This window comes from Ruminiclostridium herbifermentans, from assembly GCF_005473905.2.
Classification (GTDB): Bacteria; Bacillota; Clostridia; order Acetivibrionales; family DSM-1351; genus Ruminiclostridium; species Ruminiclostridium herbifermentans.
This window is the reverse complement of the sequence record NZ_CP061336.1, coordinates 2,868,941-2,926,611: the sequence shown is the minus strand read 5'-3', so window position 1 is coordinate 2,926,611 and position 57,671 is coordinate 2,868,941. Positions and strand designations below refer to the sequence as shown.

Below are 57,671 nucleotides of genomic sequence, written 5' to 3'. Positions count from 1 at the left end.
AACCAGGTGAAGGCGGAACTATATATGATGCTACAAAGGACCCTAATACTGTTGACCCTCACACATTCTTCGATAAAAACGGGAATCTTTGGATGGTTTATGGCTCCTATTCAGGAGGTATCTTTATACTAAAGATGGATCCTAAAACAGGAAAACCATATTCAGGTCAGGGTTATGGTAAAAAGCTATTAGGAGGAAATCACAGTAGGATTGAAGCACCTTATATACTATATAGTCCTCAATCAGATTATTATTACTTGTTTTTAAGCTTTGGCGGTCTTGATTCTACTGGTGGTTATAATATTAGGGTTGCACGTTCTAAAAACCCTGATGGACCTTATGTAGATGCGGCTGGAAAAAATATGATTGACTGTCGTGGTGCAGTTGGTACCACTTTTGATGATAAATCCATCGAACCTTTTGGACTAAAACTCATGGGGAATTTCAAGTTTGCTGAAAGTGGAGTGGGTTATGTTTCTCCAGGCCATAACAGCGCATATTATGATGAAGAAACAAATAAGTACTATCTCATTTTTCATACCAGATTCCCAGGTCAGGGAGAAATGCATCAGGTAAGAGTACATCAAATGTTTATAAATGAAGATGGATGGCCTGTTGTTGCACCTCATCGCTATGGGGGAGAAACCATTACAAAATATAGTGCAGAAGAAGTTAGCGGAGAATATGCTTATATTAACCATGGTAAAGATATTAGTGCAAACATAAAGAATTCTGTAAAAATAACACTAAATAGAGATGGTACAATTTCAGGAAGTGTAAACGGAAAATGGCAGTTAAGTGGTAAAAATGACATTATACTAACTGTCAATGGAGTTAATTATGCGGGTGTTGTTTTAAAACAATGGGATAGCGGACTTAATAAATTTGTTATTACCTTTAGTGCAATAGCCAAAAATGATAATGCTTCAATATGGGGAAGTAAAATTAATTAAATAGGCTAAATCTTTAATGTATTGAAATATACTCAACTATAACTTACTATATAAAAGATATATTTGAAGGTACATAAGCAAAATGTAAATAATAGTTATACTTTAAATAAGAATTAATTGAAATACATCAATACACGAAAAGGAGAATGGCTTTGACAGTAATAGGTATGGTTATTGGCCTTATTATTATGTTAATTACACTTGGAAGTGTTAATTACTATATTGCACTGAGATTATATCAAGGTATTAACTATATTTTTCCTCAAATAAATGCAAAAGTTTATATTGGTATATTCATTTTTATTACCTTGACAATGATCCTTGGATTTGCGCGGTCTTTATTACAGTTACCAATGGCAATAAAAAATATAATGGGCTTAATTAGCTCGTACTGGATGGGCATCTTAGTATATACATTATTGTCTTTTATCATTGCAGACTTGGCTTTAGTGATTGGAAGCATGACAAAGTTAATACCAAATCCTATGCCTAAGAGTATACGTTTTTACTCAGGACTAATTGTCGTTTTGTTAACCATCGGAACAGTAGGCTATGGAATATATAGCGCAAATAAGATTAAACATGTATCCTATGACATTTCGCTTAGAGAAAAGACTTTGTCATCTGAATTAAAAATAGCCATGATAAGTGATTTGCATTTAGGAGCCGTTAATTCTGAAAATCGTATTGAGAATATGGTCAGAGAAATTAATAATTTAAAGCCTGATCTTGTGTGTATAGCAGGAGATATCTTTGATAATGATTATTACGCTATACAAGGTCCAGATGAAATTAGTGATTTGCTTAAGAGTATTACATCAACAAACGGTGTATATGCAAGTCTAGGAAACCATGATGCTGGAGAAACACTAAAGGAAATGATGGATTTTCTTGAGCGAAGCAACATAAAACTACTAAATGACCAACATGTTATTGTTGATGAATCCTTGGTTTTGGTTGGGAGATTGGATTCTTCGCCCATTGGGGGATTTGGAGGTATGAGCCGTAAGGATTTAGCCGAAATAATAGATTTAGCAGATAATAAACTTCCCGTAGTTGTTATAGATCATAATCCGCAAAACATTGATGAATACGGAAGCGGAGTTGATTTAATTCTTGCTGGACATACTCACAAGGGGCAGATATTCCCAGGCAGTCTGTTTACAAGGGCAATTTATGCTGTGGATTACGGACATTATCAAAAGGATAGCAATAGCCCTCATGTTGTTGTAACATCTGGAGTAGGTACTTGGGGAATGCCAATGCGAGTAGGCACTAATTGTGAGATTGTTAGTATTAAATTGCATTAGCCTTCAAAAATGAACTGAGAGCATCTGTGGTTCCAGTGGATGTTAATATTGTGACTCTTCCATGCAGTGAAAAAGAGTATTTAGAGATAATTAAATTAGATAAAGGTTTTTTTATCTTGAGAACATATCAGTCAAAATAAAAAAGCTTTAAAACTTAGTAAGTAGTTTATCCTTATTCATATGGAAATTCCTAATTTGCTAAAATGTACAAAATATACATTATATTTGGATAATATTAGAATAAATTGTATAATATTAACAAAGACAAAGTTGTATATTTATAGTAATATAATTACATAAATAAACATTTAAGGAGGAAAATTACTTATGAATAGAAAGCTAGTATCACTTGCTCTTGTTCTTGTTATGGTTTTTACAGCAAGTATGAGTGTTTTTGCAGCAACTAATGGAGGTAATATTACCAATATCGACCATATCACTGGATCCAACGTGATACCAAATTATGACTCAGTAGAATATACATTCTATCTATCTCAGGACTCTTATTATAATGCAAAGTTGTACATCCCTGAAGGCTATGGTCTAGAATTAAGAAACTCACAGTTGCAGACTTTAAGCTATGTTGAATCAAACGGAACTTTGGCTCAAATCACCAAAAATTCAATACCAGCTGGTGTGTACAAACTAGTGGTGTGGTGCACAACGGGTGATGATACTGGTACATACCATATATATCAATCCACAAGTGTTCAGGATGATAACATAACTAATATGAGTACAGTTATTGATACTTCAAATATTCCTTCATACACTGCAAAGGAATATAAAATATATATATCAAATACTGGAGATTACAGCGCTCAGTTGAATATTCCTAGGGGCTATATTCTGGAATTAAGAAATTCACAGTTGCAGACCGTAAGTTTTGATGAATCAGACGGTACAAGTGCATCAATTAGCGTGACAAATCTGCCAGCTGGAGTTTATAAGCTTATCGTATGGGCAACAAGTGGTTCAGGTTCTGTAACCTATACAATAAATCAGAGTGCAAATTGGTAAGAAAGTCAATTACTATCGCCTAAAGACTCCTAGAAGCCAAAAAGCTTTTTAGATTCTCAAGCTTTGTTAAGGATAATTCATAAATAACTGATAGTTTATGGTTCGTAGGCCTTTAGGGCAATTGGGACTTTAGTAGAATTTAATATATTTTGAAAAAGACCGATTTCGTTGTAACGGAGTCGGTTTTTTAAATAAAATAATAGTAAACTCATTTTTAGTAACTCGTATGTTGCATATTAGAGCAGATATCAAAAAAACTCCCGAATACACTTATTAAAAAGCTAATGATTCGGGAGTTTTTTACTAAATTGACGTTGATTATATAGAGTTTATAAAATAAGTTCTATTTGCTTGGTAGATTACTTATAATACCCAACAGGTACTGTTTCATAATAGCAAAGTCGATTGCATCTACGTTTTTATCACCATTAAGGTCTAAAACTTCTGTGTATGTACGTTCAGGATTCATCAAATATATTTTAAAAGCCGAGAAATCCAAGGCATCAATGCTGCCGTCATTATTATAGTCTCCATATTTTATTGCAGGAGTGCTAGTGCCAAAAAAGTTGACTTTTTGCATTTCAGCCCACATAGCTTGTGCTGTTGCAATACTTCCAGCTGTAGTAGGATGTATACCATCAGGAAGTGTATATTCTGATAAATGTCCGTCCCATGCTGGTCTTATATCAAAGAAATATGTTTCTGGCTTTATTGCTGCATTAGCTACTGTAGCTTGCATTATTGGTCTTAATGCATCCAATTTTCCTTTTAAACCGTTTAGATCTGCATTTGGATTAGGGTAGAACAAATAAAATACTTTAACAACTCCATCATTTTTCATGTCTCTTAATAGATTAGTAACTGCGTCGGTTGCATTTTTAATAAAGGGAGTGTTTTCATTATATGGTGGAGGAGTCCAACCTTGCAAGCAATCGTTTCCGCCGCCATCCATTATTACATACTTTACTTTACCAGAATTAATACCATTTTTGTACTGAGAAGGGATGCCATTATTAGCTAGAGTAGACCCAGATACTGTGTAGTCTCTAAATCTATCGTTTGCGCCTAAAACACCAGCATTTCTAGCTTCTCTTTCTAAGGCTCTTACAATTTCACCAGACATTGCGAAATATGAGTCACCAATAACCATAACGTCACTGCCATTTATTTGAGCAGCAAAAATAGTTGAATAGGGTGCGATACTTGTTAAAATAATAGCCATGATGATAGAAAATATGAGTTTTTTCATGATTCTGTCCTCCAAAAATTTTATTTTTATGAATTTACTTTATACTGAAATTTTATTAGGATTTTACTAAGGGAGGAGGTCTATCTTAATAAAAATTCTTAATAATATATGGTAAATTCATTATATGTTACATTATATTACATATTAATAGTTATATAAAGGTATATACTTGTAGAATAATATAAATTCTTGTATATTTTAGAATCTATGCGTTGAAAATAGAGATACTAATATAAACAGATTTTTATAACAAATAGATTGTTAAAATTGTAAATATTTTTGATATAAAAACTTTCTTAAATATAAAGATATCCTTCAAAATAAAAACATTTATAAAATGAAAACATCTTTAAAATAAAAATCTCTTTAAAATGAAAACATCTTTAATATAAAAACCTTTATAGAAAATACTCTATCATATCAATCATAATTATATTTTAATAAAATAAACATATTATAGGGCTAAAGTTTTGTGATTTAGGCGAATCATGATTCTATGCATTTGCTTACAAATTAAAGGACTAATAGCTCAATTTTATATTTAGGGGCGTTAGAGAATGAAAAAAATAGTTTTAATAAGTATTGTTAATAAAAAATTGGTACCAAGTAGGATCATAGCAGCATTTGTAGTTATTTGTGCAATTTTTGCTGTAGGGTATACTGCAAAAGCAGTAGGAGTTTTTAATCCTGAAAGGCATTTGCCAATTTACAGTGTTGAAACAGATAAGGTTGCAATAACTTTTGACTGTGCATGGGGAGCATCGGATATCCCAACTATTCTTGATATTCTGGAAAAGGAAAATGTTAAGGCTACTTTTTTTATGGTGGGGCAATGGGCAGAAAAATTCCCTGATTCAGTGAAGTTAATTGCAAATGAAGGGCACGATATTGCAAATCATGGATATTCTCATTTGAAAATGAGCACTATTAGCAAAGAAAAGTGTAAAAGTGAGATTGAACTGTGCAATAAAAAACTAGAGGAGATATCTGGAGTTAAAGTGAAATTATTTAGGCCACCTTATGGAGACTATAACAACACTGTTATTGACACATGCAATGAACTTGGCTGCTATCCTATTCAGTGGAATATTGACAGCCTAGATTGGAAGAGAGAAATGAGCAAACAAGCGATTCTGGATAGGATACTAAAGAAAACAAAGCCCGGTTCAATTATTTTATTTCACAATGACACTCAGTATACTGTAGAGCTGCTTCCCCAGATTATATCAGAGCTTAAGAGAGAAGGTCTTGTATTTGCACCTGTTTCAGAAATGATAATGCTGGATAATTATTATATTGACAATCAGGGCAGGCAGCAAAGGAAGTAGAAAATTTAAGCAGTGTATTTTATTGTTTCAAGTTCATCATTTAAATATTTATTTAATTAATTTTCTTATTAGGAAATTGTAAATGTTAAGACTTATAATTAAAACTATATTTATAAAATGACGTCAATCTTTATTGGTTGGCGTTATTTTAGTTAAATAAATATTTGACTTGCAATTTTGCTTAAGTTTACTAAGTTATTTAACATTTTTTACATAATAATCAAATAGAATGAAATTTAAGAACATTTATGCAAAAGCAGCATTTACGATATTTGCATAATATGGTATATTACTTGGTGCTGAAATAAGCATGAATTTATATTATTTGGGAGGATACTATGAAATCACACAAAAAATGCAGAAAAATTTTGGCTTTATTATTAGCAATAGCAATAACAGCATCAGGAGTAATATTCAATTTTCCTGTAGAAAACGGGAAGGTTGTGCAGTTTGGGGGAGAGATTGCAAAGGCGGAAACAAGCCCTTGGACACAAAAGGCAAGTGCTCCAGAGGCACTGTCTGGTCATTCGGCAGTAGCAATAAATGGTAAAATGTACGTTTTTGGGGGTGTAACTGCTAGCAATTATAGGTCGAGTAGTTTATACGAATATGATCCAACTACAGATATATGGACTGAAAAAATTTCTTCCGGTCCAAGGGGACGAGACCAATCGAGATACGCTTAAAAGAACTGCCAACTCCAAAGAATTTAGAGGCAACCTCTGATGAGAATACGGGATCATAATCAAAAGTTAATAGAAAAGATTAGCTATTACCATCAAGTTCAAGATGAAAACATACATAAGGTATCTCAGGCAATAGATTCATATGGTAATGTGGTAAATTATGCATATGATACAAAAAATAAGAAAACAACAATAACAGATGCAAAGGGTAGAGTAACAACCTATTGGTACGATGATGGCTTCTATACAATACGTGTTCAGGATCCTGATGGGAAATCTACATATACGGAGTATGTTAAATATGATAAATTTAATAAATATGGCGATATAAAATCAACAACTGACAGAAACGGCAGCAAAACTGAGTACGAAATAGATGACCAAGGTAATGTTACAAAAATAATATATCCAGACAAAAGTACCATAATAAAGGAATATGACAGCAAGAATAACCTGATAAAGGAAATAGATGAATGTGGAAACACAACCTACTACATATATGATAATAATAAAATAAACATAATTATTTATCTTTAGAAAATAATAATGTGTCATGCTTTGATATTTCAGCTTTTGATAATAAAAATGTTGATAAACTATTTCTGCTAGGTTGTAATGCAGGACATCTTGATTATAAAGATAATAATGTTGCTTCAGCATTTGCAAAAAAAATAAATGGAGGTTGTGTTATTGCAAGCGATGGTACTAATCACTTGTCTTGGAAAACAAATCCACTAGGAACGAAATATAGAGTTTATTTATCAAAGAGTGATATACCTTATAAAAGACAGTTAATTAAAGAAAGTAGAGATAACGAGGGATGGATTGCATACAAGTATGTTAATGATAAGCTACGTGTATCAAATAGTATGGGAAAGATTCTATCCTTATATGATATATTAGAAAATGTAGACGAAGTTAAATGGAAAATGAAATAAAGTAAACATTGGATTTTTAATTTTTAAGGAGATTTATATGGAATCAAAAAATAATTATTTTAAAATTATACTTATTGGAATTACTATTTTACTTTTAATTGCAATTGTTTTGTTAATACTAAGTCAAGTTATTGCAAATGGAGACTCTTTTATTTCAAATAATAAAAAAGTCGAAATAATTAAAAGCAAGATAGGAATTGACATACCTAATGCTTCTAATATTGTTAATTTTACATATGATGAGGAATCAGGAAGTTTTGAAGCTAAGATCTATATTGAAGAAAAAGACATAAATTTAATAAAGAATGAGTTGAATAAATATTTTAAATATGAAATCACTGAACCCTATGATATGTGGCATTTTGAGAATACATGTTCTTGGTGGGATTTAAAAAAGAATGATGTAAAAATGACGTATAGAACATATGTTATTGAAAGTGAGGATACTATTGAAAATCTAACTTATTCCCATGATGTATGGGCATTTATTGCAAGCGATGAACAAGGGAAATACTACTTATACATCGCATATTAGTTAGACTATTAAGTTTAGTGTAAATTGATTTGCGATTATAGAATTTTACAAGTGCAAGATAGCGTGTCTTCGGCACTTATTGGTTCACGCTAGGCAATTTACTAGGAGGTAGTGATGGACAATAGAGTAGCCATCAAACCAATCGACACCTAAACATGATAGTATTGGGATGATAAACTGAGCCCAAGGGGGTATGAGTATATTGGGCTCAGTTAAACGAACTAATGAGGAATGGGTTAAATTATATGAACAGCAACAGATGGCAATGGTACAGCTACAACATATAAATATGATGAATTAGGCAGACTTACAGCAGTAATAAATGCAAAATCAGAGATAACCAGCTATACTTATGACTTAAACGGAAATATGCTTACTCAGACCAACGGAAACGAAAAGACTACATACTACGAGTACAATGTAGCCAATAATCTGATTAAGAAAATAGACCACGGCGGAAGAATAAGCATAGATGGAGAATACAAATACATAGCTGCAAAAACAGAGGAATACACCTACAATGCAGATGGCAGCATAGCCACCATGACAGACAAAAATGGAAATCTGACAGAGTATACATATGATATTCATGGCAGACTTATATCAAAAGCAATAGGAAGCAGCATAATTTCTTATACCTATGATAACAACGGAAACCAGCTAACCATTACAGACAGCACAGGAACAACTGTAAGAACCTATGATGAACAAAATAGAGTCCTGACAAAAACAGTACCAAAGTTTGGCACAACCACCTATACATATGACAATGCAGAGGGCAATGGGTTGTATTCTGAAACTACAACAGACTTTAAGAACAACCAGACAAAGAAGGTATATGACAAAGCAGGAAGGCTCTATCAGGTAATAGCATATGGAAAAACTACAGTTTATGAATACTATGGCAATGGTAGCAGAAAGAGTGTAACCTACAATGATGGAGCAAAGGAAGAATACACCTACTACAAAAATGGTTTGAACAAAACTCTTGTAAACAAAAAAGCAAATGGCTTAATAATAGATAGCTACAGCTACACCTATGACGGTGCAAATAACCAGACCTCAAAAACAGATTCGAAGGGAGTAACCAATTATAGCTACGATAGTTTAAACAGGCTAGTAAAAACAACAGAGCCAAACGGCAAGGAAACAAGCTATACCTATGACGGAGCAGGGAATAGGCTTACTGAAACAATAAAGTTAGGTACAAGCTCAGTAACCACAAAGTACACTTACAACGAGCAGAACAGGCTTATGTCAACGGTATATCAAAGCGGAAGCCAAACAGTGACAGAAAAATATTTCTATGACAATAACGGCAATACGATAAGCAAAACAACAGAGACAGCCAAGCCAATAGAATCAACCCTTGAAACCAAGGCTACTGTATTTAAGGCAGGAGAAAGTCCTACAGACGATGACTTATGCTATGATGAAGTAACACTATATGAGTTTGATGTTTGGAATCAGCTGATAAAGACAGCTGTAAAGGATAAGAAAATATCCTATACATATAACGGTGAAGGTTACAGAGTATCAAAGGATATCAACGGTCAGACCACCAATTACCTTTATGAAGCTGACAAGGTAATACTAGAAACAGACGGAGAGAACAATCAGACAGCTAGAAATATCTATGGATTAAACCTGCTGACAAGAACTGTAGGCAATGATACAATGAATTATATGTACAATGGTCATGCAGATGTAACAGCACTGTTAAACCAAGAGGGCATAGTAACAGCAACCTACTATTACGATGCCTTCGGAAACATAATAGAGCAAACAGGAAACGTAAACAACAACATTACCTATGCAGGCTACCAGTACGACGGCGAAACAGGGCTTTACTATCTGAACGCCAGAATGTATGACCCTAAAATAGCAAGATTTTTGCAGGAGGATACGTATTTAGGCGATAGGAATGACCCGTTGTCATTAAATCTTTATACTTATTGTCATAATGAGCCAGTGTTATGTTTTTTACGAGGTAATAACAAAAACATGGTGAACAGCAACAAATCGGTATAGAAAGGCCACATTTCAAAAGACATGGATAGTGGCTTTTTTGTTTTTAATATTTCCAAATTGTATTAAGACGAACTTGACAATTTGTAGCTACAAATCTATAATTATCTTGTGGCTACAAATTGGAGGTGATGTATTGGTAGCTAAAAGGAAACCGGGGCCGAAAACAGACAAGCCTATGGATACAATGCTTCGTGTTCGTGTAGATAAGACTACACTTGATAAACTGGATGACAGCGCAAAAGAGTTAAATACTTCACGTTCAGAAGTCATCCGAAAAGGTATCCATAAGATACATGACGACCTCAAAAAATGATAGGAAGCGGCGCTTCTCCTTGCAAGTTTACGCCACTTCCCATCCGCAACCACCTAAAAAGGCAGACTGCATAAATATTGTATCATGTGTGGGCCTTCCTTTCAAGGAGTTGCAATTTGAAAAAGGAAAGGATGAAGCATGTGAAAAGCATTTTAGAAGAACTCTATGGCGGTACGATTTATCCAGATGAATTAATCATTTCAAGAGACCCGGAATATCGCCCATTAAACAAAAAAATATCCGGCACAATGGACATGTGGAAAAATAAGCTATCTGAACACGACTTTCATGAGCTTGAAAAATTATTGGACTTACGCTCCCAAGTGGACTCCATGCATGCCGAAGCATCCTTTATGTATGGTTTTAAGCTTGCCTCATGGATTATGATTGAAGTGATGACCGGAAAGGGGGAGCTTGTACGTAATGAAGATTAAAGCTTGCACATATAATAGTGAAAACGACACTCTTGCCGTACTTACCACAGATGGTATGAAAATGTGCATTCTATGTCCAGCAATTGAGGACAGTTTACAAACGGACATTATTGGCCGCTCAAAGCTGACATGGCTTAAAGACAACGAACCCTCCACATATGCGGAACTCCTTATCACAGATAAGTTGCAGAGCTTTTTAGACCAATATGCCGAAAACTATCACCTCCAGCAGAATACTATAAAAAATCAGCTTACAGAGCATTTTAACGGCGACAAAGCTTATGCTGCCGCCATTGCGAGGGAAATCATGATGTACGGAAGATAACAAAGAATCCCGCCTGACTGAATCTCGTTTTGGTGTCAGTCCGGCGGGATTTCAATTATAAGAAATACATTCTTCTATAGAGATCGATTAGCAATCTCGCCAATTACACATTATTTTGCATAATCTCTTTTATTCGTCATTTACTATATTATCGCCAACTTTTCCGGTTATTGCGTCGACATAAATATAACTTTTCCCACCTATTCCATCATTATCGTCAAATGATACTTGCCAATAATTTCTTCCTTGCATATCATACGCTATAAAAAAACTATAGTTAATAGGTGGAGAGTGTTTGAAAGTTTTATAAAAAAGGTTAAGCGCATTTCTAAATGCTTGCTCTGGAGAAATCACATTATCAGGTATTATATTTGATAATTCAATAATTTCCTTTTTACCCTGCCATATAATGTTAATTTTAATTTTTTCATTTTTTAAGGGACAATCGGTATTCTTATCAATATTAATAGACATATTTTCCAATAAATCTTTTTCACCGCTTATTTTTCCATTGCTTGTTTCAATCAGGTATTGTACTTTTCCAATGGGAGTAGTGTCATTATCTTTATTTTTTTTAGGAAACACACTAATTTTAATATTGGTGTCTTTATTTTCAATAGACATGACCTTTTTTTCTACTATAAAATTTGCTGTCCAGTTTTGGCTTTCACCCTTAAAACACATTTCAGTAGCATATGTTCTTTGAAGAATTTCATTAAGATTCATATTTTTATCACCTTGCTCTGTAGAAGTATTTTTATTATTATCTTGAAATGAAACTTGTAACGAGTTATTTTGCTCATTTGGTAAATTTATATCGTTTTGATCTTTTAGTCTCGAAGAAGTATTCGCCATGTACGAGCATCCTGTCAATGTAAAAGCAAAAATAAAGATTATTATTAATTTCTTCATACATCTTAGCCTCCATAGTTTTTATATATATTAGACGTAAATAAATGCTGATTTGTTCCCTTCAAACTTATAACGGGCGATAGATTTATCGCCCGTTATATAAAGTAGTTTCAAGTGAATTCAAATCATTTATTAAAACCACGCAAGCCCTATGAATTCATAGTCATTTTTTAAACTATAACCTATAACTTTTATCTTGTAAGTGCCTGTCATTTGGGGTACAAATTGAACGAGTTCAACATTATTTACTCCGGAGATCGATCTACCAACTAGATTTCCATTAGGATCATATACTTCTAAATCCAAATCTGATAAAGGCTTTTCTGTGATAGTTCCTGTAGAATGTGGTGAGGATACGGAATTTCTTTTAAGCCATGCTAATGATACTCTTATGAGTGTATCTGATGAGGTTACGGTAAATGTCTTTTCATATGGGAAAGAACTGTTGTAGAGCTGTAAACTCAGGTATCTAGTGTTTGCAGCGATATAATATGAGCTTTTTGCGTCTACAACTCCGGCACCTTCCTTATTTGAATAATTCGGACTTAAGGAATTATTACCGTAATCATCTGCTGTTTTGTGCTTAGTACCTCCTGCTAGAATTGCCTTCATTGCTGTTTGTTTTGTTGCAAGTGTGGAGTATGCATTTATCAATTGGGCAATGACACCTGTCACATGTGGGGTTGAAAAACTTGTGCCACTACCGGTTAATCCTCCAGCTGTTATTCCTTCACCTGGTGCTGTTACATCTGGCTTGTAAGCCGCTGATGAATCTTCAACATAAGATGAATATGTTGAAAAGGTATCATCTGACCAATTAGGTTCATTAGGGGAATCGTGATCATTAATTGAACCAACGGTCATTATATTATAGGCCATGCCGGGTTCGGTAATACCGCCAGATGGGCCAGAGTTACCAGCAGATTTAACAAAGTGGACACTGTGTTGTATAGCTAAATGGTCAATCCATTTTGCTATTGATGTATAGGCACCTGCTGTTCCTCCGGTTGTATTACTCATATTAATCACGTTTACACCTTGTGTTATTAACCATTCTATTTTTTCATAGAAATTGGTTGTGCTTGTGTAGTTGGAAGCCACATATAATGCTGCATTTGGAACTAATCCATTGGTTTTACCAACAATAATGCTTGAAACCTCTGTTGCATGGTCAGTTATATTAGCCTGATTATCTGGAACATCAAATGTTATACTGCGGTCTGATAGTTGTGCATTCGTTTTGTTTGGATAACCTGATTCTATCTGGCCTATTTTAACACCGCTTCCTTTAAGCCCCAATGTATCCCTTGTATAATTTGCATTAATATTCGGTATGCTGAATGCAGTTTCATCTGTACTATTGCATTCATTTACAAAGAAATCCATGTCAAATACATCATCGCTATTTCTTAACATTTCAATTTCTTTTTTGTTTAATTCGGCAATAACTAAAGGTGCATACTTGCTTGTAAATAAGATAGTATCAGATGCGAGAGCCCTTTTAACGAATCTACTGTTATTATTGTTATATTCATCTTTTGCTTTTGAACGCTTTGTTTCTATGTATTCTTGCATTTTGTCCAATTTTAAATTGTCCTTTTCAATGTCGGCGGCATCAATATTTATCTTGTCTTTTACAAAGCTGTTGACTTTATTGTAATCAATATCCTTAATCCATATTGATACCGGTATTTTTTCATCATCTTTTGCCTTTTCTATCTTGCTTTTTAAAGCAGGAGAAATTTTATCCTTTTGGAAGATTTTCTCATGTTTTACCGGGTCGTATAGTTCAGTGCTTCCATCATTGTAGAAAATAACGTTGTAAACAGCGTTATCACCCGCAAGCACTTTGCATAATTTCCCGCCATCAAACACTTGTACTGTCTCTGCCTTATAGTCATTTGTTTTAAGCAGGTCGACAATATTAGCTGGCCCTGTTCCTAGAGCTGACGAAAAGCTCGGTTGTATCACAGTGACTCCAATCATTGCACACAACAACAAAGTCATTAGAATCTTTTTTAATATTTTATTTTTTATCATGCTTTTTCACTCCTTCTTTTTTTTCGATTTTTCTATTGACTACGCTTCCATTTCAGGTGTATTTTCTTAATATAAGGCTCTTTAAAATATCCTTTCAATCAAGGGACTTTGCAACGGTCAAGATATGGGGATATGCGAGAGCCTTTTCGATATGTCCGGCGACCTTATGTGTAGCATATGCTCACCTATTTCGGTACTCGATTTCTTATATTTATACAGAGGATAAAGCTTGTCCCCCTATACTATAAGACTGTGAAGGTATTCAAGTAGTTCCATATTACTCCAATTAATTCATAACGTTGAGTGTTCGCTACTTATTATAATGGAATCATTTGTATGTTAACAGTATAACGCATATCAGTTAAAATCCAATTACATTTTCATTACTTATATGTAAAAATGACTAAAAAAGTTATAAATTGTATTTTAAGATAATAAGAGGCTAAAGCATATCTCTCTAAAAATCAATATACGGCTTTAACCTCTATTTTATCGGTTAGTCAATTAGCATTTCCATCTATTTACATTATTATATAATTTCTGCATGTTAGTGAAAATCGTCCAAAAGTCCCATTTATTTACTATAGGTATAATTTGCTATTTATAGCATATATAAAATAAATAAAATAATTCATTCAAATAATAAGAAGGTTATCTATCCTCTCTTTTACTACTTCGCCAATATGCATATCAAGACTTTTACTCATAACATTCCAACCTTTCATGTAAACTTTTCACCTAATCCCTTATACATATATAGACAGTTAAAATATGTAAAACGTTACATATTTCCCAGAAAAATTTTGCATGGTTCGAGAAAGAGCGATGAAATAGCGTCTGAAATCAAAGAAGGAATAAGTCCCTAATCTATAGCATCAATTATTATTTCCCAAAAAACTCAGCAAATCATCTGATAATGGCACAAATCTTAATCATCTAGCCATGCCCGAAATTCCTCCAGCGTCATGCCGCCTTTTAAACACAACTCCCGTTTCTCTCTTGCTTTTTCTGCCCATTCGTAAAAAGCTTCTTTCGGTATTTTTCCGTACTTAATCCATGCAAACCGTTTCTTGTAGGCTTTACTGTATGCTTTTAAAGCCGGTGTGTCGGCTTTCTTCTTCTCCCATAAGCGAAGCGCCCCCATTTCCTTACAGGTGTGTCCGGCGCTGTCAAAGGGCCTGTCGCAGTATTCCGTATTGATGTGTCCGGTCAGGGCAAAGAATTGATTACAGTGCTTGCAGACACGGAATCGTACCTCCCGTTTAATACATTCGCGCACAAAAAAATCAATGATATCGTAAATGCTTTTCGGGTACAGGACTTCGGTAAAGGTCATTGAATCAACCGCTTCAAAGCTTATGCGCAGGGGCTGAAATTCAAACACCCCCGGATTGACCGGTTTTCTATACTTTTTGGGACTATAGTAATCCACCATTTTCTTTTGAATCGGCTCATCGGGAGAGAGGATATCCAGCACATGGTTCCATAAAGCCATAAGCTCCCGCTGCATGGTGGAAAGGTTCATGGGCAGGTGGGTTAGCTTCTTGCGGGGAAGCAAATCCAGAACATCTTTAAAGCCTTGTTTTTCGGCTTGTTCCAGCTTGTCCAGCCATTCCAGGCGCAGGAATTCAAAATAGACATGTACTTTTGAAAGCGTGTTTAAATCATCCTTAATTTCCTCCACCAGTTTCGGGTCTTTATCGGGATACAGGCTATAAAGGTTTTCCCCCATCCGATTAAATAACTCACTATGAGACCAAATGTCAAGGTATAGAATATCCATCAGGCTTTGCGAAAATGCGAAGCTCTTTTTTATTGTCTTCTGTCCGTCTCCATATTCAAAATATTCTTTTCCATCGGATATATAGACTTTAAAGCTGTACGCCATCTTTACCACCTCAATATAGAATATCGACTACTTTTAAATCTATTATACATAAGTATTGACAAGAAAACAAGCATGGAATACAATACCAATATAGACTATGGAATATAATTATTATAATAGTCTATATACAAATTGGGAAAGGAGGTTTTTGACAACTGAATAGCATATTCCGGTGAGAGATACAAACGTCTTGCTAATAGCTACGCCAAGACCCTGTAAGGGCGAGCGTGCCAGTCAAAAGCTGATATCTGCAAGACCGGGTAAAGCGGCTGGCAACGGCAGCTTGCCCGCCAAACGGCGGGAAATACGTGGCGGCTTCTGCGGTGCAGGGTTAAGGCACAGGTGAAAGGCAACCGGGATATGTGCGGAAAGGAAAGACCGCAAATCTACTGCAATAGATTTACGGTCAGGTTATAAAGTTATAATTAATAATGTACAAATAATATTAAATAAAAATGTACAAATGGTATGATTACAGGGTACAAAAGGAGGTACCCTAATGATTATCAAAAGTAGTATCATAACAGATTTAAATATTCAAACTGTCAAGGATCTTTATAAGTTAAAACCATTTATGGAGGACACAACATTGAAGGTTAATAAAAGCCAGATCGCAAGGGAACTTGATGTCGATAGGCGTACAGTTGATAAATACATTAATGGCTTTCATAAGGCCAAATCCAGAGAATGCGTGAATTGTATCACTGCTTACTATGACATTATCGCAGAGCTTCTATCTGATAACAGCCAGCAGATATTTTATTACAGAAGAGTTTTATGGCAATACCTAGTAGACAATCATTCTTATGAAGGGTCTTATGTGAATTTCTGCTACTATCTAAGAAAATATCCTGAACTAGACTCATATTTCAAAAAAAGCAGACCTTCAAACGCAAATAACGTAACCATACGTTATGAAACAGGAATGGGTCAACAAGCACAACTAGACTGGAAAGAGTCTATACGATTTACTCTTTCAACAGGTGAAATAATAGAAGTAAACATATTTGTATTATTGCTGTCATACTCACGTTTTAGAGTATACAGGGTATCTCTATCAAAAACACAGGACATATTATTTTCATTCCTTGATGATGCGTTTAACACGTTTGGAGGTGTTCCAAGTGTGATTGTCACCGATAATATGAAAACAGTTATGGATGAGCCAAGAACAGAGTATACAGAAGGGAAAATAAATATAAAATTTAAGCAGTTTGCGGATGATTATGGTTTTAAGGTGCACCCTTGTATTGCAGGAAGACCAAGAACAAAAGCCAAAGTAGAAGCACCAATGAAACTACTTGATGAGATAAGAGCCTACAATGGAAAACTTGATTACAAGGAACTTAATGAGTTGGTCACACGAATAAATAACAGAGTAAACATGCAGGTAAATCAAGGTACAGGTCGTATTCCATTAATGTATTTCAACAAGGAAAAAGCTTTCTTAGGAAGCTTACCAGCCGATACCATAAGAAAGCCTTATCAAATAACTCCACATAAAGTAAAAGTAAATTCATCCAGCATGTTCAACCATAATGAATGCCAGTATTCTGTACCACCAGAATACATTGGAAAAACTCTTACTTTACAAGTGTATGATGGTTACATACATGTTTATTATAACATGGAATTAATAACTATCCATACCCTTAGTAAAAAGAAACTAAATTATTTTACAGAACACTATACTGCTATAGCAAGAAAATCGCATGCATTTAAGGAAGAAAATATAAATGAGCGGGCAAAAGAAAACTTACAGGTTATAGGAGAAGTATATAGTTATGAATAACAGTACATACAACCAGCTATGCCGGAACATGGAAATTCTTGGTCTTGGGCAAATGGTAATTCATCTTGATGAAATATCTAATTTTGTGACATCCAACAATCTTTCGTTTACAGAAGGACTACTGAGACTTAGTAATTACGAAGTTGATTTTAAGGAGGCCAAAGCATCTAGATCTATGATTAAAGCAGCAGCATTTCCTTTTGTAAAGGAATTGAAAGATTATGATTTCAATTTTCAGCCGTCAGTAAATCAGCAAGAAATACAAGAACTTTGCACGCTTGGTTTTCTTGAAAGAAATGAGAATATAGTATTTCTTGGTCCAAGTGGTGTTGGAAAGACTCATCTGGCAACATCAATAGGAATAGCTGCAGCAAAGAAACGTACTAGCACATATTTTATCAAATGTCATGATTTATTGCAGCAACTAAAGAAAGCAAAACTGGAAAACAGACTTGATGTAAGACTCAGACACTTCTGCCATTACAGACTACTTATCATTGATGAACTTGGCTACTTACCCATTGATAAAGAAGATTCTAATATGTTTTTTCAGCTTATAGATATGAGATATGAGAGAAAAAGTACCATTCTTACAACAAACATGAATTTCAACGAATGGGATGGTGTATTCTATGACGCAGTTGTAGCCAATGCAATACTTGACAGGGTATTGCACCATGCACATGTAATATCTATATCTGGAAAGTCATACAGATTAAAGGATCATATGAAGCAAGGAGAATAGTTGTACATAATTATTTAATACTTTTTATACATTTTTCCTTGACAGTTTATAATGATTTGGGAATGGAGCTTTAATTTTATCTCTGAAGGGGGCATCCACATAGGCGGGCTGGAGAGAACGGGAGCATCAGCGGCTAAGTAGCGGCGCTGGAGCCATGGCCCTGCCCTGACGGGCGGGCCAATCCCCGCTCCGGCTGTCGTGGACAAAGGGGAGCTTTTGCGGTCGTCGGGGGTGCGCGTAACTACCCTTTCAGGGTAGGCCAGCATATTGTTTGTATAGACGGCTGGCTTCCGCCGCCGTCCATACAAACAACTGGTCGGGGGATACCCCCGAACCCCCAAAAGCCCCCCAGCCCCTAAAGGGGAGCAAAAGAAAGGATGAGCGTATGAGGAAGGAAAAAATGTTTGCCATGCGGATGAGCCAGCCGGATTATGATCGCATCCAGCATAAAGCGGGACAGGCGGGCATGAGTATGACGGGCTTCCTTACCGCATCGGCTCTGGACAAAAATATCGTGGTGGTTGACGGGCTGGACAAGGTGGTTACGGAACTGAAAGCCATCGGCAAAAACCTCAACCAGTTGACCACTCTCTGTAATATGGGCAGGATTACCTGCCTTGACCTATCCGAAGTCAAATCCTCTTTCGGCGCAGTGTTTGATTACCTGTATGACCGGATGGATAGAGGTTGACACCATGGCGATTATCTATGCAGTCCGGGAACGGACACAGAGCAAGACCGCCATGCGCAAGGTGATGGACTATGTGGCGCAGGACAAAAAGACCATGCATGAGGATGAAAACGGTCATAAGTGCAAGCTGGTGTCCGGGCAGAACTGCTGCGGGGATACTGCCTTCAAGGAATTTATGGCAACCAAGCGGCGATACGGGAAGGAAAAAGGCGTATACTTTTACCAGTATCTCCAGTCCTTCAAGCCGGGAATCAATGTCACGCCGCAGGAAATCCATCAAATGGGCGTGGAGCTTGCCAGATATTTTAAGGGCTACGAGGTACAAATCGCTACCCATATCGACCGCGATCACTGGCATAATCACCTCATAGTCAATTCGGTAAGCTGTGAAACAGGGCTGAAATTGCAGTTTAACGAAAAGAATCTGGAGCAGCTTCGTACCCTGTCGGATGAAATCTGTGTTGCTCATGGGCTGGAAGTCCTGCCGCCCTACCAAAAGCCACAGCAAAAGCCAATGAGTGCAGGTGAGTACCGGGCGGCGGTAAGGGGCGGCAGCTATAAATTCAAGCTGATGAATGCCATTGACCAGGCCATGGCACAGAGCCGCACACGGGAAGAATTTATCGCCTGCATGAAGCAAATGGGCTATCAGGTGAAATGGATACCGCATCACAAATATATCACCTACACTACCCCGGAGGGACAACGGTGCAGGGACAACAAGCTCCACGAAACCAAGTATTTAAAGGCCGAAATGGAGGGATATTTCAGTGCCAAACTTAGAGGAATTGAAACAGCGCAACAGGCCGGAAAGCCTATCGGCAGCAAATACGGAACAGACAGTCACGCTGCCTTACCTGCCGCTGGTCAGCGCCATACCCACCGACCAATGGAACATGATGCTGGAGAGTCAGACCGCAGCCATCCAGCGATTGCAGGAGTTGACAATGCATGTATCCGCCCTGCCTACTGTGGACGACGTGAACATGATGATGAAGAAATATTATCAGGGCGTTTACGACAGGCAGACGGATTTCCTGTCGAAAACCATTCGGGAGGAACACCAGCGGATGACAAATACAGTGACTACGAATATGGACAAGATGACGGATACGATTGGATGGAAGCTGACGAATACACTGGAGCATTGGGAAGAAAAGCTCCGGCACCGGGACATGTCGCCTCTCAAAATCAAGGCCAAATGGGCAGGCGTCGGGGCATTGACTTCGACGATATTGTGGCTCTTGCTAAAGCTGTTGACGACATTGTAAATCCTTACAACCCCGAGGAAGAACGGGAAAAGAAAAAGAAATACGTACCCAAAAGCGACCACAAAAAGCAGAAAAAGAAACAACACCATAACCATGACTATGAGTTAAGCCTGTAAAGGGAGGTTGATGGAATGAGAATGATGATAAACCGTTATAATTTTCAAGCCTTATGGAACCGGATGTGCATGATTCTCACCAGCAAAGGCGGAGAACTTAAATTTGGTGAGATTATACCCGATACCAAACGCAGTGAAATGAAAATCGGAAAAACCCTGTATATCGTAAACAGCCGCTATAACGGCAAAGAGAATATTATTGACAAATTCAAGCGGCTGATTACAAGAAAACTGGAAAGCCAAAGTAAAGAAAACTGATTTTTTAGGCGGGATACGGTGTTGCCGTATCCCGCCTAAAGCCGTAAATGCAGCGCAAATTGGTTGATATGTATAGGAAAAAATTATATAATGAATCCAACCGATTTGTTGCTGGGAAAGGAAGGGTTATGAAAAAACAGCAGCAAACAAGAACGGCAATCTATTGCAGGCTCAGCCGGGACGATGAGCAAAGCGGCGACAGCATGAGTATTGAAAACCAGCGCAGTATGCTCACCCGTTACGCTAAAGAAAACGGCTTTGAAGTGGTAGACTGGTACATTGATGACGGATGGAGCGGTACCAACTTTGACAGGCCAGACTTCCAACGGATGAAAAGCGACATTGAGGACGGGAAAATAGATATTGTACTGGTGAAGGATTTAAGCCGGTTAGGGCGCAACCAGATAGAAACCAGCCTTTGCATCCAGGTGTTTTTCCCGCAGCACGATGTCCGTTTCATTGCAGTAAGCGAAAACATTGACACTGCCAAGGGCGAAGATGACTTCATGGAACTGCGCAACCTGTTCAATGAGTGGTTTGTGCGGGACACCAGCCGAAAAGTAAAAAACGGCTACCGCCAGCGGGCACTCAACGGGGACTATACCGGAGCCTTCGCTCCCTACGGCTACAAAAAGGACGAGCAGGACAAGCACAAGCTGGTGCCGGATGAAAATGTGGCGCATGTGGTCAAAAGGATATTCCAGATGGCAGTAGAGGGGTACAGCCCTTACAAAATCAGCATGGCGCTACGAGCGGATAAAATCCTTACACCAAGGGCGTATGTGGCACAGGAATACCAGCGGTATGCAAACGTGTTTAATCCTCAATATCCATATGATTGGGGAGCCACGACCATTAAAATCATCATACAAAACAAGGTATATCTTGGGCACATGGTAAGCCATAAATACACCAAAAAGTCCTTTAAAACGAAAGAAGTCGTAGCTGTGCCGGAAAATGAATGGATTGAGGTCAAAAACACTCATGAGCCGCTAATCGATGAAGAAACCTTTGAACTGGCGCAAAAAATCATCCGGGTAAAAAAGCGTCCTACCAAAGAAGGAGAACATCAGATATTTGCCGGGCTGCTCAGATGCTCCACCTGCGGACAAAGCCTATCTTTTGCAAGGGGCGGCAATAGCAAATACAGCGGCGGTAAAGGAGGACGCGGCAGCTTTGCTTGTAACCAATCCCGGCGCAAGGGTAAGGAATATTGCAGCTTTCATTACATCAGTTACCTTGACATCTATACCATCATTTTGGAGGACATACGGAAAAATGCGGCTATTGCAAGAGAAAACGAAGCCGCCTTTGTGGAGATGGTGTCAGACATTAGCAAAGCAAAGCTCAAAAAGCAAATATCGGCGGCAGCTAAAGAAAAAGAAAAGCTGAAACACAGGGAAACTGAACTGCAAGCCATTTTGCGTAAGTTGTATGAGGACAATGCCTTGGGCAAAATCTCCGATGAACAGTTTATGGCTTTATCGAAGGACTTTACCACCGAGCAAAAGCAGATAAAAGAGCGGCTAAAGGCTTTGGATGATACCCTCAGCCAAGTAGCAGAAAAGCAGGAAAACGCAACCAAATTCCTTGCACTGGTGCGAGAATACACTGATATACAGGAATTAACCAAGCCGATACTCAATGAACTGATTGACAAGGTGGTAGTTTTTGACGCAGAGAAGGTTCGTGGCGAACGGGTGCAAAGAATTGACATTTACTATAGGTTTGTAGGGTTAATTGCGTAAATATCGAGGGTTACCTCGTTAAAAATAGAATACTCCGGTGATGTATTGGGATCCGAGTGGGCATGTAGATGCAAATCTGAAAGATTTAGCACTTGCTGCAGGTGCTAATGAAGAGGATATTATATGGAATGGAAAGAATAAAGAAAATCCACAGGGTAGTGTTACATTAATTGTAAATGGTGTAAAAAAGACCATTAAGGTTGGGGAAAATGGTACATATATTAGTACTGAAAACAAAATAGTAATTGATAATGAAGTTTTTGACAGTTTGTTTTCTGATAGTAGCAAGGGATTATCCGTTAATACAACTATCAGTAACGGAATACTTACTACTCAGACAGTAAGACCAGGTAATAGTGCTTCTGCTCCAAATATATCAACTACTACACTTCCTTATAAAAAGCCATCAAATAGAGTTACTAGCAATCCGAGTATAAGACCTAATAAAAATAGTGGGAATACTGGAAACGGCAGCACTAATGGTTTTATAGGACCTGTATTGCCAACTCAGGGGACGGGTAAAGATGAAATTGTAGTAAGCGTCAAACCAATTGACACCTACACATGATAGTATTGGGATGATAAACTGAGCCCAAGGGGGTATGAGTATATGGGCTCAGTTAAACGAACTAATGAGGAATGGATTAAATTATATGAACAGCAACGCATGAGTGGTCAAACACTGAAAGCGTGGTGTGCAGAGAATAATATTAATCTTTCTACAATGTCAGATAAGATTAGTAGGTTAAAGAAAGCTGGTCTTCTTTCTGAGCAAAATTCTCGTCGGAATAGAAAAACAAAGGTTGAAACTAAATGGGCAGAAGTGACATCCTTAGCAACAGATACTGAAATACAAGTAGAAATTAACGGCTTTACAGTTATTGTACCTGTAGACTTTAATGAAGCGGCATTTATAAGAGTTATATGTGGATGTATAGGACAAGTGGTGAAGAACAGCATCCTATTGTGTTATATGAATACCAACCAGATAGACGAGCCAAGCATCCTGCAGAATTCCTCAAAGGTTTCCGCGGATATCTTCATGCGGATGGATATAATGGGTATCACAATCTTCCAGAGGGAATCATAGTATAGTTTGTGGTAATGGTCGAAGGTGGTTTTATACTTGACTCGCAAATCACTCAAAAGAGGCTGTCCCGAAAGTTTCAGACACAATGCATTTTCACTAAGTAGTTTATACTTAGAATCAATGTACTTCTGAACTCCAAGACAGCCTCATTCTGCTTTAAATTATTACCATATATAATAATACCACATTAAAGCATAGGTCATTTCCTTTACTGGTGAAGGAAGATTATTTACTGCTTCTTCTATTTCTGCTCGAGAATATTCAATATTACTCATATTAATCTTAGAATTATTATAATCGGCATCAAAAACAATGCTCTTAGGTGCATCTGCAGCATTTGACCATTTTTCCCATGTTGGAAGATTACTGTTGTTAAGGTTTGGATTGCCTGATTCTGCAAATGCTTTTAAGTAAGCTGCCATTGCATTATGTAATGCTTCTCTGCCATGTTTATTTTCATCTACGAAAGCTATATTTCCTAAGGATTTATCATTGAATCCAAAGAAAAAGTCCATTTCAAAGCTGTGTCCCGAACCAAACAGATAGTCAAAAGGTGATGGCGCAGAGCCTTCGCCGCCCCATTTAAACCAATAGCTATAAACATCATCCTGATGTTCTTTTATAATTCTTGTATATCCGTTTAAAGCTGCTTTCCAATAATCAGATGAATAATTAGTCACAGTATCAAATAGCTGTCTATCAGGACTGTTTTCTGGTAATAATTCATTTAATGTTATAGAGGGTTGTTCCAAACCGAGAACATTGTAAATATTAGCCCAGCTGTAGCCAGTTGATGTTGGTATTGTTCCAAAGTATAATGGGAAGAAGGGCTTCATCTCATTACCGTTACATCCAATTATAACTGGGATCTTATTGTAATTGCCAGACTTTAATGCTTCACTCATAGTGTCTGGGAGAACATAGCCATCAGCAATAGAACTTATACTTGTAATTCCGCCTGCTTCATTCATTACCGATTTAGCAATATCTTCTGCTGATTTGCTCATAAGATAATTCTCTATTTGTGCATTAGTCATAGTTTTACTATATGAGGCTGCTTCAGTTAAATCTTCACAGGTTCCATCCATTACAAGAAGCCTTTCAATGGCTGAAGCTGAAACGGAGGCTGCTGCTTGTATAGGAGCATTTGAACCAGCAGCACTTTGGCTTATAGCCTTATGGAAAAGTCCCTTAGCAAGAGGTGAAATCATTAGGTTAAGTACCTGAAAGCCGCCAGCTGATTCTCCGGCAATAGTAACATTATTAGGATTTCCTCCAAAGTTTACAATGTTTTTTTGTACCCATTTAAGTGCTTTTATCATATCGAGATTTGCATAGTTACCTGATTTTTCTTCAGATGTTCCATTTGGATTTAGTGCTGGATTATAAAACCATCCAAAAGGCCCAAGTCTATACTGTATAACTACAACTACCATGTTAGCTTTGTTGGCAAAATATGAGAGATCATATTCATCAGCACCTCCCATAACATTACCTCCACCATGGATCCAGAAAAAGACAGGCAGATTTTTTGATGCTGTCTTTGGACGGAATATATTTAGATACAGGCAGTCCTCTGAACCTTGCAGTTTATTTTGAGGAACCCATTGCAGGTTTGTTACTGGTTGAGTACATCGTGAAAAGTCTGTTGTTGAAAATCTTATCCCCGTCCATGGTTCTGGGTCAACAGGCGCTTTCCATCTTAGTTCACCAACAGGAGGCTTTGCATATGGAATACCTGCCCATTTCCAGCTGCCGTGACCGCCATCAACACCAGAAACTTTTCCGAAGGATGTATTTACGGTTGTTTTTGAAGCATTTTCAATTGAAATAACTCCTGTATTAATGCTTTTAATAAGCACTGACTGATTTGAAGAGACAATCCATGTATTGATTTTACTTTTGATATCTTTGTCAAGCTTATTAACTGCACTTTTAAAGTTGCCTTTTTGAATAAGGCTGTATACATCTTTGATTTGCTTTAAAATAGTTTGTTTTTGATTAGCTGAGGATTTGGGATTTTTAAATGCTGATGTTGTTAAGGCTTTTACTTCAGACTCCAATTCATTCAGTGCTTGAGTTGGGCCAGGCGCTATTGTAGCGTCATATTGAAATGCTATTCCACTAAAGAACATAGAACATGAAAAAATAATACATAAACCTAAAACAAGTTTTCTCATAATTTTGTCCATGCTCTGTATCATGAGCCATAACCAGCTATTTTACCAGCACGGACTCAACCCTCCTTTGCTATGGTTTTTACTTAGCATTTCCAACTGAAAAGTATGGCTGAACCTTGGTAAGTATAGTAGGTAACTGCATTTATTAATAAAAAGTTAATTATCTCAACCATTGCAGTTGAAATATAGGTTGGAAACCTTATTAGTGGAAAGTTGATTAAACTTAATTAAAAATGTGTTTTAAAGATTCAGTTTGCTGGAACTAAGTGATGGTAAAATAAATTATTTATAACATAAATAACAATTATATACATTATTATATCATAAAATGCTAGATAGTAAATGAAAAAGTCAAAAAATAGCGTTAAATATCAGAGTGCATTTGCATATCATTATTAAGCGTTAATTTTTATTAAAAAAATACAAAAATTATATATTATTTTTGTAGAATAAAAGATTTTCATTTTAACGAATATGTAATATAATATTATAGTATTGTATTATTTTGGCATTAATTTTGTGTTACCTTCATTCTTGAAAAAAAGAAATTATTTAAAATATTTAAGTTAGAAATATTCTAAATTGTGTTGTACGAGAATACATATTACATTAGATAAATAAAAAGAGAGACACAACAGCAAAAGAGAGGAGTGGAGGGAAAATGGTCGGGAATATAATAGAAAATAATGTGGTGACCATTTCAGGAAAAGTAGTATCGGATGTTGAATATAGTCATGAAGTATATGGAGAGGGATTTTATTCATTTTATTTAGATGTGCCTAGATTGAGCGACAGCAGTGATAAAATATCTGTTACATTTTCGGAACGCCTTGTGCCAAAGAGCAAACTTCAAGTTGGAGTGTCATTGGAGATAGAGGGTCAATTTCGATCATACAATAGCTACAAGAGCGAATCAAACAAACTTGTTTTAACTGTTTTTGCTCGCGAAATTATCTTTGCTGAAGAAGATAGAAAGATTAAAAATCCTAATCAGATTTTTTTAAATGGGTACATATGCAAGAGCCCAATATATAGAATGACACCTTTTGGCAGAGAGATTACTGATATCCTTATTGCGGTAAATAGGCCTTATAACAAGTCTGATTACATACCTTGTATTGCTTGGGGTAGAAATGCAAGATATTCTCAGAATTTAGCCATTGGGGATAATATCAAAATATGGGGTAGGATTCAAAGCAGGGAATATCAGAAAAAGCTAGAATCAGGTGAAACTATTTCTAAGACTGCCTATGAGGTTTCAGTTTCAAAGATGGAAATTTGCAGTGGGCTGCAAGATAAAGAAACTGATGAAAACGATGGGGGCTCGTCAGAAGAGTAAAGGTTAGATAATTTAGAATGTTAAGCACTTCATTTTTATTTTAAATGAGGTGCTTTATTTTTTTGGTAAAAGTATGTAGATGAAAAATTATGAATGCTTCAATTGCCTCAAACTAAAAGAATACACGCGTTGGAGACTTTTTATATGAGAAAAATACGTTAATAATAAAATATTATGCGTTCATAAATTATTTTAAATATAAATCTGTTATAATAGTATTCTAATTGAAATAAACTAAAACTTTTATTTGAGGCAAAAAGAGATGAATATTACAACTGCATCAATTGTTCTGATTAATGCCACGCGAGCATTTGATAAAAAATATACATATGTTGTTCCTGAAGACCTGATAGGTCAAATTTGTGTTGGATGTAGAGTTTTAGTCCCCTTTGGAAATGGAAGCAAGGTAAAAGAAGGTTTTGTATTAGAAATAAATCCTCAAGATAACCTTGAAAAGTCTATAGAATATAAAAAAATTAAAAGCGTATTAGAGCCATATCCACTGCTGAAGGAAGATAATATAAAACTATTGGAATGGATGAAGAGACAGTATATTTGTACTTATTCAGATATAATCAAATGTATGCTTCCGCCAGGAATAAGTGTTAAAACTATAAAAAAGGTTAAACTATTAAATTACGATAAAAGTATAACCTACAAAAAAAGCAATATGAATAAAATTATTCATAATTTGTACTGTGTCGGAGGAGAATGTGAGTATGAACAGCTGAGAGATATGTGCGGATTCAAGGGGTTCAAGGGCTATATACAAGAGTTGTGTGAGTTGAGTGCAATAAGTATAGTAGAGAGTTATGAGCAAAAGGTCAATGCAAAGTATATAAAGGGTGTCTCTTTAGCAAGGCCAAGAGAAGAAGTTATAGATGAACTTGAAAATAATGCAGTAAAAAAAATACAACAGGTTAGAGTACTGGAAATATTACTGGACAATGAAATAGTGTCAGTTGCTGATATTAAAAGATTTGCTGGCGTAACAGCATCTGTATTGGATACGCTGAGCAAGTATGGCTATATAAAATACTTTGATATAGAGGTGCAAAGAAATCCATTAAGCAGTAAGCACTATGAAAAGACAGAGCCACTTCCTCCTACAGCAGAACAGGAAAATGCTTTATTGCTGTTAAAACAAAAGCTGGACAGCAAAGCATACAAAGAATGCTTAATACATGGAATAACAGGCAGCGGAAAAACTGAGGTGTATTTACAGTTGATATCTCACTGCTTCGAAATGGGAAAAAAAGCTATAATGCTTGTGCCAGAAATATCGTTAACTCCTCAGATGGTAGGGAGATTTGTATCTAGATTTGGCAAAAGAGTAGCGGTTATGCACAGTAGATTGTCACTAGGAGAAAGATTTGACCAATGGAGACTGATAAGTGAGGGAAAGGTGGATGTTGTAGTAGGCGCTCGCTCTGCCATATTTGCCCCAATAAGTAATTTAGGCCTTATTATTATTGATGAGGAACATGAGGGCTCCTATAAATCAGAGTCTACGCCTAAATACAGTGCAAAAGAAGTTGCTCAGAAAAGATGTGAAATAAACAGTACACTCCTGTTATATGGTTCAGCTACTCCTTCAGTAGAAACGTATTATAGGGCTGTTGAGGGGGAAATTGATCTTATAGAAATGAAAAACCGCCCAAAGTCAGCAGAACTTCCAAGTGTTGAATTGGTAGATATGAGGCTAGAACTTGAAAACGGAAATAGAACTCCGTTTAGCTTCCGACTGATGGAGGAGCTTAAAAAAAATATTGATAACAATCAACAAAGTATACTATTCCTTAACAGGCGAGGGTTTTCAACTTTTGTGTTTTGCAGAAATTGCGGATATACTATAAGATGTCCAAACTGTAATATTGCAATGACTTATCATACAAAGAGCAATAGGTTAATATGTCATTACTGCGGTTTTACAGTAATGAATCCTGCAAAATGCCCTTCTTGTGAAAGTGGTAATATAAGATATTTTGGTATTGGCACTCAGAAGATTGAGGAGGAAGTAAAACAAAGGCTTCCTAATAGCACAGTCATTAGAATGGATGCCGATACAATAGGCTACAAAAATTCACATGAAGAAATACTTAATCGTTTTAAAGAAGAAAATATAAATGTAATGGTGGGCACGCAAATGATTGCTAAAGGCCATGACTTTCCTAATGTTACTTTGGTTGGAGTATTAGCAGCTGATAGTATGCTGAATGTAAGTGACTTTAGGTCGTCAGAAAGAACCTTTCAGCTATTGACACAAGTGGCTGGAAGGGCTGGGAGAGGTGAAATAGGCGGAAGAGTTATTATTCAAACCTATAACACTGAAGATTATAGTATTATTGCTGCCAGAAATCAGGATTATGTTAAATTTTATAATCAAGAAATACTTATTAGAAAAAGATTGGGTTATCCGCCATTTTCAAATATTGCAATAGTTGTTTTTAACGGGCGTAAGGATAGAGCAGTTTTTGATGCTGCAAAAAATATAAAGCAAGAAGTTATAGAACAAGGCTCTTCTGATATTGTTATTTTAGGTCCATCAAGATGCCCTATGCCTAAAATAGCAAATAAATATCGCTGGAGACTAGTTGTAAAAGCAATGGATTTAGATATTCTTATTGATGAGTTAACTAAAATGTCAGATGGGATATGGAAAAAATCAAAGGATGATGATGTTATGATGAGCATAGATATTAATCCATATAATATGCTATAATATATGCGATTGTCGAAAGAAAACACAGTATTGGTGAGTAAAACATAGTAAGTAAATAATTATAGACATAATTAATGTTAGCTTTATAATATGAATGGGAATAATATATATGTATTATATTTTGTACCTCAAATGGAGCAATGAAGATTACCAAATCTAAAATGAGAAGTTAGCATTTCATATATAAATGGTTTTCTTTGAATATCAAAAAGCTGTGAGCAGCTTTTTGCCGATTTGAGCACATGGTGCATTTTCGAACTAAAAAAACCACAAGTGTTTTTTGCTAGAATATTTGAAACTGTATTTGAAAAATTATTATACCAAATTAGGTGTGGGAGGTTATTATGGCTTATAGACAGATAAGATTAGATGGTGACGAGGTTTTAAGAAAGAAGAGCAGACCTGTTGATAAAATTGATGACAGAATACTTACTCTTATTGAGGATATGGTGGATACTATGTATAAGGCAGATGGAGTAGGCCTAGCAGCTCCTCAAATTGGAGTACTGAAGAGAATTGTTACAATAGATGTTGGAGACGGTCTTATTGAAATGATTAATCCTGAAATAATTGAACAAAGAGGTGAGCAGGATGGAGCTGAAGGCTGTCTGAGTTTGCCGGGTACATCTGGAGAGGTAAAAAGACCTATGTACGTTAAAGTTAAATACATGAATACCAGTGGCGATACAGTAATTGCTGAAGCTGAGGGATTGTTTGCTAGGTGTGTGTGTCATGAGATTGATCATCTTGACGGAATTTTATACAAGGATAGAGCTCACAAAATGTACACAAAAGAAGAACTTGAAAATATGAAGTAATATTTATAAGAATATCCTTAAAAAGATAAAGATTAACTTAGGGAGTGAAGCTTTTTGAGAATTGTTTTTATGGGAACACCTGAATTTGCAGTGCCCAGCCTTGAGATGTTGGTAAATGAAGGTTATGAAGTAGTTGCAGTTGTTACTCAACCAGATAAGCCTAAAGGGAGAGGAAACAAAATGTGTGCCCCTCCAGTAAAGGAGTTTGCCATCTTGCATGGTATTGAGGTTTTACAACCCAACAAGATTAAAACAGATGAATTTGTTGAGGAGATAAAAGCGCTCAAACCTGATTTGCTTGTTACTGCTGCATATGGGAAAATATTATCAAAGGAATTATTAGATGTTCCGCCAAAAGGATGTATTAATGTACATGGCTCATTATTACCAGCATATAGAGGGGCTGCACCAATAAATTGGGCAGTAATAAATGGAGAGAAAACCACAGGTATTACTACTATGTTTACCGATGTGGGACTAGATACAGGTGATATGCTGCTTAAAAAAGAGATTAACATAGAGCCGGATATGACTGTTGGTGAATTGCATGACAAAATGGCTATACTTGGAGCAGAGGTATTAAAAGATACATTAATAGAACTAAAAAATGGAGTGCTAAAAAGACAACCACAGGATGATGCTTTGTCTTCATATGCTCCAATAATGACAAAGGAATTGGGACTTATAGACTGGAACAAATCTGCACAGGAAATACACAATTTAGTTAGAGGAACAGATCCTTGGCCAGGGGCATATACGTTTTTGAATGGTGAAAGAATAAGGATTTGGCGTACAAGTCTTGTTCCTGATAAGCAAATTGATACAAATGCAGAAGCAGGTATTATAGTAGAGGTTGGATGTGACGGAATTTTAGTTAAATGTGGAGATGGCTGTATTTTAGTAAAAGAAATTCAGCGTGATAGCAGTAAGAGAATGACGGTTGATTGTTATATTAGAGGACATCAAATAGATGCAGGTGAGAAATTTGGAACAAAGTAATATTAAAGCCTTTATTCGGGCAACGCTAATAATATTAGCAGCATTTACGGCTTTACTAGTATTATTTTGTTTGGCGTATCGTAATGCGTCTATTAATGATTACAATAAAATATTAATTTTGCTTATAGCAGCAATAAGTATTTGTATGTTTTTAGCTGTTTTAATGTCTGTTGCTATTGCATATACCTACAAGAGGAAGAAGACTGACGGTATTTTTCTTGTGCTTACTAAATTGGGAATGCTGGTATTGCTTCCATTGGTATTGTTACTTGAAAAGGCAAATAACAATACCAAAAGAAATATACAACACTTTTATATTGAATTAAATAATATTCTAGTGGATTCTGATAACAAAAGGTATAGGGCACAGGATATAATGCTGCTTTTACCACATTGTTTGCAAAACAATGAATGTAATATCAAAGTTACAAATGACTCAAAACTGTGTAAACATTGTGGAAGATGTAAGATTGGAGCACTTTTGGAATTTGCCGAGCAAAAAAATATTAGTATTTTTATTGCTACTGGCGGAACGGTTGCTCGCAATATTATAAAGAAAATCAAGCCAAAGCTAATTATTTCAGTTGCTTGTGAAAGAGATTTAATGAGTGGAATTGCTGATGTTAGAGGAATTCCAGTTGTGGGTGTTGTAAATAAAACTCCAAATGGACCGTGCTTTAATACTGATGTAGATATAGATGCAATTAAAAAAAGAGTAGAGCAGCTAAGCTTATAACGCCTAGATAAAAAATGAAATTTTCGATGTACGAAAATTTATATACCGTTAAAAACCAATTGTGGTATTTGTGGCTCGAAAATGCACCTTGTTTGCACATACTATATTTTCGAGCTATATGGCGGCGTTTCATCGAGGCGGGAAATATTATAAATGTTGAAAATTAAAGTGGATTCTTGCATTATTTAAGTGGAGGATATTTAATACCTCGTTATAACGCCTGGATTTAAGATGAAATTTGGAGCGTAGAATTGTACAAGAATTCTTGACTTGTTAAAGTGGGGAGATAATTATGGGATATTTTTATATGGATGAATATTATATAATACTAGTTGTACCAGCTTTATTAATATCATTGCTGGCTCAATTTCTAGTCAAAAGTACATTTAATAAATATAGCAGAATAGGCAGTTCAAAAAATATGACCGGTGCTGAGGTCGCAAGACATCTGTTAAGAGCAAATGGTATAATTGATGTTCAGGTAATGCAGGTTGCAGGTAATTTAACTGATCATTATGATCCGAAAAATAAGGTGCTTCGATTATCTGATGCTACCTACTCAAGTACATCAGTGGCAGCAATAGGTGTTGCAGCCCATGAAACTGGTCATGCAATACAGCATGATGTGAAATATGGGCCTTTGGTACTTCGCAGTTCTCTTGTACCAGTTGCTAATATTGGTTCATCTGCTGGACCATATATTGCTGTACTGGGTTTATTTCTTGGAATGCCGGTTATAATTAATATAGGTTTACTAATGTTTGCTGCAGCTATATTGTTTTATTTAATTACTCTTCCTGTAGAGTTTAATGCAAGTAGCAGAGCAATAGCTGCTTTGGACAGTTCTGGATTTCTTGTTGGTAAGGAATTAAAATCTGCAAAGAAAGTACTAAATGCTGCAGCAATGACTTATGTTGCATCTGCTCTAGTAGCGGTGGCAAGTTTTATAAGATTATTGCTAATAGCAGGACAAAGAAAAAATAGAGATTAAAAAATAGAGATTAAAAAAATACAGATTAATAAAATAGGGATTAAGTAAATAAAGATTAGAGAAATAGAACTTAAAAAAAAAGAGATTATCGGAGGAACTCGAAAGAAAGTGGATTTAAGGTAACAAAAAAGAAAGTGTACCTCTGCGAAGCTGAGGTTCTCCACCGAATATTTCGCCTGATTTTATGCCTAAAGTGTCGTGGAGGTTAATATGGCAATAGATATAGCTAGAGAGACAGCACTAAAGATTTTATTTGATATTAATGAAAAGGCTGCTTACTCAAATATTTCAATTAATAAATATTTAGAGAAAAGCAATCTTAAAGAAATTGACAGGGCTTTTGTAACTGACCTTGTATACGGAACTGTTAAGTGGTTATTGCAAATAGATTATATTATTGAAAAGTTTTCAAGTGTAAAAATGAAAAAGCTTTCACCTTGGATTATTAATATATTGAGAATAGGAATTTATCAATTATTACATACTGATAAAATACCTGTTTCAGCTGCCTGCAATACCAGTGTTGATTTAGCTAAAAGATATGGTCACCAGTCATCTAGCAGATTTGTAAATGCCGTTTTAAGAAATGTTGCAAAGAGTACTCCAAATCTTCCATATCCTGATATGAGCGACGTTGCTGAGTATTTTAGCATAATATATTCGTATCCCAAGTGGATGGTTGAAAAATGGCTTTCCATCTTTGGACAAGAGTTTACAGAGGAACTATTAAAAAGTAATAACCAAGTTCCTGACTTTACAATTAGGGTAAATACTATTAAAACTACTAGAAATGAACTTGTTCAAGCATTACATAAAGAGGGCATTAAGACACGTAAGTGGAAATATGTGGAGGAAGCAATTATACTTGAAAATCCATCTTCTATTACTAAATTGAAGGCATATAAAAATGGACTTTTTCAAGTACAGGATGAAAGTTCAATGCTAGTAAGCAGAATATTAGAGCCTAAAGAAAATGAATTTATTATTGATATGTGCAGTGCTCCAGGTGGTAAAGCAACACATTGTGCACAGCTTATGAATAATATTGGGACAGTATTAGCAAGGGATGTTCATCCTCATAAACTGAAGCTTATAGAGAATACAGCTGAAAGATTAGGAATAAATATTATAAAAACGGAATTAGCAGATGGTTGTCAGCTAGATGAAAATTTGATAGGAAAGGCAGATAGAGTTTTAGTAGATGCTCCTTGTACTGGATTTGGTATAATAAGGAAAAAACCGGATATTAAATATTCTAAGAATTTAAACGATATAAAAGAAATAGTTGAATTACAGAGAAGAATATTATCTAACGCAGCAAAATATGTAAAAGTTGGAGGCTATTTGGTTTATAGTACTTGTACAATACAACCTGAAGAAAATATTGAAAATGTTAAAGCTTTCTTAGAAGAAAATGAGCATTTTAAATTAATAGGATTCGAAGAACTTCTTCCTAATAACATGAAAATTAACAGTGCAAAAGATGGATATATACAGCTATATCCTAATATAAATCAGACAGACGGCTTTTTTATCAGTAAAATGATAAGAGAGAGATAATAAACTATATAATGATAAGTGAGATAGTATAAATGAAGAATTTAATGGATATGACTATAGAAGAACTAGAGCAAATGCTTGTAGATATGGGACAGCAGCGTTTTAGAGCAAAGCAGATATTCAAATGGGTAAACAGTGGAATTAATTCCATTGACGATATGACTAACATATCTAAACAGCTTAGGCAAGAACTTAGTGAGGTTTGCAAAATTAGCAGAATTAAGCTAGTCAGTAAACTTAAATCAAAGATAGACTCTACTGCAAAATACTTGTTTGAGCTTGAGGACGGGAATATAATTGAAAGTGTATTAATGGAGTACAAGTACGGTTTTACTGCATGTATATCTTCACAGGCTGGTTGTAAAATGGGTTGTACTTTTTGTGCTTCAACAGGAGCAAACTTTTCAAGGAATTTGACGGCTGGTGAAATGCTTGATCAAGTTATGACAATGCAGCAGGATTCTGGCAATAGAATAGGCCATATTGTTTTAATGGGAATTGGTGAGCCTTTGGATAATTATGATAATGTAATTAAGTTTTTAAGGATTGTTAATCATCCAGATGGACTGAAGATAGGTTTTAGAAATATTTCTCTTTCCACTTGCGGCATAGTACCAAAGATATTACAGCTATCAGAAGAGAATATTCCTATTACTCTTTCAATATCTTTGCATAGTGCGAGAGATGACAAACGCTCAGAAATGATGCCAATAAACAGGTCGTTTTGTATTGACAAATTAATTTCAGCATGTAAGATATATACAGAGAGAACGAAACGAAGGATTTCATTTGAATATGCGATGATATCAGGAGAAAATGATTCTGAGCAGGATGCCAAAGAACTTGCAGGGCTTTTAAAAGGAATGTTGTGTCATGTGAATTTAATACCTGTAAATATAGTTCAAGGCAATGGTTATAAAAAAAGTTCACGAATTCAGATAGATAAATTTAAAAACATTTTGGAATCTAGAGGCATTGAGACAACTGTTAGAAGAGAATTAGGCAGTGATATTAATGCTGCTTGCGGGCAACTGCGAAAAAACAGACTAATGCAGTAATAAAAGAATTCTTTGGATTTCAATGTTTGTATCAGGAGTGATTAGATTGAGGTATGGCTTTAGGACAGATAGGGGATTAAAACGGCAATTAAATGAAGATCATTGCAATGTGTTGGTTGGATATTCAGGTGTTCCACCCTGTTTTGTTATTGCTGATGGAATGGGAGGCCATAAATGTGGAGATGTGGCAAGTAAGCAAGCGGTTGATTCGGTTTGCAAACATTTGTTGATAGCTGATTGGGAAACCTCAGAAATATCAGAGTTGTTAAAGAATATAATTATAGATGTAAATAAGGAACTATATCAATATTCTATGCTAGATGAATCCACACAAGGAATGGGAACAACACTTATTATTACTGCTTTGAAAAATAATAAGCTGTATATTGGACATGTAGGAGATAGCAGAGTTTATCTTATTAGAGATAACTCAATTCAAAAAATGACCAGTGATCATTCGTTTATTGAAGAACTAATAAAAAATGGAACAATAACAAAGGACGAAGCCATTAACCATCCAAAAAGAAATGTAATTACTCGTGCTGTTGGATATGAGCATGATTTACAAGTGGATACATATGAAATAGATGTATTAGAAAATGATGAGATACTTGTATGCACTGATGGTCTAACAAATATGCTGTCAGAAGAAGAAATACTGGAAATAATAATAAATGCTGAAAATCCGCAAGTTGCATGTGATACTTTAATAGAAAATGCAAATAATAAGGGTGGAGAGGATAATATTACAGTAATAGTTGGGAAGATATAACATTATGGCAATAGTGAGAAAGGTGTAATATTATAGTAATCGTGGGAAAAATATAATATTATGAAAGTATTTAAAAGACATAATGTTATAGGAACAGCGTAAAAAAGTGTTATTTGTATGGTAGGCAGAATATAGATTGAGGTGGATTATGGAAGGTCAAGTATTAGGAAATAGATATACTTTGTTGGAGAAAATTGGCGGCGGAGGTATGGCTGTTGTATATAAGTCTAAGGATACATTGCTAAATAGGTTTGTTGCTATTAAGGTACTTCGTGCTGAATTTTCAACTGATGAAGAATTTGTTAAGCGCTTTAATGTTGAAGCACAATCGGTAGCTAGTTTGTCTCATCCTAATGTTGTATCAATATATGATGTTGGTTATCAAAATAATATCCATTATATTGTTATGGAATATGTAGATGGATTGACCTTAAAAGAATATATTAATAAAAACGGAGCGCTTGATTGGCAAGAAGCTATTAAAATTAGCATACAGATTTGCTCTGCTATTGAACATGCCCATAAGAACAATATTGTACATAGGGATATTAAACCTCATAATATTTTGATGACAAAAGAGGGTATTGCGAAAGTAACTGATTTCGGTATAGCAAGAGCTGTTACTTCTTCAACAATAACCATGGTTGGCAGTACAATAGGCTCTGTGCACTATTTTTCTCCTGAACAGGCAAGGGGAGGTTTTATTGATGATAAGTCAGATTTATACTCTCTTGGAATTGTAATGTACGAAATGGTTACTGGCAGAGTTCCATTTGATGGAGATTCTCCTGTAGCTGTTGCTCTTAAACATATACAAGAAATTCCACCTGAGCCACGAAAATTTATGCCAAGCTTACCTTATGGAGTTAATGAAATAATTAATAAGGCGGTTCAAAAGGATCAAAGCCTTAGATATCAGTCTGCTACAGCAATGATAGTTGATTTGAATAAAGTATTAGTTCGTCCGCAGGGTGGCTTTGTTGGACAGAATGTTGCTTCTAATCAGGCAACTATAAGGATGCAACCATTAAATAACTCAAATATACCGAATCATAACAGAAACAATACGACAAATAATTATATGGAAGCTAAAAAGCAAAATAAGAAAAATACAACTGCATATTGGCTTGCGGGAATAACAAGTGTATTAGTTATAGCAATTGCTCTGTTTTTCACAATTAGCTTATTATCAAAAGGTAATAAGGAGACTTATGAAATAGGAAATTATAAAGGTAAGAATTTTTCTTTAGTGGAGGAAGAATTAATTGCTAAAGGTATAAATTATACTGAGATATGGCAGGAAAATGATGATTATGAAAAAGGAATTATTTTAGAACAAAGCTTACCGGCAGGCACAACATATAGAGATGGTAAATATACAAATTTAGAATTGATAATTAGTAAGGGACCTCAAATGGCAAAAGTTCCTGATGTTGTGGAAAGAGAAAAAAGAGAGGCTGAAAACGAAATTAAAACAGCTGGATTAACTTCAAAGTTTGTAAATGAATATAATGATGATATACCAGCTGGTTATGTTATAAAAACAGAACCTGCTGCAGATAAGGAATTAAAGGTAGGGTCTGAAGTGGTAATATATGTAAGTAATGGAACAGAGCTAAAAACAGTAAAAGTTCCAAATTTAGTTGGTAAGACTGAAACCGAGGCTGAAAAGCTTTTAGCAGAATCAAAGCTGGTGCTTGGAAAAATAATTCCAGCAGGTGTTACAAAGGGTATTGTTGACAGGCAATTACCTGCTGCATTTGAGGATGTAACAGAGGGAGATTCAGTAACTATTTTTCTCACTCCTCAGGATACTGCACCACCAACAGATGTTGTACCACCATCAGATACAACTACTAATACAGAAGAAACAGGGCAAAAACCAGCTGATGAGTCTTCGGTAGAAACGCAGACTCCACCTGTTACAGATGCGGAAACCATTCCGTAACTTTAATTAATACTGATTTTGTGAAATTTTATTATTCTATTAGAAACTTTTTTACTAACTAGTTCATGCAATTATTTCTTACTCAACTATAAGTTTAATACTTAATATACAGATATAGTGGAGTAATAAACTAATAGAAATGGATATTAAAATATTTTGGGAGGTAGTTTCTTGCCGCTTGGTATTATTCTAAAGGGAATTGGTGGTTTTTATTATGTTAAAGATGAAAAAAATAATATAGTATATGAATGTAAACCAAGAGGTATTTTTAGGAAAGATTCTGTTATACCTCTTCCAGGTGATAAGGTGGATTTTTGTATACTTGATGAACAAGGGAGAATTGGTTCTATAGATCACATTCTCCCGCGTTTTTCTGAATTGGTTAGACCTTCAATAGCAAATATAGATCAGATGGTTATTGTAGTTTCAACGAAGGCTCCAAATACTGATTATATGCTATTGGACAAGCTGCTTATTACAGCAGAGAAGAAAAAGCTTAATGTTATAATTTGCATTAATAAAATTGATTTAGAAAATGAAGTAGCTAAAAATATAAGTGGAATTTATTCAAAAGTTGGGTATGATTGTATTGAGTTAAGTTCTGTTCTTAATGTAGGATATGATATTTTAAAAGAAAAATTGAAGGACCATATTTCATGCTTAGCGGGACAATCAGGTGTAGGAAAGTCAACAATACTCAACCATATAATGGATTCATGGGTTATGGAAACAGGTAGCGTCAGTAATAAAATTGAGAGAGGTAAACACACTACAAGACATGCCGAAATACTTGAACTTAAGCATGGAGGATATGTTGCTGATACTCCTGGCTTTAGTTCCTTTGAATTAGAAAGTATCAGATATAATGAAATTGAAAATTATTATCCTGAATTTTCGAAATATTTAAATACTTGTAAATTTACATCCTGTAGTCATATAACAGAGCCTAAATGCTCTATAAGAGAGGCTGTAGAACGTGGTGAAATAGATATTGGGAGATTTCAGAGATATATAAATATATATAATGCATTAAAAGATATTCCGCAATACAAAAACAAAAAGTCGGATTCAAGGAGATGATAAAATGCTTAAGCTTGCACCTTCAATATTGTCTGCAGATTTCTCTTGTCTTGATGATGAAATTAAAAAAGTAGATAGCAGCGCTGATTTAATTCATATTGATGTTATGGACGGGCAATTTGTTCCCAATATTACAATAGGACATGAAGTTGTTAAATCTATAAGGAAAGTCACAAATAAGCCATTTGATGTTCATTTGATGGTAAAAGATCCAAGTAAACAAATAGAAAAATTTGCGGAAGCAGGAGCAGATATTATAACTGTTCATGTGGAAGCTGATATACATTTGCATAGAGCTATTCAAATTATAAAGGACTGTGGAAAGAAGGTTGGATTAGCTCTCAACCCTGCTACTCCATTAACTACGCTGGAATATGTTTTGCATGAGGTAGACATGGTTTTAATAATGAGTGTTAATCCTGGTTTTGGAGGACAAAAGTATATTGAGTTTTCAACTCAGAAAATTAGAAACTTGAAAGAAATGATAAATCGAAACAATCTTAATATAGATATAGAGGTTGATGGTGGAATAAATGCAGGAAATATTGATGTAGTTGTTGGAGCCGGTGCAAATATTATTGTTACAGGTTCTGCAGTATATAATTCACCTGACCCTGTTGAGTCTATAAAGCAACTGAGAATGAATGCTTTTAAAAAAACTATTTAAAATATAGGTGTTAGTTTTAGTTAAAAAATTTACTTAAGGTAATTAATAACTATATTCCCGAGAAGGCTTTAACGAAAATTGACTTTAGCAAATTATTATGGATTATTAGTAACTATGCATCATCATGGCAATTGTGTTGATGGTTCAAACACCAGAATGAACCATACTAGTTCTAGCAATTGCCATGTTTTGTGATTACTTAGCTATAACTATTGATAAGCCTTCGCGATGATAGCTTTTTATGTACGAAATTTGATTAAAGATAATATTAAATATAATAAATACTGATATTAAGATCATATTTGAAGGGCGATTGTGGAATAATGAGAGCAGTTTTAGTTTGTAATGGTTCAATTAATGATTATAATATAATAAAAAAATATATTACTATGGATGATTTTATAATATCTGTTGATGGTGGGGCAAGGCATTTAAGAAATATGGGAATTATTCCTAATATTCTTATTGGTGATTTTGATTCTGCAATATCTTGTGATTTACAATATTTTGTTGACATGGGAATTGAGAAAAATAAATTTCCGGAAGAAAAGGATATGACTGATTCTGAACTTGCAATTGAGAAGGCTGCAGAAATAGGCGCCGATGAATTGCTTTTTATAGGTGCAATGGGTTCTAGAATAGACCATTCTTTAGCTAATGTTTTTTTGCTCAAAAAGTGTATGGATATTGGGATTAAGGCATGTATTGTTGATGAGCACAACACAATATTTATTATTAATTCAACTATTAAAATAAAAAAACAGGAGGGCTATAAGCTGTCATTGATTCCTGTATCTGAAAGGGTTACTGGAGTTACAACTTATGGACTAAAATATAGACTTGATAATGCCACAATGCTTTTTTCTACATCCTGGGGCGTGAGTAATGAATTTTTAGAGGATGAAGCTGCTGTAACCATCGATGAAGGATTATTACTGGTTTGTGTTTCTCGAGACTAATGATTTGAACGAGTAATGTTTGCATACGTTATCATACTAGAATGAGTATGAGAGTTTGAAAAATTGAAAAAATTATAAAGGGTTTTTAGAAATCTTAAAACCAAGGATGAAAATTACATAGAAAATGTATATATTAAACCTCTACACTGATAGAGGTTTTTTTGTGCCCTTTTTTGGAAAGAATATAATGGTAAGAATGTTATAGTAAAAAAATTATAGAAGAATTTTATAAAGTATTTACTAGAAAATATAGATAATATAGAGAGGTATAGACTATGAGACAAAGACGATGGAGAAATTCAAAAGTAGCAATTACTTATAATCAAAACGAAGCAATTGCAATAAAAGATGCAATTGACCTATTGCAAGTAACTCCAGCTATAAATAGCAATGATGTAGTTGTTATAACACCAAATTGGGTTAAAAATCAAAATCCTAATTCAGCGATAGTTGTTGGACAGGAAAGTTTAAGACAAATAATAAGGCTATTTAAAGAAAAAAATCCAAAAAGGCTAGTGATAGCAGTAGGTTCAGCAGATGACGAGACAAGAAATGTAATGGATGCAGTTGGATATAGCAGAATTATTTCGGAAGAAGGTGTTGAATTTATTGATTTAAATCACGGACCTTTTGAAAGGATTAATCTAAATCATTCAATTGTATCCGCAACAAATATAAATAAGATTTTAAATGAAATGACAGTCTTAGTTTCTTTTACGCAACTAAAATATCATGAGGAAGCAACTGTTTCAGCTGCTATCAAAAACATAGCTATGGGGTGGCCTCCTGCGGAAGAACACGGATTCCCCAAGAAACAAACAGGAATCCATAAGGAACTGCATAGCTTTATCTCAGCTATGGCAGAGCAAATTCCTATTGATTTATCCATTATAAGTGCAAGCCCAGCTATGATTGGTACAGGACCTTCAAAGGGCATTGCCCGGCATACTGGTTTGGTGATTGTTGGCTGTGATCCTGTCGCTGCTGATACAGTAGCTGCAAGACTTTTGGGCTTCAGACCACAGGGGGTAAGATATTTATTTGAATGTGCCAACAAAAAAATAGGTGAAAGTGATGTTGAAAAAATAAGTATAGAGGGAATACCCTTAGTTGAAGCTGAGAACATTTTCAGCAAGGCTGCCTATGGAGATGGTATTGCTGTGGATAAGCCTAATTAAATTTAATTATATGGAAGTAAAATGATAAACTCAAATTCCTCTTATAAAAAATTATTGGTGCGATAGAATTATAAATAGCTTGTTACCAAAATAATAGCTTAAATTAGTAATGATTTGTTTGGGTGTTTTTGCGGTATACGGCACTATTTTTCATCCTAAAGTTGGGTTAGAAATGATAAGTACTTTTGCTGAAGGGGCTGCTAAAACAACATTTTCTGTATACCGATGCTTTATTGAAATAAAATAAATAGTACGCGAGTGTAATATATATCTACTTGCGATGCCCGGTTAGAAATTGATGCTAGAAATAATAGGTGAAGAACAAGTATTGAAGCCGACACAGCTACAAGGATGTAGCTGTGAGTATTAACCCGAGACAGGTTATCGAGTGTTATACGATCGGCGGAAGTGCTTGTTCTTCACCGTAATTATTTCAGCATCAATTTCGTGAGCAAGCAATAGATATATATTGCTACGTCGTACTATTTAAGCAGTTTACTGTTGATATATATTATTTTTTGCTCTAGCACGCTATGAATTAACTAATGCAAATATTTCTAACCAAACTTGCATACCACACCTGATATATTAGACTATAATCAGTATATTATCCTGCGAAGCTTGAGTATAATATTGTAAAAATAAGCAAAAATGCTTATTGACAATCAAAATGATAAGAATTATATTATAGAATAGTAAATCGGTTAACTATTAATTGGTTGATTAAAATTTTACAGCTTATAGCCATGTGAAAATATAATATACAAGGGATAAAAGTTTTTCAGATATGATTATTATTTTATTTCACAGTTAAAAATAGCTGTTAAATTATTAGTGGAAAGTTGAACTAATAATAGATAAATTAATAAATATACTGAAAAACACAAATTGAGTAATATAAAGAAAGGAGCATTTATTGGACTTTTTATCTATATTGTCCAATTTAGGTATTGATATGAATATATCTTTTTTAGATATAGCTAGAAAGATGAACACGCTTAGTATACTTCATAGAATTAATATTCAAAAACAAGCTTCGAAAAATGGATTATACTTTGGACAGCCACCAATACTAGAATATGTTGCAAGTCATAACTACTGTACCCAGAGAGAGGTTGCTGACTTTATGAAGGTATCTCCAGCTTCTATATCTACATCTGTAAAGCGCATGCAAAAAGCTGGTCTGATTGAAAAACTGGTGGATGATAGTGATTTGAGATATAACCGACTTAAGATTACAGAAAAGGGCAAAGAACTCACAGATAAATGTCGGAAGGACTTTGATAAGGTTGACGCACAAATGTTTGCGGGTTTTTCTGATGAGGAATGTCAGCAGCTTTATGGCTATTATGAAAGAATGATAAAAAATCTGTCTACAGATGAATTTGAGGAAAATTCAATTTTTTCTCTTATTGCTGAGGGGAAAAAGCTATTTGGCAATCAAAATAAGGAGGAAATTGATATTGATTAAAAAAATAGTACCTTATTTATCTAAATATTTAATATATGCAATACTTTGTCCATTAGCCATTGTAGGTGAAGTGCTTTTGGAGATACGAATACCATTTCTTATGGCTAAAATAGTTGATAAAGGTATTCCGTCAAAGGATATAGCTTACGTATTGCAAACAGGTGTGCTAATGGTGGTAATGGCATTAATTTCGCTACTTTTTGGGGCACTTGGTTCAAAACTCGGAGCAACTGCAAGCATGGGACTTGGCAGCGAACTTAGAAAAGCTTTGTTTAACAAGGTTCAGGATTTTTCATTTTCTAATATAGACAAATTTAGTACAGCATCATTGATTACTCGACTGACTACAGATGTTAATAACACACAGAATGCTTTTATGATGATTATTAGAGTGTTGGTACGTGCACCTGTTATGCTGGTTAGTGCAACTATTATGGCATACACAATAAATAAAAATCTTGTGAAAGTATTCTTATTTGCCATTCCAGTTCTAGCAATTGCCTTTGTAGCAATTGCAGGACTGGCTTATCCGCGTTTTTCTAAGTTGCTAAAAAAATATGATGCGTTAAATTCCTCCGTTCAAGAGAATTTAATAGCTATACGAGTTGTAAAAGCTTTTGTACGTTCAAAATATGAAAAGCTTAAATTTAAGGCAGCTAATGATGAACTGATGAATGCGTCAATTAAGGCTGAAAAAATCGTTATCTTTAATATGCCTTTTATGCAAATTACAATATACTCTTGTATTGTTGCCATCCTGTGGTTTGGAGGAAATATGATAATTGCAGGGGATATGCTTACAGGAGAATTAATAAGCTTTATAAGCTATGTTTCACATATATTGGTGTCACTTATGATGATATCAATGGTACTTATTACAGTAATACTATCTCGTGCTTCGGTTAACAGAATTATAGAAGTACTTGAAGAAGAGTCAGATATATCAGATGCACAGGGCAGAGGGGAGACCATAGTAAAGAATGGTTCGATTGATTTTGAAGATGTATCCTTTAGGTACAATTCTAAAGCTGAAACAAATATCCTTGAGAATATAAACCTTCATATAAATTCAGGGCAAACAATTGGAATAATTGGCGGTACAGGTTCTTCAAAAACATCCTTGGTTCAGCTAATTCCTAGATTGTATGATGCAACACAAGGAAAGGTTCTTGTAGGTGGTGTAGATGTACGTGATTATAAATTAAATGCATTAAGAGAATCAGTTGCAATGGTGCTTCAAAAGAATATATTGTTTTCAGGAACCATCAAGGAAAACTTACTTTGGGGAAATGAAAATGCCACTGATGAACAAATTGTTGCAGCCTGTAAAGCAGCTCAAGCACATGATTTTATAATGAGTTTTCCAAATGGCTATGAAACTGAACTGGGGCAAGGCGGTGTAAATGTTTCAGGCGGTCAAAAGCAACGCCTTTGTATTGCAAGAGCATTGCTAAAAAATCCTAAGATTTTGATTCTTGATGACAGTACAAGTGCTGTGGATACAGCAACAGACTCAAAAATTCGTGAAGAATTACGTAAGTATAGCAGCGAAATTACAACTATTATTATTGCTCAGAGAATCAGCTCTGTGTGTGATGCAGATGAAATAATTGTACTAGACGATGGTAAAGTAAACGCAATTGGCACACATGATGAATTACTGCAAAATAACCAGATTTATAAGGAAGTATATTATTCACAGCAGGAAGGAGTGAGCGCATAATGGCAGGACCAGCTAAACATAATTTTCAAAAGCCTAAAAGCGCGGGAAGAACTCTTGCACGTGTTTTTGGATATATGCTAAATAAAAAATGGCTGCTTATTCTAGTAACCATTTTTGTAATAGTTAGTTCAGGAGCAGGCGTGGCAGGCACTTACTTTTTAAAGCCTCTTATTAATGACTATATTATGCCGCTTATTGGAAAAAATCCTTCAAAAGCTGATTTAGCTCCATTTATTCACATGATTATGTTATTGGGTGCTATTTATTTGACTGGAGCATTGTCGACATATATATACAGCCGTATTATGGTGAAAATATCAAACGATGCACTTAATTCCATACGTAGGGATTTATTTAATAGTATGCAAGATTTGCCGATTAAGTATTTTGATACTCATACTCATGGAGAACTTATGAGTCGTTATACCAGCGATGTTGATACTCTTCGTGAGGCAATCAGCAATGGTGTTACGCAGTTTATAACTTCAACAATTACTGTTATTGGTACATTTATAATGATGCTGATACTTAGTCCTATTTTGACGCTCTTTATTATTATCATGCTTTTTGTAATGTTTGCCATTATAAAAAAGATTGGAAGTAAAAGTGCTGAATATTTTAAGAAGCAGCAGAAAGCTGTTGGTGCAGCAAATGGTTATATAGAGGAAATGATTGAAGGGCAAAAGGTTGTTAAAGTTTTTTGCCATGAGGATACTACTAAAAATGAATTTTCTGCATTAAATGAAAACCTTCGCCTTGCAGCAACAAATGCTCATACATATGCAAATATTATGATGCCTATTATGGGAAATCTAACATATGCAAATTATGCATTTACGGCTGCGGCAGGAGCAATGCTGGTTATTGCAGGACGTATAGATATTGGCTCAATAGCATCGTTTTTACAATATACACGTTCATTTTCTCAGCCAATAACTCAAATAAGTCAACAATTTAATTCAATACTTGCAGCTCTTGCTGGTGCTGAGAGAATTTTTGAGATTATTGATGAAAAGCCTGAACAAGATAATGGTTATGTGACTTTGGTTAATGTGAATGAAAATCAGGATGGGACATTAATTGAAAGTGATACACCTACTAATATTATGGCATGGAAGTACCCTCATCAAAACGGAACAGCGACATATACAAAACTTAAGGGTGATGTTCAGTTCTCTGGTGTGGATTTTGGATATGATAATAATAAATTGGTATTAAATAATTTAAGCCTTTATGCAAAAGCAGGTCAAAAAATTGCTTTTGTCGGTTCAACAGGTGCTGGAAAAACTACCATTACTAATCTAATAAATCGCTTTTATGATGTATCAAACGGAGAAATACTCTATGATGGAATAAATATTAACAAGATAAAGAAAGATGATTTAAGAAGCACACTTGCTATGGTATTACAGGACACACACCTATTTACCGGTACTATAAAGGATAATATTCGTTATGGCAGGCTTGATGCTACTGATGAGGAAATTTTGGCTGCTGCAAAGCTTGCAAATGCAGATAGCTTTATTAAGCATTTACCCCAAGGATATGATACAATGCTTGTTTCAGACGGTGCGAATCTGAGTCAAGGACAGCGCCAGTTAATTGCCATTGCACGAGCAGCTGTAGCAAATCCACCTGTATTGATACTAGATGAGGCGACAAGTTCCATTGATACCAGAACAGAAGCCCTTATCGAAAAAGGTATGGACAAACTTATGAAGGGACGTACAGTATTTGTTATAGCTCACAGGCTTTCTACTGTGCGTAACGCAGACATAATTATTGTGTTGGAAAACGGTGAAATTATAGAACGCGGAAATCACGAAGAACTGATTGCCGAACATGGAAAGTACTATCAGCTGTACACTGGACAGTTTGAGTTGTCGTAAGTCTGCAAAAAGTTCATTAAAATTAATAAATTCAAAGAGCGTAAGTGTAAAATAAAAGGTAGCTGTCTCTAATAATCTTGAACTTAGAGCAGCTACCTTTTATATAGAATTATTTATTAACTCAACTTTAGAAATTATTTATTAACTCAACTTTAGAAAAGTCTTTTATTATTTAAATTCTTTGGCTAATGCCTCAAATGCTGGCAGTGAATTCTTTATAGTTTCCAGACTGCAGCAATATGCTAATCTGAAATAACCTGGGCCTCCAAAACCTGAACCTGGAACAATGAGGAGATTATACTTTAAGGCTCTATTTTTAAATTCAACATCATCTGCAATTAATGCCTTAGGGAAAAGGTAGAAGGCTCCATCAGGTTTTACGCATTCATAACCGAAGCTAATAAGACTATTGTAAAGTAAATCTCTTCTTTCTTTGTAAATATTTATATCTACAGAAGAATTAATTGTTTTTGCAATTATCTTTTGGAAAAGTGCTGGTGCATTTACAAATCCTAAAATTCTGTTGCAATAAATCAGACCACCCATTAGCGTATCTATATCTTCAGCATCGGGATTTGTAGCTATATAGCCCATACGTTCACCAGGAAGAGATAGAGATTTACTAAAGCAATCAATCATAATTGCATTTCTGTATATTGTTAATATGTTTGGAACTTCTACATCATAGGTTAATTTCCTATAGGGCTCATCAGAGATGATATAAATTGTATGTCCAAACTCTTTACTTTTCTTCTCTAATACATTTGCAATACTGTTTAATATTTCTCTACTATAAACTACACCAGTAGGATTATTTGGAGTGTTAATAAGTACAGCCTTTGTATTTGCAGTTATGTTCTTTTCCAAAAGTTCGGTATCAGGCAAAAATGTACTGTGGTCGGTATCAATGATTTTTATTTTTCCGCCGTGATTGTCAATATAGGAGTTATACTCTACAAAATATGGAGAAAAAACAATAACTTCTTCACCTGGATTTAGAAGAGTCTTTAAAACAACATTCAAAGCGCCGCCGGCTCCAACTGTCATAACAATGTTATCAAGAGTGAGTTTTAATCCTGTTTCTTGATTAATTTTTTGAGCTATGATGTCTCGTGTTTCAGGATAACCAGCATTATTCATATATGCATGCATTTTTAACTCTTCTGAATTTGCAAACTCACGCAATGCTGCCTTAACTTCAGCAGGTGGTTCGGGATCTGGATTTCCTAGAGAAAAGTCATAGACCTTATCATTACCATAAAGCTTTTTTAACTTCTCTCCTTCTTCAAACATAGCCCTTATCATAGACGAGTTTTGAATATTGTAATTAATTTTATTAGATATCATTGCATATTTCCTCCTATATGTTAATTTATAAAATTATAATAATTTAATACTTTTATCTTGACTTTATAGCAAGTACTTTGGATTCATCTGGTGTAACATTTATAGTTTTAAAATTATCATATATGACCATACCTGGCTTTGCACCACTTGGTTTTTTAACATTTTTAATAGTAGTATAGTCTACAGGTACATTATAGGACATTTTCGCACTGCTGTGGTATGCTGCTAAAATGGCTGCTTCTAACAGAGTGGAATAAGGTACATTTTGTCGCTGGGTTCTGATAATTACATGAGAACCAGGAATATTCTTTGTATGAAGCCATATATCATAAGTACTAGCAATTTTCAATGTTAGTAAATCATTTTGTTTATTGTTCTTTCCGACTAAAATTTGGAAACCATCAACTGAAGTGAATTCTAAAGGTGAAGAAGGCTTGTCTAATTTTTTTCTGGCATTTTTGACAGATGACCTCATATAGCCTTGGTCTATCAACTCTTGCCGGATTTCATCGATTTCCTGTTTTGTACTGCAGTTATCTAGCATTGCTTTAACACTTTCAAAATACTGGAGTTCAGAAAGTGCATCTTGAAGCTGTTCTGTTACATTTATATAAGTGCTTTTAGCCTTGGAATACTGTTTGAAATATCTTTGTGCATTGTCCTGAGCTGACCTGTACTCATTTAATGGGATATCTATATATTCCTCATTTTCGCTGTAATAGTTTAAAACTCTAACCGAACTTGCTCCACTTGGAATACAGTAAATATTTGCAGTAATCAGTTCACCATACAGCTTTAATTTTTCTCTATCAGCAACATCTCTCAGTGTATCTGTAAATATGGATATCTTTTTTTCTAAACGTTCAATACTATTTTTTACAATTTTGGCTACATCGCCTTTTTTTTGCCCAAGCCTTTCAGAGGTGTCACGTTGAGCATAATAATCATCAAGAGCAGATGAAAGAAGGTCATATTGCTGGATATACTCATGTTGTGATGGCAAGAAGCAATAGAAATCGATTGGATGCAAGTAATTTTTATCTTGATAAATAATGCAAGGCTTAAAGTCATTGTTTTTAATTTTATCTATATAATTGCTAAGTGCTGAAGCAATATTTACTTTGTCTGTATTAAGCAATTCAGACAGTGGAGTTTTGGGATTTACACCTGCGCTAGCACAAATATCTCTGCAGGTATATGGGCTAAACCCTTTAATAGAGTTTAAAAGTAAGCTTTCAATATTTTTAGCAGCACTTATGTCGCTTTCTAGTAGAGTAGATGGGGATATGTTTTCAGGCTGTTGCTTGTCCTGTGCAGGAGGCAGGGAATATTGCCTTGCAGGCATAATCTCTCTTACACTGCTGATATCACTGTCAATGTGCTTAATAGCATCAATTATTTTATTTTCGCTGTTAAGCAAAATTATATTACTGTACTTGCCCATAATTTCTATAACTACTCTTTTAACTGATAAATCACCCAGTTCGTTAACAGATTCCACATTTAGTGAAATAACTCTTTCATAATCATGAAAGCTAATATTGAGTAATTTCCCACCAGCAATATGCTTACGCATAAGCATACAAAATACTGGCGGAGTCTGAGGATTTTCTTTTTGAGCAGAGGTTATGTGAAGGCGAGGATAGCTGGCATTTGCACTAGCTACAAGCCTATAATTATGACCATTTGAGCGTATTAGTAATATTATTTCATCATTTTCTGGTTGAAAAACTTTTTCTACTCTTCCTCCTGAAAGTAATAGGTTTAGTTCGTTTACGATACATTTAGTGACTATTCCATCGAATGGCATTTTTTTGTGCTCCTATTAAACTATTTGTTTCTAATCCAACATTAAATTAAATATCTCACATAAAAAATTCTATTTGTGCTCAAATTTTTATCAATAGTTATACAAAGTAGACTAAGCTTATTTTAAGCAATTATATTACTTTTTATATGATAAGGTCTTCCACAAATATAATTTTAACTGCGGAAGATTTATTATATATTTTTTATCAAATATATTATTTAGCTATATTATGGTTTGATTTAGTAATACAGCAAGTTATAAGTAAAACCATAAAATTCTTCTTGCTTTGAATATTTTGATTATACCACTATAGCCGCTAACATCCTAGTTATTTCAAAAATAAGTTAAACTTTTTCACAATGGTTTATACTCAGGTCTCTCCAGAAGAGCGTTATTCAAAAATAAGTTAAACCGTATCCTGTGATTTGTCCAAACCAAAGGGCAGGCTAAAGCTTCTCTTATCAGTACTTAGAACCATGCTTGTTTCTATTTTGTTTACCCCAGGAAATGTTAATAGTGTATCTATTAAGAAATCACGACAATGTGCAAGATCATGTGCAGCAATTTTTATTAAATAGTCCCAGCTTCCACTTATATTATAGCATTCTAGTATTTGAGGTGTCTCCTTAATTTTTGCTAGAAAAGCATTAGTAATATCTCTGTTATGAGGAGACAGGGTTATAAAAGTAAATGCAATTACCTCATAGCCTATCATTTTTTCGTCAACAATAGCAGCGAATTTCTTAATAACGCCCATTTCTTTAAGACGTTTTGTACGGCTTAAACAAGCAGAAGGGGATAGCCCAACCTTTTCAGCTAAATCCTTATTTGATATAGAAGAATCGGCTTGCAATAAATCAATTAATTGTTTATCTAGTTCGTCGAATGTAAAAGACATACTAACCTCCTATCTACGCTGAATTATAGCATTAAAATTTTTTCAAGATGTTGAGTGGCTGACCTCTGCTAATAAGAGGTTAGTATGTCCACTCAAACTGCAAAAACCCATGCATGGTTTTTTAGGCCCGAAAAGGAACAATGTAAGTACAGAGTAGATTTTCGAGCTACGGACCTCCTACACTAAATTGTTGCATTATAATAAATTTAAATGTTGAGTGTGACTCTCTCATAATGAGAGGAGTCACACTCAAAAACTCGAAAAGGAACTATGTTAGTAGTATTTGATTTTCGAGTTATTCTAATGCTTGACGTATATCATCGATAATGTCTTCAACATTTTCTATACCTACTGAAAAGCGTATAAGTCCAGGATCTATTCCTGCTTGCAGCAACTGTTCGTCTGTCATTTGCCTATGAGTTGAACTAGCAGGATGGAGAACTGCAGTCCTGCAGTCAGCCACATGAACCACTATAGCAGCAAGCTTTAGTTTATCCATAAATTTGACAGCTGCTTCTCTGCCGCCCTTAATTTTAAAAGAAATAACACCACTGCATCCATTAGGAAGGTATTTCTGTGCCAAATCATAGTATTTATCACTTTTAAGTGTAGGGTAGCTTACTGATATAACTTTATCATTTTCAGACAAGAATTCTGCAACTTTTTCTGCATTCCTGCAATGGCGTTCCATTCTTAAATGTAAAGTTTCTAAGCCTAAGTTTAACAAAAAGGCGTTGTTAGGAGTCATTGGTGTGCCATAGTCTCGCATAAGCTGAACTCTAGCTTTAGTAATGTATGCAGCTTTTCCGCAATCTCTTGTATAAACCATGCCATGATATGATTCATCAGGTTCAGATAAGCCAGGAAACTTTCCGTTATCCCAGTTAAAGTTGCCCGAATCAACTATTACTCCTCCAATGCTGACAGCATGACCATCCATGTATTTTGTAGTAGAGTGTGTTACAATATCAGCGCCATATTCAATGGGTCTTAACAAAATTGGAGTAGCAAAAGTATTATCTACAATTAGTGGAACATTATTTTTATGTGCTATTCTTGAAAACTTTTCTATGTCAAGTATACTTATTTTTGGATTGGCTATTGTTTCAGCAAATACTGCCTTTGTATTTGGCAAAAAAGCCTTTTGAATTTCTTCTTCAGTTGAGTCCTGATCCACAAAGGTAATACTTATTCCCATTTCTCTGAACCTTTTATCAAAAAGATTAAAGGTACCTCCGTAAATAGTAGAAGAGGAAACAATGTGATCTCCAGCATTACATATATTTAAGAGGGCAATCATTGAGGCTGCTTGTCCTGACGAAGTACAAAGTGCAGCAACACCGCCTTCTAGTGCAGCAATTTTATTTTCAACACATTCAACAGTAGGATTACTTATTCTAGAATACATATGTCCAGGAACTGTCAAGTCAAATAATTGAGCCACATGCTCAGTGGAACTGTATTTATAGGTTGTGCTTTGATAAATAGGAAGGACACGAGGTTCACCATTTCCAGGTTTATAGCCCTCCTGCAAGCACTTGGTTTCTATTTTCCATGTCATTTTAAATCATCCTTTCAAGGTAACAGAATATTTTACTGTCTTTATATAATTTCATATTATACTAAAAAACAAAATTACATACTATAATATTATAAAATATTAAAATATTATTTTAATATATTTGAACACTCATAGACAAAGATAATTTATTAGACCGAATAGTATCATAAATTTTGTTAAAAAAGTCAGCTTATTTAGCCATAAAATAAAGTTCCAGTATTTTGACAAGTTGTTTTGATATCAAAATACTGGAACTTTTATGTTTTTTATTAATTTAAATTTAGCAGTGCAGTTGAATATATTGCTTAACGCTTAATAATATCAAATAGCAGTAGTATCATATTAAAAGAAATAAATATCATGAACATATTTTAGGTGATTATATTTATGTACGAAGTTAAATAATCATAATTTACAGTGATTTAGTTTGTTTAGCTTTTCTGAAGCCACCCTTTTTTGAATACAGTATTGCACCTATAATTAATGCGGCACAAATAGTAAGTGTTACAATCATACCAGTATCAGTACTTTTATACTGTATGAGAATAGGAGCAGCAAGAAGCGAAACTAGATTTATTACTTTAATCATTGGATTTAAGGCTGGACCTGCAGTATCTTTTAGAGGATCTCCAACGGTATCTCCAACAACGGCTGCTTTATGGCAATCAGAACCCTTTCCGCCATGAGCACCATCTTCGATGGTTTTCTTTGCGTTATCCCAAGCACCACCAGAAGTGGCCATAAATACTGCCAACAATTGACCTGATACAATAACTCCTCCTAATAAACCACCTAACGCCTCAACACCTAATAATATGCCGACAATTAATGGAGCTACAACAGATATTACTGCTAAAGGTAGTAATTCTCTTTGGGCAGCAATTGTACAAATATCAACTGCATTCTGATAATCAGGTTTAACTTTTCCTTCAAGCAAGCCAGGTATTTTAAATTGTCTGCGTACTTCATTAACAATAAGAGAAGCTGCTCTAGTTACAGCATTTATAATTAATGAAGAAAATAGCCATGGAATACATGCACCTATCAGCATACCAACGAAAACTATTGGGCTTGATATTCTGATACCTGTATCAAAAAGTGTTTCACTCGCGCCCATTCCTAATTGTATCTTAGTTACATCAGTAAGGAAGGAACCAAATAGAGAAACCGCAGCTATTACAGCTGAACCAATTGCAACACCTTTTGTAATTGCTTTCGTTGTGTTACCAGTGGCATCAAGGCTGTCTAAAACCTTTCTGGAATCCTTATCAAGACCTGATAACTCAGCAATTCCGTTTGCATTATCAGCAATAGGGCCAAAAGAATCCATTGCAACATTGTTACCAGTAAGAGTTAACATACCAATACCTGTCATTGCAACTCCGTATAAAACAAATGATACACCTTGACCCCAATAAATTAGAATAGAACTCATAATTGTGACAGCTATTACTAAAGTTTGCCAAACAGCACTTTCATAACCTTCTGCTATACCACGCAGAATCAATGTGGCTGAACCTGATTTAGAAGCAGACGCAATATCTTTTACTGGTCTATGCTTAGTATCTGTAAAGTGCTTTGTAACCTCGTCCAGTGCTACAGCAAGTAAAATACCAACTGCTACAGAGAGGAAAGCTCTCCATTCATTCATGTAGAAAGCAGCTAAAAGGGCAAATGAGCCTAAACTAATTGCAGCAGATGTATAGAAGCCTTTATTGATTGAGGTCAGAGCATTACCTTTTTTAGAATCTCTAACTAAGTATGTACCAATTATTGATGAGAACACGCCAATACCTCTTACTAACAATGGAAATATTATCCACTTTAATTGACCTGTTGCAGCGTAAAGGGAGAGACCTAATATTAAGCCTGATACAATTGTAACCTCATAGGACTCAAATATATCAGCAGCCATTCCGGCGCAATCACCTACGTTATCACCCACTAAATCTGCAATTACAGCTGCATTTCTTGGATCATCTTCTGGAATTCCTGCTTCTACTTTTCCTACCAAATCAGCACCCACATCGGCAGCTTTCGTATAGATACCGCCGCCCACTCTCATAAATAAAGCAAGTAAGGTACCACCAAAACCAAAACCTAACAAAGCATCAGGAGCAGCAACACCCAAAGCTATAAAGATAACGGTTCCGCCTAGAAGACCTAAACCATCTGTTAGCATACCTGTAATTGTTCCTGTACGATAGGCAATCCTTAAAGCCTCACCAAAACTTCTTCTAGAAGCAGATGACACACGTACATTACCTTCTACAGCCATTCTCATTCCAAACTGTCCTACAATAAGTGAAAAACCAGCTCCCATAATAAAAGCAATAGCTCTTGCAAAGCCAATAACAAGCTTTATTTTATCTTCACTCAGATTTGAAAATCTCTCTACAGCTTCATCACTTGGTGGAACAATATATACTGAGAAAAATAACAAAACCGTAAGGATAGCAATAAGTGGAAGAATTGTTTTCAGCTGACGGCGTAAATATGCATCAGCTCCACCTTTAATTGAACTCCATATTTCCTGCATTTGTTGGGTACCTTTATCAAACTTTAGTACCTGACTGCGAAGTAATAATGCGTAGCCTAATCCCAAAAAGGCGATTATGAGAACACACCAAACCGAAACAGTTTCAAAAGTTGTAGCATTACTAAGGCTAGACAATTTTTACACATCCTTTCACAATAAAATATTTAATGTCAAAAGTAAATTTATGGTATAGTATACTAATTCTATAAAATAATAAATTATCCTTTAAACAATATATGATGTTTTGTGGATTAATATATTTGAACTGTAACATGAATTTTATTCTATAAAGACCAAAAATAGAATAAAATATTTTTGTTTTTTTAGGGGAAATTAATGTTACAAAAGGCTGTAAATATTAAATTATAATATTTATAGTAATATTAATGTAAATATGGAAATTTATTCATATAGTGCTATTAGTTTTTTTGGCTACAATATATAGTTTTGAATATGTTTTTAAATCTTGAATGCTAATAATAGGAAACGAAAATTTTAGAAAAAATTCTATTGAAATAATTTACATAATACACAATATTTAGTATTATTAAATGTGTAATTTCTATATATTGAATTTGATTACAATGTTTGATAAATTATAATTTATTAACGTTATAAAATATGATTTTTTGATATTATAACATGTTGAGATATATTTACTTTTGAATTATATGATGGTAAAATTATGTAGTATATTACTCCACAAATGAAGAGAATGGTGGTATATAATGGAAGATAAAAATATTATGCTTAATAAGGAAGTAGAGTTGTTAAAAAGCGAACTCTACAAATTATTAGAAAATGAGCCATGGGCAAAACATGATATTCTTCTGCTAAGTAAACGCTTGGATAGTCTGATATTAGAGTTTTATAATATTGACTAATGAGTATTACTTTTGTGCGGTTTTTGCATTATTACTATTATTTATTTCAATACATTCGTTTATAAGTTTTTTTATTTTTTCTTTATGTGACTCATCTTGTATTTTATGGAAGTTATTCAAGATGTATTGTATTTTATTTATAGAGTTACTTTTAAAACAATCTAAGTCAATTACGTTTTCTTTATACTGTTTTAATAAAATTGATATTAACAAGTATGAGCATTCCAATAAAACATCGTCACTTCCTGTATAGTTCGTTTCAAATTGCATTTGTTCCTCCTTCTTTCAGCGAAACTGAAAATATCTGTGATTGTTAGGCGTAAGCCTATCTATCTTTAATTTTTGACAAATTTTTATTATGGCTATACCTGCAATTAATTTATTGATATATAAAAAATACAATGAAAATTAAAGTATGTCAATTATTTCCTTATATAAACTAAAGTAATTGCGATGAAAAAGTATAAATAGAAATATCAAAGTATAAATAGAAATATCAAAGTATAAATAGAAATATCAAGGAAAAGTTCCAAAGAGAAAATTAAATAAAGAAAAATAAAGAAAATTAAGAAAATTTAATGAAAGAATTTTTAATAGAGAATTTTTAATAGAGAATTTTTATTAGAGAACTTTTATATAGTAATTTTTTATGAAAAATATCTTTGGAAATTAAATTAGAGTTTGCACTATATTTTTTTGTTATAATAATTTTGTCTATTATTTTATTCAACAAGAGGAAGGCTATTTTAATTATGTTAAATATAAATATAACAAATGATACGTTCAATATAAGAAATATTAATAAAGAAAGTATAAGCAATATTTATTCAATATATAAAAATACATACGATTATAGTTATGCTACAGGT

Annotated in this window: 49 protein-coding genes and 2 pseudogenes (2 of these 51 running past the window's edge); 40 read left to right on the top strand and 11 right to left on the bottom strand. The window is 34.7% G+C overall.

Annotated elements, in window-relative coordinates:
- The 3 genes from abnB to EHE19_RS11900 all read left to right on the top strand — a co-directional run.
- Positions 1-953, top strand: partial view of an arabinan endo-1,5-alpha-L-arabinosidase AbnB gene (gene abnB, locus EHE19_RS11910; RefSeq protein WP_137698547.1) — the 3' portion only. 742 nt of this gene lie to the left of the window's left edge; 953 of the gene's 1,695 nt are visible here — the last part of the coding sequence; the start codon falls outside the window, past its left edge; the stop codon is at positions 951-953.
- Between the two features lie 146 nt (positions 954-1,099).
- Positions 1,100-2,263 carry a metallophosphoesterase gene (locus EHE19_RS11905; protein ID WP_244648222.1) on the top strand — a complete coding sequence of 388 codons (1,164 nt, stop codon included), beginning with the start codon at positions 1,100-1,102 and terminating at the stop codon, positions 2,261-2,263.
- 327 nt (positions 2,264-2,590) lie between these two features.
- The gene (locus EHE19_RS11900) at positions 2,591-3,283 is read left to right on the top strand and encodes a hypothetical protein (RefSeq protein ID WP_137698545.1); all 693 of its coding nucleotides are present in this window, start codon (positions 2,591-2,593) and stop codon (positions 3,281-3,283) included.
- A 343-nt stretch (positions 3,284-3,626) separates the two neighbouring features.
- On the opposite strand, the gene EHE19_RS11895 is transcribed toward EHE19_RS11900, so the two are convergent.
- The gene (locus EHE19_RS11895; protein ID WP_137698544.1) at positions 3,627-4,532 is read right to left on the bottom strand and encodes a dockerin type I domain-containing protein; all 906 of its coding nucleotides are present in this window, start codon (positions 4,530-4,532) and stop codon (positions 3,627-3,629) included.
- Between the two features lie 557 nt (positions 4,533-5,089).
- Between EHE19_RS11895 and EHE19_RS11890 the strand changes: the two genes are divergently transcribed.
- The 9 genes from EHE19_RS11890 (at position 5,090) to EHE19_RS11850 (ending at position 11,122) form a co-directional block, all read left to right on the top strand.
- Entirely contained in the window at positions 5,090-5,860 is a 771-nt protein-coding gene (locus EHE19_RS11890; protein WP_137698543.1) for a polysaccharide deacetylase family protein, read from the top strand.
- Positions 5,861-6,198: 338 nt separating this feature from the next.
- Positions 6,199-6,546, top strand: coding sequence for a Kelch repeat-containing protein (locus tag EHE19_RS11885; RefSeq protein ID WP_137698542.1), 348 nt, complete (start codon positions 6,199-6,201; stop codon positions 6,544-6,546).
- A 39-nt stretch (positions 6,547-6,585) separates the two neighbouring features.
- A complete protein-coding gene (locus EHE19_RS11880) occupies positions 6,586-7,083 on the top strand; it encodes an RHS repeat protein (RefSeq protein WP_137698541.1) in 498 nt (165 codons plus the stop codon).
- Positions 7,084-7,094: 11 nt separating this feature from the next.
- Positions 7,095-7,484 (top strand): hypothetical protein, encoded by a 390-nt coding sequence (locus EHE19_RS11875; protein ID WP_137698540.1) that lies wholly within the window; start codon positions 7,095-7,097, stop codon positions 7,482-7,484.
- A gap of 37 nt (positions 7,485-7,521) precedes the next feature.
- Positions 7,522-8,019: a hypothetical protein gene (locus EHE19_RS11870; protein WP_137698539.1), complete on the top strand. Its 498-nt coding sequence runs from the start codon at positions 7,522-7,524 to the stop codon at positions 8,017-8,019.
- 318 nt (positions 8,020-8,337) lie between these two features.
- Entirely contained in the window at positions 8,338-10,050 is a 1,713-nt protein-coding gene (locus tag EHE19_RS11865) for an RHS repeat-associated core domain-containing protein (RefSeq protein WP_483314005.1), read from the top strand.
- Between the two features lie 133 nt (positions 10,051-10,183).
- The gene (locus EHE19_RS11860; RefSeq protein ID WP_244648220.1) at positions 10,184-10,363 is read left to right on the top strand and encodes a ribbon-helix-helix domain-containing protein; all 180 of its coding nucleotides are present in this window, start codon (positions 10,184-10,186) and stop codon (positions 10,361-10,363) included.
- 116 nt (positions 10,364-10,479) lie between these two features.
- Positions 10,480-10,797, top strand: coding sequence for a DUF6809 family protein (locus EHE19_RS11855; protein ID WP_244648218.1), 318 nt, complete (start codon positions 10,480-10,482; stop codon positions 10,795-10,797).
- Entirely contained in the window at positions 10,787-11,122 is a 336-nt protein-coding gene (locus tag EHE19_RS11850) for a DUF6061 family protein (protein WP_244648395.1), read from the top strand. The genes EHE19_RS11855 and EHE19_RS11850 overlap by 11 nt, the downstream gene beginning before the upstream one ends.
- Before the next feature lie 129 nt (positions 11,123-11,251).
- On the opposite strand, the gene EHE19_RS11845 is transcribed toward EHE19_RS11850, so the two are convergent.
- The 3 genes from EHE19_RS11845 to EHE19_RS11835 all read right to left on the bottom strand — a co-directional run bounded on the left by EHE19_RS11845 (position 11,252) and on the right by EHE19_RS11835 (position 15,962).
- Positions 11,252-12,034, bottom strand: coding sequence for a membrane lipoprotein lipid attachment site-containing protein (locus tag EHE19_RS11845; protein ID WP_137698537.1), 783 nt, complete (start codon positions 12,032-12,034; stop codon positions 11,252-11,254).
- A 132-nt stretch (positions 12,035-12,166) separates the two neighbouring features.
- Positions 12,167-14,074, bottom strand: coding sequence for a S8 family peptidase (locus EHE19_RS11840; RefSeq protein ID WP_137698536.1), 1,908 nt, complete (start codon positions 14,072-14,074; stop codon positions 12,167-12,169).
- Between the two features lie 928 nt (positions 14,075-15,002).
- Positions 15,003-15,962 carry a DUF6076 domain-containing protein gene (locus EHE19_RS11835; RefSeq protein WP_137698535.1) on the bottom strand — a complete coding sequence of 320 codons (960 nt, stop codon included), beginning with the start codon at positions 15,960-15,962 and terminating at the stop codon, positions 15,003-15,005.
- Positions 15,963-16,461: 499 nt separating this feature from the next.
- Here EHE19_RS11835 and istA point away from each other — a divergent pair, with 499 nt between their 5' ends.
- The 9 genes and pseudogenes from istA to EHE19_RS19770 all read left to right on the top strand — a co-directional run.
- Positions 16,462-17,754, top strand: a complete 1,293-nt coding sequence (gene istA, locus EHE19_RS11830) for an IS21 family transposase (RefSeq protein WP_190530291.1) — start codon at positions 16,462-16,464, stop codon at positions 17,752-17,754.
- On the top strand, positions 17,747-18,499 hold the full coding sequence (gene istB / locus EHE19_RS11825; RefSeq protein ID WP_190530271.1) for an IS21-like element helper ATPase IstB: 753 nt from the start codon (positions 17,747-17,749) through the stop codon (positions 18,497-18,499). Before istA ends, istB begins: the two co-directional genes overlap by 8 nt.
- 385 nt (positions 18,500-18,884) lie before the next feature.
- A complete protein-coding gene (locus EHE19_RS11820; protein ID WP_137699288.1) occupies positions 18,885-19,190 on the top strand; it encodes a plasmid mobilization protein in 306 nt (101 codons plus the stop codon).
- Positions 19,191-19,194: 4 nt separating this feature from the next.
- Complete coding sequence (locus EHE19_RS11815) at positions 19,195-20,577, top strand: relaxase/mobilization nuclease domain-containing protein (RefSeq protein ID WP_137699289.1); 1,383 nt, start codon at positions 19,195-19,197, stop codon at positions 20,575-20,577.
- Between the two features lie 15 nt (positions 20,578-20,592).
- The gene (locus tag EHE19_RS11810; protein ID WP_137699290.1) at positions 20,593-20,835 is read left to right on the top strand and encodes a hypothetical protein; all 243 of its coding nucleotides are present in this window, start codon (positions 20,593-20,595) and stop codon (positions 20,833-20,835) included.
- Between the two features lie 128 nt (positions 20,836-20,963).
- Complete coding sequence (locus EHE19_RS11805) at positions 20,964-22,583, top strand: recombinase family protein (RefSeq protein WP_137699291.1); 1,620 nt, start codon at positions 20,964-20,966, stop codon at positions 22,581-22,583.
- A gap of 40 nt (positions 22,584-22,623) precedes the next feature.
- Complete coding sequence (locus tag EHE19_RS11800; protein ID WP_190530289.1) at positions 22,624-23,151, top strand: hypothetical protein; 528 nt, start codon at positions 22,624-22,626, stop codon at positions 23,149-23,151.
- 42 nt (positions 23,152-23,193) lie between these two features.
- Positions 23,194-23,451: pseudogene (gene tnpA / locus EHE19_RS20150) on the top strand (IS66 family insertion sequence element accessory protein TnpA); the annotation flags it as partial.
- 47 nt (positions 23,452-23,498) lie between these two features.
- Positions 23,499-23,657, top strand: a pseudogene (locus EHE19_RS19770) (IS66 family transposase); the annotation flags it as partial.
- Positions 23,658-23,837: 180 nt separating this feature from the next.
- Here the strand turns inward: EHE19_RS19770 and EHE19_RS11790 are convergent.
- Complete coding sequence (locus EHE19_RS11790; RefSeq protein ID WP_171003627.1) at positions 23,838-25,853, bottom strand: carboxylesterase/lipase family protein; 2,016 nt, start codon at positions 25,851-25,853, stop codon at positions 23,838-23,840.
- A 661-nt stretch (positions 25,854-26,514) separates the two neighbouring features.
- On the opposite strand from EHE19_RS11790, the gene EHE19_RS11785 reads away from it, so the two are divergent.
- The 17 genes from EHE19_RS11785 (at position 26,515) to EHE19_RS11700 (ending at position 47,763) form a co-directional block, all read left to right on the top strand.
- Positions 26,515-27,192 (top strand): single-stranded DNA-binding protein, encoded by a 678-nt coding sequence (locus EHE19_RS11785; RefSeq protein WP_137698664.1) that lies wholly within the window; start codon positions 26,515-26,517, stop codon positions 27,190-27,192.
- A 262-nt stretch (positions 27,193-27,454) separates the two neighbouring features.
- Positions 27,455-29,914: a primosomal protein N' gene (priA, locus tag EHE19_RS11780; RefSeq protein WP_137698665.1), complete on the top strand. Its 2,460-nt coding sequence runs from the start codon at positions 27,455-27,457 to the stop codon at positions 29,912-29,914.
- A gap of 344 nt (positions 29,915-30,258) precedes the next feature.
- Positions 30,259-30,732, top strand: a complete 474-nt coding sequence (gene def / locus EHE19_RS11775) for a peptide deformylase (protein ID WP_137698666.1) — start codon at positions 30,259-30,261, stop codon at positions 30,730-30,732.
- A 54-nt stretch (positions 30,733-30,786) separates the two neighbouring features.
- Entirely contained in the window at positions 30,787-31,731 is a 945-nt protein-coding gene (gene fmt / locus EHE19_RS11770) for a methionyl-tRNA formyltransferase (RefSeq protein ID WP_137698667.1), read from the top strand.
- Entirely contained in the window at positions 31,718-32,467 is a 750-nt protein-coding gene (locus EHE19_RS11765) for a DUF116 domain-containing protein (RefSeq protein ID WP_244648216.1), read from the top strand. Before fmt ends, EHE19_RS11765 begins: the two co-directional genes overlap by 14 nt.
- A gap of 292 nt (positions 32,468-32,759) precedes the next feature.
- Complete coding sequence (locus EHE19_RS11760) at positions 32,760-33,458, top strand: zinc metallopeptidase (RefSeq protein WP_137698669.1); 699 nt, start codon at positions 32,760-32,762, stop codon at positions 33,456-33,458.
- A 210-nt stretch (positions 33,459-33,668) separates the two neighbouring features.
- Positions 33,669-35,018 carry a 16S rRNA (cytosine(967)-C(5))-methyltransferase RsmB gene (rsmB, locus tag EHE19_RS11755; RefSeq protein WP_137698670.1) on the top strand — a complete coding sequence of 450 codons (1,350 nt, stop codon included), beginning with the start codon at positions 33,669-33,671 and terminating at the stop codon, positions 35,016-35,018.
- Positions 35,019-35,050: 32 nt separating this feature from the next.
- A complete protein-coding gene (gene rlmN, locus EHE19_RS11750; protein WP_137698671.1) occupies positions 35,051-36,076 on the top strand; it encodes a dual-specificity RNA methyltransferase RlmN in 1,026 nt (341 codons plus the stop codon).
- A 46-nt stretch (positions 36,077-36,122) separates the two neighbouring features.
- On the top strand, positions 36,123-36,848 hold the full coding sequence (locus EHE19_RS11745) for a Stp1/IreP family PP2C-type Ser/Thr phosphatase (RefSeq protein ID WP_137698672.1): 726 nt from the start codon (positions 36,123-36,125) through the stop codon (positions 36,846-36,848).
- 148 nt (positions 36,849-36,996) lie between these two features.
- The gene (gene pknB / locus EHE19_RS11740; RefSeq protein ID WP_137698673.1) at positions 36,997-38,796 is read left to right on the top strand and encodes a Stk1 family PASTA domain-containing Ser/Thr kinase; all 1,800 of its coding nucleotides are present in this window, start codon (positions 36,997-36,999) and stop codon (positions 38,794-38,796) included.
- 171 nt (positions 38,797-38,967) lie between these two features.
- Complete coding sequence (gene rsgA / locus EHE19_RS11735) at positions 38,968-39,876, top strand: ribosome small subunit-dependent GTPase A (protein WP_137698674.1); 909 nt, start codon at positions 38,968-38,970, stop codon at positions 39,874-39,876.
- Between the two features lie 4 nt (positions 39,877-39,880).
- Positions 39,881-40,543, top strand: coding sequence for a ribulose-phosphate 3-epimerase (gene rpe, locus EHE19_RS11730; RefSeq protein WP_137698675.1), 663 nt, complete (start codon positions 39,881-39,883; stop codon positions 40,541-40,543).
- A gap of 323 nt (positions 40,544-40,866) precedes the next feature.
- Positions 40,867-41,502 carry a thiamine diphosphokinase gene (locus EHE19_RS11725; RefSeq protein ID WP_137698676.1) on the top strand — a complete coding sequence of 212 codons (636 nt, stop codon included), beginning with the start codon at positions 40,867-40,869 and terminating at the stop codon, positions 41,500-41,502.
- Between the two features lie 275 nt (positions 41,503-41,777).
- Positions 41,778-42,680: a DUF362 domain-containing protein gene (locus tag EHE19_RS11720; RefSeq protein WP_137698677.1), complete on the top strand. Its 903-nt coding sequence runs from the start codon at positions 41,778-41,780 to the stop codon at positions 42,678-42,680.
- Positions 42,681-43,596: 916 nt separating this feature from the next.
- Positions 43,597-44,151, top strand: coding sequence for a MarR family winged helix-turn-helix transcriptional regulator (locus EHE19_RS11710; RefSeq protein ID WP_137698678.1), 555 nt, complete (start codon positions 43,597-43,599; stop codon positions 44,149-44,151).
- Positions 44,144-45,874: an ABC transporter ATP-binding protein gene (locus EHE19_RS11705; protein WP_205314709.1), complete on the top strand. Its 1,731-nt coding sequence runs from the start codon at positions 44,144-44,146 to the stop codon at positions 45,872-45,874. Before EHE19_RS11710 ends, EHE19_RS11705 begins: the two co-directional genes overlap by 8 nt.
- Positions 45,874-47,763, top strand: coding sequence for an ABC transporter ATP-binding protein (locus tag EHE19_RS11700; RefSeq protein WP_137698680.1), 1,890 nt, complete (start codon positions 45,874-45,876; stop codon positions 47,761-47,763). The genes EHE19_RS11705 and EHE19_RS11700 overlap by 1 nt, the downstream gene beginning before the upstream one ends.
- Before the next feature lie 168 nt (positions 47,764-47,931).
- Here the strand turns inward: EHE19_RS11700 and EHE19_RS11695 are convergent, their stop codons facing one another.
- The 5 genes from EHE19_RS11695 to EHE19_RS11675 form a co-directional block, all read right to left on the bottom strand.
- The gene (locus EHE19_RS11695; RefSeq protein ID WP_137698681.1) at positions 47,932-49,110 is read right to left on the bottom strand and encodes a pyridoxal phosphate-dependent aminotransferase; all 1,179 of its coding nucleotides are present in this window, start codon (positions 49,108-49,110) and stop codon (positions 47,932-47,934) included.
- 52 nt (positions 49,111-49,162) lie between these two features.
- Entirely contained in the window at positions 49,163-50,920 is a 1,758-nt protein-coding gene (locus EHE19_RS11690; RefSeq protein ID WP_137698682.1) for an Rqc2 family fibronectin-binding protein, read from the bottom strand.
- 406 nt (positions 50,921-51,326) lie between these two features.
- A complete protein-coding gene (locus tag EHE19_RS11685; RefSeq protein WP_137698683.1) occupies positions 51,327-51,818 on the bottom strand; it encodes an Lrp/AsnC family transcriptional regulator in 492 nt (163 codons plus the stop codon).
- Positions 51,819-52,113: 295 nt separating this feature from the next.
- Positions 52,114-53,379: an O-acetylhomoserine aminocarboxypropyltransferase/cysteine synthase family protein gene (locus EHE19_RS11680; RefSeq protein WP_137698684.1), complete on the bottom strand. Its 1,266-nt coding sequence runs from the start codon at positions 53,377-53,379 to the stop codon at positions 52,114-52,116.
- A gap of 412 nt (positions 53,380-53,791) precedes the next feature.
- Entirely contained in the window at positions 53,792-56,053 is a 2,262-nt protein-coding gene (locus EHE19_RS11675) for a sodium-translocating pyrophosphatase (protein WP_137698685.1), read from the bottom strand.
- Between the two features lie 593 nt (positions 56,054-56,646).
- Here EHE19_RS11675 and EHE19_RS11670 point away from each other — a divergent pair.
- The gene (locus EHE19_RS11670; protein ID WP_137698686.1) at positions 56,647-56,802 is read left to right on the top strand and encodes an aspartyl-phosphate phosphatase Spo0E family protein; all 156 of its coding nucleotides are present in this window, start codon (positions 56,647-56,649) and stop codon (positions 56,800-56,802) included.
- Positions 56,803-56,808: 6 nt separating this feature from the next.
- Here EHE19_RS11670 and EHE19_RS11665 read toward each other — a convergent pair whose 3' ends face one another.
- On the bottom strand, positions 56,809-57,072 hold the full coding sequence (locus EHE19_RS11665) for a hypothetical protein (RefSeq protein WP_137698687.1): 264 nt from the start codon (positions 57,070-57,072) through the stop codon (positions 56,809-56,811).
- 482 nt (positions 57,073-57,554) lie between these two features.
- Here EHE19_RS11665 and EHE19_RS11660 point away from each other — a divergent pair, with 482 nt between their 5' ends.
- Positions 57,555-57,671, top strand: partial view of a GNAT family N-acetyltransferase gene (locus EHE19_RS11660; protein ID WP_137698688.1) — the beginning only. The gene runs 411 nt beyond the window's last position; the window shows 117 of its 528 coding nt (coding positions 1-117); it begins with the start codon at positions 57,555-57,557; the stop codon falls past the right edge of the window.

Bases quoted from the DNA above. Each gene is read 5' to 3' on its own strand.
- EHE19_RS11685 (WP_137698683.1), bottom strand. From the start codon at position 51,818: ATGTCTTTTACATTCGACGAACTAGATAAACAATTAATTGATTTATTG.
- EHE19_RS11760 (WP_137698669.1), top strand. From the start codon at position 32,760: ATGGGATATTTTTATATGGATGAATATTATATAATACTAGTTGTACCA.
- EHE19_RS11850 (WP_244648395.1), top strand. From the start codon at position 10,787: ATGAAGATTAAAGCTTGCACATATAATAGTGAAAACGACACTCTTGCC.
- EHE19_RS11815 (WP_137699289.1), top strand. From the start codon at position 19,195: ATGGCGATTATCTATGCAGTCCGGGAACGGACACAGAGCAAGACCGCC.
- EHE19_RS11895 (WP_137698544.1), bottom strand. From the start codon at position 4,532: ATGAAAAAACTCATATTTTCTATCATCATGGCTATTATTTTAACAAGT.
- EHE19_RS11785 (WP_137698664.1), top strand. From the start codon at position 26,515: ATGGTCGGGAATATAATAGAAAATAATGTGGTGACCATTTCAGGAAAA.
- istB (WP_190530271.1), top strand. From the start codon at position 17,747: ATGAATAACAGTACATACAACCAGCTATGCCGGAACATGGAAATTCTT.
- priA (WP_137698665.1), top strand. From the start codon at position 27,455: ATGAATATTACAACTGCATCAATTGTTCTGATTAATGCCACGCGAGCA.
- EHE19_RS11810 (WP_137699290.1), top strand. From the start codon at position 20,593: ATGAGAATGATGATAAACCGTTATAATTTTCAAGCCTTATGGAACCGG.
- EHE19_RS11790 (WP_171003627.1), bottom strand. From the start codon at position 25,853: ATGAGAAAACTTGTTTTAGGTTTATGTATTATTTTTTCATGTTCTATG.
- EHE19_RS11695 (WP_137698681.1), bottom strand. From the start codon at position 49,110: ATGATATCTAATAAAATTAATTACAATATTCAAAACTCGTCTATGATA.
- EHE19_RS11870 (WP_137698539.1), top strand. From the start codon at position 7,522: ATGGAATCAAAAAATAATTATTTTAAAATTATACTTATTGGAATTACT.
- rsmB (WP_137698670.1), top strand. From the start codon at position 33,669: ATGGCAATAGATATAGCTAGAGAGACAGCACTAAAGATTTTATTTGAT.
- EHE19_RS11885 (WP_137698542.1), top strand. From the start codon at position 6,199: ATGAAATCACACAAAAAATGCAGAAAAATTTTGGCTTTATTATTAGCA.
- EHE19_RS11725 (WP_137698676.1), top strand. From the start codon at position 40,867: ATGAGAGCAGTTTTAGTTTGTAATGGTTCAATTAATGATTATAATATA.
- def (WP_137698666.1), top strand. From the start codon at position 30,259: ATGGCTTATAGACAGATAAGATTAGATGGTGACGAGGTTTTAAGAAAG.
- pknB (WP_137698673.1), top strand. From the start codon at position 36,997: ATGGAAGGTCAAGTATTAGGAAATAGATATACTTTGTTGGAGAAAATT.
- EHE19_RS11720 (WP_137698677.1), top strand. From the start codon at position 41,778: ATGAGACAAAGACGATGGAGAAATTCAAAAGTAGCAATTACTTATAAT.
- rlmN (WP_137698671.1), top strand. From the start codon at position 35,051: ATGAAGAATTTAATGGATATGACTATAGAAGAACTAGAGCAAATGCTT.
- EHE19_RS11700 (WP_137698680.1), top strand. From the start codon at position 45,874: ATGGCAGGACCAGCTAAACATAATTTTCAAAAGCCTAAAAGCGCGGGA.
- EHE19_RS11840 (WP_137698536.1), bottom strand. From the start codon at position 14,074: ATGATAAAAAATAAAATATTAAAAAAGATTCTAATGACTTTGTTGTTG.
- EHE19_RS11900 (WP_137698545.1), top strand. From the start codon at position 2,591: ATGAATAGAAAGCTAGTATCACTTGCTCTTGTTCTTGTTATGGTTTTT.
- EHE19_RS11805 (WP_137699291.1), top strand. From the start codon at position 20,964: ATGAAAAAACAGCAGCAAACAAGAACGGCAATCTATTGCAGGCTCAGC.
- EHE19_RS11845 (WP_137698537.1), bottom strand. From the start codon at position 12,034: ATGAAGAAATTAATAATAATCTTTATTTTTGCTTTTACATTGACAGGA.
- EHE19_RS11665 (WP_137698687.1), bottom strand. From the start codon at position 57,072: ATGCAATTTGAAACGAACTATACAGGAAGTGACGATGTTTTATTGGAA.
- rpe (WP_137698675.1), top strand. From the start codon at position 39,881: ATGCTTAAGCTTGCACCTTCAATATTGTCTGCAGATTTCTCTTGTCTT.
- EHE19_RS11890 (WP_137698543.1), top strand. From the start codon at position 5,090: ATGAAAAAAATAGTTTTAATAAGTATTGTTAATAAAAAATTGGTACCA.
- EHE19_RS11820 (WP_137699288.1), top strand. From the start codon at position 18,885: ATGAGGAAGGAAAAAATGTTTGCCATGCGGATGAGCCAGCCGGATTAT.
- EHE19_RS11880 (WP_137698541.1), top strand. From the start codon at position 6,586: ATGAGAATACGGGATCATAATCAAAAGTTAATAGAAAAGATTAGCTAT.
- EHE19_RS11800 (WP_190530289.1), top strand. From the start codon at position 22,624: ATGTATTGGGATCCGAGTGGGCATGTAGATGCAAATCTGAAAGATTTA.
- EHE19_RS11680 (WP_137698684.1), bottom strand. From the start codon at position 53,379: ATGACATGGAAAATAGAAACCAAGTGCTTGCAGGAGGGCTATAAACCT.
- EHE19_RS11690 (WP_137698682.1), bottom strand. From the start codon at position 50,920: ATGCCATTCGATGGAATAGTCACTAAATGTATCGTAAACGAACTAAAC.
- EHE19_RS11670 (WP_137698686.1), top strand. From the start codon at position 56,647: ATGGAAGATAAAAATATTATGCTTAATAAGGAAGTAGAGTTGTTAAAA.
- EHE19_RS11905 (WP_244648222.1), top strand. From the start codon at position 1,100: ATGGCTTTGACAGTAATAGGTATGGTTATTGGCCTTATTATTATGTTA.
- EHE19_RS11835 (WP_137698535.1), bottom strand. From the start codon at position 15,962: ATGGCGTACAGCTTTAAAGTCTATATATCCGATGGAAAAGAATATTTT.
- istA (WP_190530291.1), top strand. From the start codon at position 16,462: ATGATTATCAAAAGTAGTATCATAACAGATTTAAATATTCAAACTGTC.